The 57,671-nt window shown below is 34.8% G+C and carries 51 protein-coding genes and 5 pseudogenes (1 of these 56 running past the window's edge); 25 read left to right on the forward strand and 31 right to left on the reverse strand.

Annotation, left to right across the window (positions count from 1 at the left end; genetic code table 11):
* Window positions 1–627: tyrosine-type recombinase/integrase (locus V3595_RS21955; RefSeq protein WP_485909550.1), on the forward strand; the 627-nt coding region annotated here is incomplete at its 5' end.
* A 611-nt stretch (window positions 628–1,238) separates the two neighbouring features.
* On the opposite strand, the gene V3595_RS21960 is transcribed toward V3595_RS21955, so the two are convergent.
* Entirely contained in the window at window positions 1,239–1,478 is a 240-nt protein-coding gene (locus V3595_RS21960; protein WP_485909552.1) for a hypothetical protein, read from the reverse strand.
* 1,186 nt (window positions 1,479–2,664) lie between these two features.
* A complete protein-coding gene (locus tag V3595_RS21965; RefSeq protein ID WP_144554129.1) occupies window positions 2,665–2,847 on the reverse strand; it encodes a YolD-like family protein in 183 nt (60 codons plus the stop codon).
* A gap of 690 nt (window positions 2,848–3,537) precedes the next feature.
* Between V3595_RS21965 and V3595_RS21970 the strand changes: the two are divergent.
* A pseudogene (locus tag V3595_RS21970) lies at window positions 3,538–5,121 on the forward strand (amidohydrolase).
* 972 nt (window positions 5,122–6,093) lie between these two features.
* On the opposite strand, the gene V3595_RS21975 reads toward V3595_RS21970, so the two are convergent.
* The 4 genes from V3595_RS21975 to V3595_RS21990 all read right to left on the reverse strand — a co-directional run bounded on the left by V3595_RS21975 (window position 6,094) and on the right by V3595_RS21990 (window position 10,313).
* Window positions 6,094–6,483 (reverse strand): VOC family protein, encoded by a 390-nt coding sequence (locus V3595_RS21975; protein ID WP_485909555.1) that lies wholly within the window; start codon window positions 6,481–6,483, stop codon window positions 6,094–6,096.
* Window positions 6,484–6,692: 209 nt separating this feature from the next.
* On the reverse strand, window positions 6,693–8,069 hold the full coding sequence (locus tag V3595_RS21980; protein WP_485909556.1) for an MFS transporter: 1,377 nt from the start codon (window positions 8,067–8,069) through the stop codon (window positions 6,693–6,695).
* 177 nt (window positions 8,070–8,246) lie between these two features.
* The gene (locus tag V3595_RS21985; RefSeq protein ID WP_485909558.1) at window positions 8,247–9,254 is read right to left on the reverse strand and encodes a LacI family DNA-binding transcriptional regulator; all 1,008 of its coding nucleotides are present in this window, start codon (window positions 9,252–9,254) and stop codon (window positions 8,247–8,249) included.
* Window positions 9,255–9,365: 111 nt separating this feature from the next.
* The gene (locus V3595_RS21990) at window positions 9,366–10,313 is read right to left on the reverse strand and encodes a dihydrodipicolinate synthase family protein (RefSeq protein WP_485909560.1); all 948 of its coding nucleotides are present in this window, start codon (window positions 10,311–10,313) and stop codon (window positions 9,366–9,368) included.
* A 997-nt stretch (window positions 10,314–11,310) separates the two neighbouring features.
* Between V3595_RS21990 and V3595_RS21995 the strand changes: the two genes are divergently transcribed.
* Window positions 11,311–11,469 (forward strand): hypothetical protein, encoded by a 159-nt coding sequence (locus tag V3595_RS21995; RefSeq protein ID WP_485909562.1) that lies wholly within the window; start codon window positions 11,311–11,313, stop codon window positions 11,467–11,469.
* Between the two features lie 630 nt (window positions 11,470–12,099).
* On the forward strand, window positions 12,100–12,411 hold the full coding sequence (locus V3595_RS22000) for a JAB domain-containing protein (protein WP_485909564.1): 312 nt from the start codon (window positions 12,100–12,102) through the stop codon (window positions 12,409–12,411).
* Between the two features lie 27 nt (window positions 12,412–12,438).
* Here the strand turns inward: V3595_RS22000 and V3595_RS22005 are convergent, their stop codons facing one another.
* Window positions 12,439–13,467: a carbonic anhydrase gene (locus V3595_RS22005; protein ID WP_485909566.1), complete on the reverse strand. Its 1,029-nt coding sequence runs from the start codon at window positions 13,465–13,467 to the stop codon at window positions 12,439–12,441.
* A 207-nt stretch (window positions 13,468–13,674) separates the two neighbouring features.
* The gene (locus V3595_RS22010; protein WP_202187497.1) at window positions 13,675–14,937 is read right to left on the reverse strand and encodes an Nramp family divalent metal transporter; all 1,263 of its coding nucleotides are present in this window, start codon (window positions 14,935–14,937) and stop codon (window positions 13,675–13,677) included.
* Between the two features lie 620 nt (window positions 14,938–15,557).
* Between V3595_RS22010 and V3595_RS22015 the strand changes: the two genes are divergently transcribed.
* From V3595_RS22015 to V3595_RS22060, 10 genes and pseudogenes are all read left to right on the forward strand, one after another.
* Entirely contained in the window at window positions 15,558–15,803 is a 246-nt protein-coding gene (locus tag V3595_RS22015) for a ParB N-terminal domain-containing protein (protein ID WP_485909569.1), read from the forward strand.
* Window positions 15,804–16,235: 432 nt separating this feature from the next.
* On the forward strand, window positions 16,236–16,433 hold the full coding sequence (locus V3595_RS22020) for an IDEAL domain-containing protein (RefSeq protein WP_161922913.1): 198 nt from the start codon (window positions 16,236–16,238) through the stop codon (window positions 16,431–16,433).
* Between the two features lie 325 nt (window positions 16,434–16,758).
* A pseudogene (locus V3595_RS22025) lies at window positions 16,759–17,019 on the forward strand (recombinase family protein); the annotation flags it as partial.
* A gap of 137 nt (window positions 17,020–17,156) precedes the next feature.
* Window positions 17,157–17,564 (forward strand): type VII toxin-antitoxin system MntA family adenylyltransferase antitoxin, encoded by a 408-nt coding sequence (gene mntA, locus V3595_RS22030; RefSeq protein ID WP_485909571.1) that lies wholly within the window; start codon window positions 17,157–17,159, stop codon window positions 17,562–17,564.
* Window positions 17,554–17,961 carry a type VII toxin-antitoxin system HepT family RNase toxin gene (hepT, locus tag V3595_RS22035; RefSeq protein ID WP_485909573.1) on the forward strand — a complete coding sequence of 136 codons (408 nt, stop codon included), beginning with the start codon at window positions 17,554–17,556 and terminating at the stop codon, window positions 17,959–17,961. Before mntA ends, hepT begins: the two co-directional genes overlap by 11 nt.
* A 12-nt stretch (window positions 17,962–17,973) precedes the next feature.
* Complete coding sequence (locus tag V3595_RS22040; RefSeq protein WP_170974087.1) at window positions 17,974–18,135, forward strand: hypothetical protein; 162 nt, start codon at window positions 17,974–17,976, stop codon at window positions 18,133–18,135.
* Window positions 18,136–18,263: 128 nt separating this feature from the next.
* A complete protein-coding gene (gene xerS, locus V3595_RS22045) occupies window positions 18,264–19,391 on the forward strand; it encodes a tyrosine recombinase XerS (RefSeq protein ID WP_485909576.1) in 1,128 nt (375 codons plus the stop codon).
* 437 nt (window positions 19,392–19,828) lie between these two features.
* Window positions 19,829–21,574, forward strand: coding sequence for a hypothetical protein (locus V3595_RS22050; RefSeq protein ID WP_485909578.1), 1,746 nt, complete (start codon window positions 19,829–19,831; stop codon window positions 21,572–21,574).
* An 8-nt stretch (window positions 21,575–21,582) separates the two neighbouring features.
* Complete coding sequence (locus tag V3595_RS22055) at window positions 21,583–22,812, forward strand: AAA family ATPase (protein ID WP_485909580.1); 1,230 nt, start codon at window positions 21,583–21,585, stop codon at window positions 22,810–22,812.
* A gap of 1 nt (window position 22,813) precedes the next feature.
* Window positions 22,814–23,845 carry an McrC family protein gene (locus V3595_RS22060; RefSeq protein ID WP_485909582.1) on the forward strand — a complete coding sequence of 344 codons (1,032 nt, stop codon included), beginning with the start codon at window positions 22,814–22,816 and terminating at the stop codon, window positions 23,843–23,845.
* A gap of 97 nt (window positions 23,846–23,942) precedes the next feature.
* On the opposite strand, the gene V3595_RS22065 is transcribed toward V3595_RS22060, so the two are convergent.
* Both V3595_RS22065 and V3595_RS22070 read right to left on the reverse strand, forming a co-directional pair.
* Window positions 23,943–24,113 carry a hypothetical protein gene (locus tag V3595_RS22065; protein ID WP_485909584.1) on the reverse strand — a complete coding sequence of 57 codons (171 nt, stop codon included), beginning with the start codon at window positions 24,111–24,113 and terminating at the stop codon, window positions 23,943–23,945.
* Window positions 24,114–25,158: 1,045 nt separating this feature from the next.
* Window positions 25,159–25,751: pseudogene (locus V3595_RS22070) on the reverse strand (transposase); the annotation flags it as partial.
* Between the two features lie 108 nt (window positions 25,752–25,859).
* Here V3595_RS22070 and V3595_RS22075 point away from each other — a divergent pair.
* The 6 genes and pseudogenes from V3595_RS22075 to V3595_RS22100 form a co-directional block, all read left to right on the forward strand.
* Window positions 25,860–26,003 (forward strand): annotated as a pseudogene (locus tag V3595_RS22075) (zinc-ribbon domain-containing protein); the annotation flags it as partial.
* Between the two features lie 356 nt (window positions 26,004–26,359).
* Window positions 26,360–26,461 carry a zinc-ribbon domain-containing protein gene (locus tag V3595_RS22080; protein ID WP_485909742.1) on the forward strand — a complete coding sequence of 34 codons (102 nt, stop codon included), beginning with the start codon at window positions 26,360–26,362 and terminating at the stop codon, window positions 26,459–26,461.
* Between the two features lie 244 nt (window positions 26,462–26,705).
* Window positions 26,706–28,175, forward strand: a complete 1,470-nt coding sequence (locus V3595_RS22085; protein WP_485909586.1) for an ATP-binding protein — start codon at window positions 26,706–26,708, stop codon at window positions 28,173–28,175.
* Window positions 28,168–31,011: a Z1 domain-containing protein gene (locus tag V3595_RS22090; protein ID WP_485909588.1), complete on the forward strand. Its 2,844-nt coding sequence runs from the start codon at window positions 28,168–28,170 to the stop codon at window positions 31,009–31,011. Before V3595_RS22085 ends, V3595_RS22090 begins: the two co-directional genes overlap by 8 nt.
* A 14-nt stretch (window positions 31,012–31,025) precedes the next feature.
* Window positions 31,026–31,922 (forward strand): PD-(D/E)XK motif protein, encoded by an 897-nt coding sequence (locus V3595_RS22095; RefSeq protein WP_485909590.1) that lies wholly within the window; start codon window positions 31,026–31,028, stop codon window positions 31,920–31,922.
* Between the two features lie 3 nt (window positions 31,923–31,925).
* On the forward strand, window positions 31,926–33,995 hold the full coding sequence (locus V3595_RS22100) for an AIPR family protein (RefSeq protein WP_485909592.1): 2,070 nt from the start codon (window positions 31,926–31,928) through the stop codon (window positions 33,993–33,995).
* Between the two features lie 955 nt (window positions 33,996–34,950).
* Here V3595_RS22100 and V3595_RS22105 read toward each other — a convergent pair.
* The 14 genes from V3595_RS22105 to V3595_RS22170 all read right to left on the reverse strand — a co-directional run bounded on the left by V3595_RS22105 (window position 34,951) and on the right by V3595_RS22170 (window position 45,291).
* On the reverse strand, window positions 34,951–35,682 hold the full coding sequence (locus V3595_RS22105) for a zinc ribbon domain-containing protein (protein WP_485909594.1): 732 nt from the start codon (window positions 35,680–35,682) through the stop codon (window positions 34,951–34,953).
* Between the two features lie 219 nt (window positions 35,683–35,901).
* On the reverse strand, window positions 35,902–36,834 hold the full coding sequence (gene hag, locus V3595_RS22110) for a flagellin Hag (protein ID WP_485909596.1): 933 nt from the start codon (window positions 36,832–36,834) through the stop codon (window positions 35,902–35,904).
* Between the two features lie 24 nt (window positions 36,835–36,858).
* Window positions 36,859–37,047, reverse strand: coding sequence for a carbon storage regulator (locus V3595_RS22115; protein WP_485909598.1), 189 nt, complete (start codon window positions 37,045–37,047; stop codon window positions 36,859–36,861).
* A gap of 187 nt (window positions 37,048–37,234) precedes the next feature.
* Complete coding sequence (locus V3595_RS22120; RefSeq protein ID WP_485909600.1) at window positions 37,235–37,735, reverse strand: hypothetical protein; 501 nt, start codon at window positions 37,733–37,735, stop codon at window positions 37,235–37,237.
* 8 nt (window positions 37,736–37,743) lie between these two features.
* The gene (locus tag V3595_RS22125; RefSeq protein ID WP_485909602.1) at window positions 37,744–38,001 is read right to left on the reverse strand and encodes an ECs_2282 family putative zinc-binding protein; all 258 of its coding nucleotides are present in this window, start codon (window positions 37,999–38,001) and stop codon (window positions 37,744–37,746) included.
* 53 nt (window positions 38,002–38,054) lie between these two features.
* Entirely contained in the window at window positions 38,055–38,417 is a 363-nt protein-coding gene (locus V3595_RS22130; RefSeq protein ID WP_485909604.1) for a hypothetical protein, read from the reverse strand.
* Window positions 38,418–38,461: 44 nt separating this feature from the next.
* Window positions 38,462–38,815 carry a hypothetical protein gene (locus V3595_RS22135; RefSeq protein WP_485909606.1) on the reverse strand — a complete coding sequence of 118 codons (354 nt, stop codon included), beginning with the start codon at window positions 38,813–38,815 and terminating at the stop codon, window positions 38,462–38,464.
* A gap of 496 nt (window positions 38,816–39,311) precedes the next feature.
* Window positions 39,312–39,986: a Slp family lipoprotein gene (locus V3595_RS22140; RefSeq protein ID WP_485909608.1), complete on the reverse strand. Its 675-nt coding sequence runs from the start codon at window positions 39,984–39,986 to the stop codon at window positions 39,312–39,314.
* 221 nt (window positions 39,987–40,207) lie between these two features.
* Window positions 40,208–40,456, reverse strand: coding sequence for an AbrB/MazE/SpoVT family DNA-binding domain-containing protein (locus tag V3595_RS22145; RefSeq protein WP_485909744.1), 249 nt, complete (start codon window positions 40,454–40,456; stop codon window positions 40,208–40,210).
* Between the two features lie 198 nt (window positions 40,457–40,654).
* Window positions 40,655–40,828: a hypothetical protein gene (locus V3595_RS22150; RefSeq protein WP_485909610.1), complete on the reverse strand. Its 174-nt coding sequence runs from the start codon at window positions 40,826–40,828 to the stop codon at window positions 40,655–40,657.
* Entirely contained in the window at window positions 40,819–41,202 is a 384-nt protein-coding gene (locus V3595_RS22155) for a hypothetical protein (RefSeq protein WP_485909612.1), read from the reverse strand. Before V3595_RS22155 ends, V3595_RS22150 begins: the two co-directional genes overlap by 10 nt.
* A gap of 97 nt (window positions 41,203–41,299) precedes the next feature.
* Entirely contained in the window at window positions 41,300–41,941 is a 642-nt protein-coding gene (locus tag V3595_RS22160) for a hypothetical protein (protein ID WP_485909613.1), read from the reverse strand.
* Between the two features lie 210 nt (window positions 41,942–42,151).
* Window positions 42,152–43,738, reverse strand: coding sequence for a hypothetical protein (locus tag V3595_RS22165; protein WP_485909615.1), 1,587 nt, complete (start codon window positions 43,736–43,738; stop codon window positions 42,152–42,154).
* Window positions 43,739–44,328: 590 nt separating this feature from the next.
* Window positions 44,329–45,291, reverse strand: coding sequence for a type II restriction endonuclease (locus V3595_RS22170; RefSeq protein WP_485909617.1), 963 nt, complete (start codon window positions 45,289–45,291; stop codon window positions 44,329–44,331).
* A 233-nt stretch (window positions 45,292–45,524) separates the two neighbouring features.
* On the opposite strand from V3595_RS22170, the gene V3595_RS22175 reads away from it, so the two are divergent.
* Complete coding sequence (locus V3595_RS22175) at window positions 45,525–45,659, forward strand: DNA cytosine methyltransferase (protein WP_485909746.1); 135 nt, start codon at window positions 45,525–45,527, stop codon at window positions 45,657–45,659.
* A gap of 253 nt (window positions 45,660–45,912) precedes the next feature.
* Here V3595_RS22175 and V3595_RS22180 read toward each other — a convergent pair whose 3' ends face one another.
* Both V3595_RS22180 and V3595_RS22185 read right to left on the reverse strand, forming a co-directional pair.
* Window positions 45,913–47,205 (reverse strand): LlaJI family restriction endonuclease, encoded by a 1,293-nt coding sequence (locus tag V3595_RS22180; protein WP_485909619.1) that lies wholly within the window; start codon window positions 47,203–47,205, stop codon window positions 45,913–45,915.
* Between the two features lie 33 nt (window positions 47,206–47,238).
* Window positions 47,239–48,873 carry an AAA family ATPase gene (locus V3595_RS22185; protein ID WP_485909621.1) on the reverse strand — a complete coding sequence of 545 codons (1,635 nt, stop codon included), beginning with the start codon at window positions 48,871–48,873 and terminating at the stop codon, window positions 47,239–47,241.
* A 143-nt stretch (window positions 48,874–49,016) separates the two neighbouring features.
* On the opposite strand from V3595_RS22185, the gene V3595_RS22190 reads away from it, so the two are divergent.
* Window positions 49,017–50,225, forward strand: coding sequence for a DNA cytosine methyltransferase (locus V3595_RS22190; protein WP_485909623.1), 1,209 nt, complete (start codon window positions 49,017–49,019; stop codon window positions 50,223–50,225).
* A gap of 154 nt (window positions 50,226–50,379) precedes the next feature.
* Window positions 50,380–50,667 carry a hypothetical protein gene (locus tag V3595_RS22195; protein ID WP_485909625.1) on the forward strand — a complete coding sequence of 96 codons (288 nt, stop codon included), beginning with the start codon at window positions 50,380–50,382 and terminating at the stop codon, window positions 50,665–50,667.
* Between the two features lie 337 nt (window positions 50,668–51,004).
* On the opposite strand, the gene V3595_RS22200 is transcribed toward V3595_RS22195, so the two are convergent.
* Window positions 51,005–51,379 (reverse strand): hypothetical protein, encoded by a 375-nt coding sequence (locus V3595_RS22200; protein WP_485909627.1) that lies wholly within the window; start codon window positions 51,377–51,379, stop codon window positions 51,005–51,007.
* Window positions 51,380–51,925: 546 nt separating this feature from the next.
* A pseudogene (locus V3595_RS22205) lies at window positions 51,926–52,108 on the reverse strand (IS3 family transposase); the annotation flags it as partial.
* Between the two features lie 171 nt (window positions 52,109–52,279).
* Here V3595_RS22205 and V3595_RS22210 point away from each other — a divergent pair.
* Together V3595_RS22210 and V3595_RS22215 are read left to right on the forward strand one after the other, a co-directional pair.
* Window positions 52,280–52,564: a hypothetical protein gene (locus V3595_RS22210; protein ID WP_485909629.1), complete on the forward strand. Its 285-nt coding sequence runs from the start codon at window positions 52,280–52,282 to the stop codon at window positions 52,562–52,564.
* Between the two features lie 239 nt (window positions 52,565–52,803).
* The gene (locus tag V3595_RS22215; protein WP_485909631.1) at window positions 52,804–53,151 is read left to right on the forward strand and encodes a hypothetical protein; all 348 of its coding nucleotides are present in this window, start codon (window positions 52,804–52,806) and stop codon (window positions 53,149–53,151) included.
* A 436-nt stretch (window positions 53,152–53,587) separates the two neighbouring features.
* Here the strand turns inward: V3595_RS22215 and V3595_RS22220 are convergent, their stop codons facing one another.
* The 3 genes from V3595_RS22220 to V3595_RS22230 form a co-directional block, all read right to left on the reverse strand.
* Window positions 53,588–54,775 (reverse strand): GTPase, encoded by a 1,188-nt coding sequence (locus V3595_RS22220; protein ID WP_485909633.1) that lies wholly within the window; start codon window positions 54,773–54,775, stop codon window positions 53,588–53,590.
* Window positions 54,776–55,518: 743 nt separating this feature from the next.
* Window positions 55,519–56,571: a hypothetical protein gene (locus V3595_RS22225; protein WP_485909635.1), complete on the reverse strand. Its 1,053-nt coding sequence runs from the start codon at window positions 56,569–56,571 to the stop codon at window positions 55,519–55,521.
* 169 nt (window positions 56,572–56,740) lie between these two features.
* A protein-coding gene (locus tag V3595_RS22230) for an HNH endonuclease (protein WP_485909637.1) crosses the window boundary here: on the reverse strand, window positions 56,741–57,671 show its 3' portion. It continues 14 nt past the right edge of the window; only the last 931 of its 945 coding nucleotides appear in the window; its start codon lies beyond the right edge, outside the window; it ends in the stop codon at window positions 56,741–56,743.

The raw sequence follows: 57,671 nt of genomic DNA on the forward strand, positions 1-57,671 counted from the left end.
AAACATTATTCAGCCATTACCATGTTTTCCAGGTTCCTTGATAAACCCGAAATCGTCCTCAACATCGATCGTAAAGCAAAGGAAAAGAAAGAAGATCCACCAAAAGCCCTGAACATGCTTGAGCAAGCTGCTCTCCTAAAAGAAATCGAGGCCTCTGGGCATTTCAGGAATATTGCTATAGTCTACACAATGATTCATACGGGTATCCGGGTGTCTGAACTTTGTGATTTGAACCATAGCGATATTCAAAAAGAGGGAGAAAGGCAATATATCCTCATCCGGGATTCAAAAGGTGATATAGACAGGAAGATTCCACTTTCCATGACTGCTAGTATAAAGATCAAGGCATACAAGGAATTTTTAAATATGGAAACGGAAGCTATCTTCATATCCAGTGTGAATCAGCGCATCACGCCAAGGTCCGTGCAATATATGCTGACTAAATATAATGCGACTCCCCATAAGCTACGGAATACGTTTTGCCAAACATTAATTGATAAGGGGATAGACCTTCAAACCATTTCAAAATTGATGGGGCATAAAGATTTGAACATGACCAAACGTTATATAGGAGAAGGAAAAGAAGAATTGGAATTAGCTATTGAAAATACTTTTGATAATTTATAAGGGAGGAAAACTCTTGTATATCGGGGAGTATTCCCAATCCTTTTCATTATATAAATTCCAATGGCACTGGGGAATTCTTGCTGCTGAAAAATAGCCTTTCTCTCAGTTTTTCTTTATGCTCTTTCCTTTCTTTTTTCACTTTTTTCATTCTTCCCAGAACTTCAGAGCCTTTTTATTGGATACCGTGAATAGTAGATTCTTTAGTTGGGGAATATACATAAAGATAATCTTCTCAAATTAGTTTGTAAGCCTCTGCCCCCTACCTTATCCCAGGGTTGGTTGCTGGGGTATTCTTTTGCCTTAGCAAATAAAAAAACAATGTGAATAAAAAATACAATCCAGTGGCATAGTAGTAATAACCTAACTGTTAAATCAGAAAGCAACTATTGCCAGTGCCCTTGTATCAGCCGTAAAGAAGCTGGTACAGGGTCATTTTTGCTTGTTCTGACCTTCTTGTTTCGACGTAAGTAAAAAAATTGTAGGTTAGCACCAAAACAACCTTTTGGTAGCCAAGAGGGTTAATAAAAGGGGATTTATTCTATATACTGTTCCAGGTATTGGCCTCACCTAGGGTAGACTAGAAAACATCATTGAACTTCTTATTCTACTATTTAGGGTTGCATGATTGTTTCTCTTAGTAGTTTCTCAGCTTCAATTATACGAGCACCCTTGTCATATAGGTAGACAAGTGAGATCCCCCTTCTTAATGCTGTTTGTTCCATTAATCTAATTTCATGATACATAGCATCAGACAAGATTCCTTTTTCAATGTTCTTATTTATTTCATAATAAAATCCCGCCAACAATTCTACCGGTAATTTATCGTAAAGGGAACTCTTTTCTTTCTCCATAAAGTACCTCCTCATTCGAATCTAGTATACACATTTGGAATAGAAACATAAGGGATTTTAGGGGATCTTTCAAGCTAGGGAAACCCTGAATTTTTTGGGTTTGTATGTGAAAAAAGGAGAAAAGAGCCCACTTAACATGATTGATGAATCACTGTTTCCTATTCGGAAGAAGTTAGCTGTTGCATAAAATAGGGGATTTCTTCTATGTACTGTTCCCGGTATTGGCCCCACCTATGCCAGATACTATGACGGCCACGCATGCCATCCAACCTATTATCATAATAAAAGAAAGCGCTTACATTGTCAAGGGTTTCATTTGGAAATACGAGCAAAAACCCTTGGTCATTACAGAGCTTCCTAGAAACACAAATTTATTTTCAAGCACAAACAGAAAATCATTCTATGACGAGTTTCTTTATATTTTAATCAATCGTTTGATTAAAATAAATTACGGGATAACTAGTTCGGCATCTATGAAAAAGCGAATGAAACGAAAAATCAGAAGAGACAATAAGCCACCTGCATCTACTGCTTAAGCTGATTGTCATTTTGATACTCTTAGTGTGGACTTAGCTAAACTTCCCCCTCACGTAGCATACGTTATGCCTGTATTAACTCTTACCAATCATCTTTTGCATAAGTATCTTATCTTTGTCATGAAAATCTATATTGATGAGGTGAAAATTGGAGTTTAAATAATACACATTACAAGAGGTCTGTTCAAAGTAAGATTGATTTATTTGGAGTAGCAATAGTTCATAGATGAAATGTAAATTGAGTTTCTATGTTTTTAACAAGTCATATTTGCACCCGAACGGAAGCTTATATGAAAATTGCTGAAAACCATTTCGGGAAAGTGAAGGGCGGTTATGTATCCTATTGTTCTTTTTATGTACGGTAGGATTGGCTTATAATGATGGAATTAGAAAGTTCGCTTCAGCAAATGGATTTTGCTGAAATGGGGGAGGAGATGAAGTTAAAACGAAAAAATAGATTCCTGCCTCAGTGACATTGTAGAGTTGAAACCAACACACCCAAGAATTAGTAAGTATGGATGTTTCCCCATCTGGTTAGATGGGAAAGTCCATATCGGAGGAGATTGACGCTTATCTAGCTCTGTAAGCATCAATATAAAGATGGATTTTCTTGAAAACCTCGATTTTCCTTAAGGCCGTTTCTAGCTAAGTTAATGTATTTCCTTGATGTGAGATAAACGAATGGAGAAGATCTTTTGATTATTATCCTTTATGGACAGGGTTTGTTCATTAAGGTTAAGTTTATACATATTGCCTTTACATGTTTCTAATAACCCATCTTTAAAATAAGTGATTGTCATTATCCCATTTTTTTTTAATGATTTTAATATCATCTGATCATCTCCTTCCTGTTTGGCTTTACAAAAGTTACTTTTATGCTAGAAATCATTTATTTATGATGATTAGTAAAAATGCAACAATAGGGAGTATAACATATAGTATACACCAATAATTGAAAGCGTTTTCATTAATATTTGAACGTTGTGTGAAAATATCAATATTTTTCTGTTGGACATTTTAAAATCACATAATGGTCTTAAGCCGGGAGTTGTTCCAGTTAAACAATTCGTAAAATACTAATTAAATGTTATATTGTAAAGTGACAATTATTGAGCAACGAGTTATTTTGCCCTAATGATTTTTGGAGAAAAATAAACCATTTTTAATTATATAGACCTATATAAAATTCAGAATATTTCGTATAATACCCTTGGTACGGACGTCATGATGTTTATGAAGATTTTTCAACAGCATTTAGTAGGGAGGTCTCTATCTAGTTGTTTAAATGAAATATTTCTTGGAACATCATCGGTGTATATGGCATTAATCAAGGGGTGTTATGGAAAGGATCAAATCAGAAAAGGGGTTTTTTCTTGAAAAGAAATTTTTTAAGTAAAAGAAATTTGTTGATTTTCTCCCTAGTTTTTGTGCTTGCATTAGTAGGCTTTTCTTCAGGTACACTTCCAGACCATCTTGACCCTCTTGCACCTGACACTGTTTACTTTAACGGAAAAGTTATCACCATGGACAAAGATGCTACTATTGCCGAAGCCGTAGCAGTCAAGGACGGAAAAATCATTGCTGTTAGTTCAAATAAGGAAATTAGCAAGTTAAAGGGACGGCACACGAAAGTCGTTGATTTAAAGAATAAAGTGTTATTGCCGGGATTCTATGATGCCCACAGTCATTTTCCGAGCTCCGGAATGGATGGGACTGTTCAAGTTAATTTAAATAGTCCACCGGTAGGTCCTATTAAAAATATTGATGATCTGATCATTGCCTTGAAAGATCGAGCAATGGAAACCCACGAAGGTGAATGGATACTCGGGCGAGGGTACGATCAGACACTCTTAGCGGAAGGACGTCACCCGACACGTGAAGATCTAGATAAGGTTTCAACGGAGCACCCAATCTATATTGGACATACTTCCGGACATTTAGCAGTAGCTAATAGTGTTGCACTTAAATTGGCAGGAATTACAAAAGAAACTCCTGATCCACCTGGTGGGGTAATCGTAAGAGACCCTAAGACAGGAGAACCGACTGGGGTATTAGAGGAATCTGCTAAAGGTCTTGTAAGTAAGCATATTCCTGTTGTTACAGAAGAGGAAAATCTTGCAGCGTTTAAAAAGGCTGTCCAGGATTATATCTCAAAAGGTGTAACGACCTCGATTATAGCTGGGGCAAATAAACAGGGTCTTATTGATTTACAAAGATATCAGAAGCAAGGTTTGCTGCCGTTAAGGGTTACAGCCATGGGTGCCGGGTTTGGTGGCGTTATAACCCCTGGTGAATTAGGCGGTATTGTAACAGGTTTCGGTAGTAATATGTTGAAGCTGGGCCCTGTGAAGCTGTCTCATGATGGATCCATTCAGGGGTACACCGGCTATTTAAGAAAACCGTACCACGTGCCGCCGGGAGATGATCCAAATTATCGGGGATATCCGGCGACAAGTCGTGAGGAATTAACGAAGCGAGTAGTGGAATTGCATAAGGCTTGATACCAAATTGCGATTCATGGTAACGGAGACGCTGCAATTGATGATATTCTTTACGCCTTCCGTACTGCCCAGGAGAAGTATCCGCGTAAGGATGCCCGTCATCGTATTGAGCATGCTCAAATGGCTAGATTAGATCAATTGGATGAAATGAAGAAACTGGGTGTTACACCATCATATTTTGTTTCCCATACCTTCTTTTGGGGCGATCAGCACAGGGATATATTCATGGGGCCAGAACGTGCCGCTATGATGAGCCCTCTTAAATCGTCCATTGATCGTGGTATTAAATTTAGCATTCATCTTGATTCTCACATTACCCCAATGGACCCGCTGCAGGCAGTATGGTCTGCTGTTAACAGGATTTCAAGAAGCGGCAAGGTGATTGGTCCGGAGCAAAGAATCAGACCATTAGAGGCACTTCGCGCAGTAACAAGTGATGCAGCATGGCAAAACTTCGAGGAAAATGAAAAAGGCTCAATCGAAAAAGGGAAATTTGCGGACTTTGTGGTTCTGGAAGAAAATCCGTTAACAATTGACCCTATAAAAATTAAAGAAATTAAAGTACTTAAGACAATTGTAAACGATAAGGTTATCTACGAAAATTAAATTAAGGATAGGATGCACGGGGACGGTTCTACTGCTTCATTCACTTACTGGTGAAGCACAAGAACCGTCTCTTTGCTTCCTGCGTGCCCAGCAAGCCGTTAATTGCTAGTTGGCGAAAGTCCAACCCGAGTAAGTGCCAAGACGCTCGGTAGCTGACAGGCAACTGGTGGAGAAATCCTAAGGTTGAAGCCCTGTAACAAAGTAACTCTCTTTAAGAGGGGGAATACAAGCCCGCGGATGAAATGACCCAGGAAGAAAAGAAGCTGAACTTGAAAAGATGTTGGAAGGACAATAAAGAAAAGGCAGGAGAATTGATCCCTTGGCTAGGGAAAGTGGTATAATATAGCAACAATTACACGGGAACAATTAAGACTAAGTACCGTTACCATAACCAAATGAGGTGGTTCAGTGTCACGATACCGATTGATGCACACTCTTATTGTGCTGATGTTCATGGGGTGCCTTATCTATAGCCTTGTGGTCAGAACTCCACAGGGATTTATTGTGACTTTCTTTGCCGGAGTTATTGGAATTGGATTGGCGCTATTGAACTTTGTACTATTTAGACGACCCAAAACTCGATTAGGAGAAGGAGACATAAAAAAATAAGTAGGGGATCAATTACTCTGCTGTAGCTTCTTGCCGACTTTCTTTCGGTTAATTCCTGTTCTCTTAGCCATTCCCCATTGTTAGTCCCTGTTTTTGTAGCTCGAAAATTTGGAGTCTATATGCAATTGCTTGGAGAGTTATTGAACGGGAGTTACGGGTTCCAGTGAAACAAAATCTACTGAAAAGTGGGCTTCAGTTAGTAAAATGCCTAGGATTGGAGAGTATGGTAAAATAATTCGCAAGTTATTATTAAAATAGAAGAAACTCGTCAAAATTGAAGCCTTTGCTCAACAGGAGTAAAGGCTTCAATTTTATAGATTACTATACATCTATTTTATAAAAATAGTGTTAAATTTAGTATCTTTAATCTTTTGCGCGTTCTACCAATTGTAGCAATTCACCATTAGGTCCATAGAATAAAATCATACGTCCACCTTCTAGTGTTGGTTGTGGTTGAGGGGATGAAAAATTAATTCCTTTTTTATGGTAATGATTAATCGCTATATTAATATCTTCTACTGTAAAAGCAAGGTGGTTAACAATTCCACTTTTGTTATACTTACCAATGGGTTCAATGTCTTGGATTAGTTCAATTTCCATACTAGGCTGTTCTTCCAAGTACAAAAATGCCATCTCTCTTGTTTTTGAAGATCCTCGAAGGCGAACTTTAAATCCAAACATATCCGAGTAGTATTGGATAGAATAATCCATATGAGTAACAATAATAGCTATATGTTCCATTTTTTTAATCATTGGTATTCTGCCTTTCAACATTAATAATAAATTTAAATAAAATATAAACCAGCTTAGTAAATGCGGTTACGCATATTTTTATTTATCTATCTTTCATCTGTAACAAGATAAAAACCAATTGATAGAATAGGAGATTATAGACTTAAGACCCGTTAGTAAAAAAATTAAAGGTAAGGTTTTTTCAACCTTACCCCTTAGAGCTTGTCTTCCTACGGTGCAATATCTTCTAGAACTTTTTCACTTGTTTCAATCATTCGAAAGGCCATAAACGCACCAACGACAGTAACACAAGCAAAAAGCATAAAGACAGTCGAAATACCTCTTGCACCTAAAATAAAACCAAGTATCGTAGGCGCTATAGCAGAAGCGAGACGCAACCAGGCTGTAGCAAATGCAGTACCAAGGACCCTCACCCGTGTTGGATAAATTTCTGGTGTATACAGGTAAAGTAGAACAGTGATTGTACCCATGACGCCATAAGCCGCCGATCCTAAATACATTACGCTCTGTGCAGAATCAGCACCGTTAACCCAAAGTGTTACCAGGAGAGTTCCAGCCACCAGGAACGCAATGGTTGCCCATCTCTTACGGCCAATCCTGTCAATCAGCATAGCACAAGCGAATACGGCAACTAACTGTACGATATTCGTGACAGATGCTGCCCGCAAAGACTCTTCTAAAGGAAGATTATAAACAGTTGTGTAAAGACTTGGAAGCCAGTTATTAAGTCCGTTAGCGACAAAATAAGCGGTAAACCACAATGTCCAGACAATTAATGTTCTACTGCGGTAAACAGGCGAGAATAGCTCTTTCCAATTTCCTTTCGCAACAGCTTGAGTGGCTGCATGCGCACTCATTGTCACAGGCAGGCGTTCGTCGGTACTTGCTTCGAGCTCTTTGATGACCACCTCGGCTTCATCAAACCTGTCTTTAGAAATTAACCAGCGAGGTGATTCACGCAGCTTGAAGAAAAACGAGAAAACAATTAATCCCCCTATACCACCGACCAGGAACATCCACTTCCATCCCAAGCTAGGTACGATTAAGGCTCCCAGCTGCGCGGACAACATTAATCCAAGAGGGAAGATCATTTCATATAGCATAAAAAAACGTCCGCGTCCATGGGCGCGTGAGAGCTCATTAATATAAGTAGCTGCAACAGGAACTTCACCGCCTACTCCAATGCCCTGTATGAAACGAAGTATCAACAGCATTTCGAAATTGCCCGCAAACGCACAGGCGATACCCATCACAGACATTAAAAAAACCGTCCATTTTGCACTATAAACACGTCCATATCGTTCTGCCAGCCAACCGAAAAATATTGCGCCCACAGCTTGTCCAAGATATCCAGAACCAATGAGGATACCAATTTCACCGGGAGTCAAGCTCCATAGACCAATCAATACTGGCAAAACGAAGGCGAGGGATAAGGCATCAAAAGCATCGAAAAATGTTGCGGATCCCATGATAATACGGGGTTTGATGTGCCAGCGCGAAAAAGGAACGCTTTCCATGCGTGTAAGTAGTTCCGAAGCGCGATCTGATTTCCTATTTCCTTCAATTGGGTTCAACTGTATCTCCATACTAACATCCTCCTTGTAAGGGGGTCCTACTAATAAAAATGAAAATGAATGTTCCAATCTTTTTAAAAGTTATTTTTAAAGATGTTTTGTATGAAAGTGCTTCCATTTAGGTGTAATACAAATCAGACTCCAAGATTATTTCTTAAAAATGATCTTTCTAGAGTCTGAATGTGAAATTTAGTTAATCTTCGGAACTTCAGTTGTTGCACGATTAACATATTCCATGTTAAAAACGACATCTTTTTTTCTAATCTGTTTTCCTTGAATCATATCCATCAGTATGGAAGTGGATCTTTTTCCAATACCAACTAAATCAACATGAACAGACGATAAAGATGGTGTGATAAAGTTGGAAAGAGGAACATCATCAGCACCAACGACAGATAAATCTTCAGGCACTGATAACCCAATCATAGAAGCTGCTTTAATCACACCTATTGCCAAATAGTCTGATGAACAGACAACGCCAGTAATTTTTCTGTGGTCTTTTAAAAATTCAGCTACTTCTTTTGTTGCCTTAAATGCATCGAACTCCTCAATTTCAAAAACATTTTCAGAAGAATAATCTAATCCAAGTTCTAGCAGCGTGCTTTTATAGCCGTTTAGACACCTTACACTATGCATAGAACTCATTGGTCCATTAACGATCCCGATGTTGCGATGTCCTAGTTGATGAAGAGCTACCACTGCTTGTCTTATTCCATCTTCATCGTCGGGGCGGACACAAGGAAATGGAGAATCTTCTAAATAACTTCCCACTACAACCATAGGTAACCCAATACTTTTTAGCCATTCTAAGCTCAGTTCCTCATTTCTAGGCGAGAAAAGAATAACACCATCTACGGATTGAGTTTCTAGCAGTCGTTTTTGCTGAGAAGAGGTAAACGACATCAACATGTTATAATTCGTTTGATCAATACCTTTTGCTATGCCTTCTAAAACGGTTGAGAAAAATGGGTTATTAAGTATAAATGAACCCCTTGGAACCACAACTGCAATATTTCCTGTATTTCGTTTAGCTAGCCCTCTAGCTCCTAAATTGGGACGATAATCTAATTCCTCAATCGCTTTACGAATTCGTTCTGCTGTTTCAGCACCAACACCAGGCTTGCTACTTAATACTCGTGATACAGAAGCTATTGAAACACCAGCCTTAAGTGCGACATCTTTTATACTTACATTCATATTACATACCTCCGTGGTTCACGTTTATAGATATACATCATTATAAACTAGACCCACCTAAATGCTAAAGAGTAGTGGTTGCAAGACTGCAACCACTACATATAAAGTCTATTATGATTTAACTCCATCTTTCAATAATCCTACATTTAGTAAGCCTTGGCGAATTTCCTCTTTCTCTTTTTCTGTTAAAGGTAAAACCGGACGTCTAGCTAGGGAGCTACTAATTAATCCACGTTGATACATAGCTTCTTTCATACGTAAATGAGAAGTAGAGGAAGGCTCATCCATTTTATATACAGCATGCTTTAATTCAAAGATACGGTCATAGACAGCATTAGCAGCAACTAAATCCTGATTATTAACGCATTTCACTAACTCAGCAATTAAATCAGGTACAAAACAACCAAAACCAACAAGTGCACCGTCAATACCTTGAATTAAAGTGGGTAACAGATACTCGTCATGACAAGTTAAAAGTGAAACATCTGGGGCATTCTTTTTCAATGCTCTAACATCTACTTCATACTGTGCCATATCTCTTTGACCGACTTTAATTGAAACAACGTTTGGGATTGCAGCCATTTCTAGCAATTGGTTAGTTGTGTAAGAAGTTTTAGTCCAAGTCGGATATTGGTGAACAACAATAGAAATGTTAATGGCTTCTGCAACGTCTTTAAAAAATTGAACAGATGATTCTTCTTGCATACCAAATCGTAACCAGGAATGTGGAGGCATAAGAAGGATTCCACTACCTCCTGCCTTTTCAACAGCTTTAGCATGTTGAATGGCCTCAATTGTTCCTTCTGCAGATACTCCGGAAATGACAGGAATACGACCTTTTAATTCATCAGCAGCAATTCGTACAGCTTCCGCACGTTCTTCTGGTAGTAGAGTCATAATTTCTCCTGTATGTCCGTTTACTACTATACCATTGACTCCTTCATGGCTTGCTACCCATCGGACTAAAGCGCGAAATCCTTCTTCATCGATAGAATAGTCATCTTTAAAAGGGATAAGAACTGCTGGAAACACACCGCTCCACTTCAATTTGTTTTTCATACCCAATTTCCTCCTCGGTTAATGGTGAATTTTATAGTAAACGTTTACGTAACTTATATTATAATGTAAGCGTTTAATTGTCAATATTTTTATTATTTTCTGATAAATTGAATTAAAAAATGAGATTTAAAGTCTATAATCTTGGGATATTTATAAGATAATGCTAAAAATTGCGACTGCATTTATTAAAATTGATAGTAAACGTTTACTAAAAGTTTATAAATAATAAGCAATCAAAATATTTCTTTGTACTATGTAAGGAAACCTCTAACTAACGGGTGCATTAGCTGAAGATCGGAGCTGTCTGAACTGTGCCCCATTTTACGGACAGTATAAAAAAGTGCCTAATTTTTTTGTTTGTCAGAAATCGTTCCTTCCTGTAATACCATGACGAGTTTGTTAATATTCCAGATATACATTGTTGTCTCCTTAAGTAGTAGATTATCAGATTAATAATAGGTTAGGGTACACTGAAAAACCATCTTTATTAAGATAGTAGGGGGTTCTAGGGTCTATATTATGATCTTGATAATTCATGGGTAAGCAAGCGTACTACAACAGCTAGGGGGAAAGAATTTGGAAAGTCCCACTCCCCCCCCCGAAACCTAAGGATACAGAGAGAAAAGAACGATGCTGGTCCTTTGTTTGCACGGAAAATGAAATAATATGAGGACCTAATTCAGCAATTACACGTCGTATTGGTTTAAATTTAAACCAGAAAATATATTAGTTGATTAAGATGAATAATAAAATCATGTCATTTAACCTAACATGTAAATTGATTTTTTTTCCATTACCAATTATATTTATAAAAATACCTTCACTTAAGTCTGTCTAAATCCCAGAAAAGAGAGTAATTTTATTGAAGTGTTTTGTTTTAAAAAAGAAAAATAAATGGGGAAATATTCATTTATTTGAGCCAAAGATCCAGAAAGTTTAACATATAAAAAATAGTCCTCTTTGGTTTAAGATAATGATAAACAAAGGTGGGTTTGAGATGGGGTTGTTAGGTAGGGTGGTTTTTTTAAAAAGATTACGAGAAGAGCTGTTAGAAAAAAGAAAACAAGGAGCCAGTGAGCTTCAAATTGATGAAATTGACAAACAAATACGGAAGATTAATCTAGAGATACAGAATATGAGAAAAATGATGGAATAAATATTTTCATAAATTCCCGACTTGAACGATGAGTTTTTGTTTTGTTGACCATTTCAAATAAATGGGGCGTTTCTACAACATTCTGTACGTGTGGCTTCGGCATTAAATGATTCGATAACGACTAACTGTACGGCTCATGCTTCGCCTAAATTCCGTAGGTTCCTGTACCATTTACGGCTACTGCCGCCATACCGAACGAGCCGGAAACCGTAAGAATAAGGGATTAAAGGATTAAAAGAATAAAAGGTCACAAGGATAGCAGCCGGGCGGCTGCTTTTTTTTATTATTTCCCTTTGCCTTCCGAATCGTAAAACAGCGCAGGCCGGCTAACCTCCCAGCCGGTAGGACACCCGAACCTTTCCGGCAGGAAGCTAAGACGGCCAGTCAATCGATCAAGGGGCAAAAAACTTTTTGATTAGGGGCGCTATCGCAACATCAAAAACTTTTTGTGCTTAATCCCTTGACCGATTGCCTATGCATGTTTTTCGTTCTACATGTCAAAGGGGAAAAATAATCCCCCTTTGGGGAACTAATTCGCTTCGCAAGGCAAATGAAAATAGGAAAGAAAAACCCACCAGAGAAAAAACAAAAGGGCAACAAATAAAAAAATAAAAAAAAGGAGTTTTGAAAATGGAATTAACCCCAATTTTTGAAGTGGTACGAATTAAGCAGGAAATCAGGGAAATGGTTGAGCCGTTTGCGGCCTTTCAAATTCGCAATCCAGAAGATGCCCGGGAATTAGCCGCCGCTCAAATCGCCAACGAGGACAGGGAAGTGTTCCTTGTCATGATGCTCAACACGAAAAATCATGTGGTAGGTCTTCATCGGGCGCATGTGGGAAGTCTGAATGCGAGTGTCGTCCATCCTAGAGATGTGCTGAAATGTGCCATTTTAAACAACGCGGCCTATTTCGGTTCAATTGCTGTTTCTTTTTCGGTGTAAAAAACAGTAAATGACTTCTTTATTTATCTAGTTCCTAATCATTTCTCGTTCTTTTAAAGATTGAACAGGACGATTGTTATCAGGGGAAATTTCCTGGAATGCTTGAATTTGTGTTTTTGACATTTCAATTGGCTGCTCAAAAATTATCCATTTTACTTCTTCCGTACAAGGAGGGGTCGTTAACGAACCGATATAATGGAAAGTCGTTTGATCTTGAGGTAGTAAAGCTTGTAAATCAATCGGTTCTTTTACGGTAATATCTTTTTCTGTTTCTTCCTTCGGTAATACATCCCAAACAGAATCCAGTTTTTCATTTTCTTTTCTTTCTTGAATCATCACTCCAAGGACGGCAAGCTTTCCATTCGCGTCTTTATGTACGAGGTGCAGTTCCATATCATAATTTTGGCCATTAAATTGATGTTCACTTGGAGTATGGAAATGAAATTGAGCGAGCTTGTACTCAATTCCTTCAACGACAATGCTGTTGCTTTCTATTTTGGCATTAGCCTGCACTGTATGACCGTTGTTTACGAGTGAAAAAGTTGTTGGCTCATATTTGATTTGAATGCCTTCTAATTTTTTATCCGTTTTTACTTGGGAGAATTCAATATTAATTGGTGATTGTTCACTTCCATTGGCACAGGCTGAGTTTGCAGAGTCTAGTTCTCCCCAGTGTTCAGGTCCCGTGTCCCCCTCATAAGACCAATTAGAAGTGTGTGTACTATGAGCTTCTTTTGCTTCACTTTCTTTCGTACCAGTGGTTTGTTCCTCTTCTTTTTGTGCAGTTGTTTCCTTAGTTTTATACGAGCAAGCTTCTAATAAACAGACTAAAGATACAACTAAAAATGGATAAGCAAGATTCTTTTTCATGCTTGATTTAACGCTCCTTTTACCAGCTTTTAATAATCTATACAATAATATACTAAAAATAAAAAAATGGTAAACGTTATTTTCTAAAAAATGTTCACAGACCATGTTTTGATAAAAGTTGACAAAACCCTTACCTATCTGTATTAAGATTGGAGTTGTTTTTAAGGCAGCTTTTTCTTTATGCAACTATCGGGGCAGGTTAGTTGAAGAGAGGTTTTTAACTTGTGTTCAACAATCGGGCCATATTCTTGTAGAAGTGAAACATAAAAATTGTCTATATGGGGGCTAGAGCATTTTTGGCAACAAAAACAGTACTCGAATTTATAATACAATTGGAGTACTGTTTGATTCATATTGAGGAGTCGTACATCAAATACACTAATTTGTCTACGATTAACTAAAAAATATATTTTTTAATTCATTAATAGTTAAAATAATAAATAGTAAAATACTAACGCCTAGCGCAATATTAGATAGCCACTGATGACGATCAAGCGTACCAATATATTTTTTCTTGTTAAGTAAATAAAGCAAAGTGATTGCCATAAAAGGCATAAAGATAGATCCTAGTGCGCCATATGCAATGATTAATCCAACAGGTTTTCCTATGAAATGTAGTAACATTGGAGGGAATGTTAACCATAATACATAGAAACGATATGCCTTTGTTTTACTTAAATCACTATTACTAATGTCTTGATGACGAATTAATCTAATGAAATCGGCAAATAAATAAGGAACACCATTCCATACTCCAAGTACAGAAGTAAATGAAGCTGACCAGAATCCAATTAAGAATAAATATTGAACAGATGGATGTAGTTCATTACCTAAGATTGAAGCAAACTCTACTAATCCCTTTTCTCCACTAATATTAACATCTGTTCCATATAATAATCCCGCACCCAATACAAGAAGTGAGATTGTAAACAACGCAGTAACTATATATGCAATCGCAGAATCATAGCGAACCGCACGTATAAAAGATGATCCCTTCCATTTATTCTCTTGTAACCAATAACCATAAGAAGCCATTGTTAGTGAACCACCTACACCACCAATTAAACCGAGAGCATATACTAATGAACCTTGTGGAAGTGTCGGTACAGCAGTCCCCCAAATACCACTAAGTTGTGGGACGACTAGAAGGGCAGATCCAACAACTGTGATAAACATGATTCCGATTAACCCGTTCATGATTTTTTCAAATGTTTTATACTTTCCCCACCATACTAATATAAATGCTAATAATCCATGGATGATTGCCCATTGAGTTAAAGAAAGTTGAGGGAATAATACCGCCATAGCAAGCGCACATGAAGCTGTACCGGCAGCACCATAAACAAAGCCCCAAATGACTGAATAAACACCAAAATAACCTGTTGCCCATTTACCCATTAGGTGCCAGCCTTCTAATATAGTTTTACCACTTGTTAAATGCCAACGACCAACGCCTTCATTTAAAGCGAATTTAAGAATGGAACCTATAAGAATCGCCCAAAGAAATACTAAGCCATAATTTGTACCTGCCACAAGTGCGGCAACTAAATCACCTGCACCTACGCCAGTAGCAGCAACGATCAATCCAGGTCCAATAATGGAAGTTTTTTTTACCCCCAGATCTTGCTCAATTTGTGTATGTTTTTGTTCTATCATTGTAATCCCCCGTTGTATTCTTGATGATAACCTTTTCAAATTTTATTCCAAAATTAAGAGTTAAATAAAAATGGCCTCCTTTTCTATATAGAAAAATAAAGTGAAATTGATCACTTTGTGGATCTAAGTTGTTATTGTAAAATTCCTTTTTCTTTATTTTAACTATTATATCATTGATTATTTTTTAAGAAAATTAATAATTTTAGTAATATAGTGATAATTATTAATTTTAAAAAAATAAACAAACTCTCAAAAAAAGAAAGTAGTACTGGACTTATTGAATTTTAAAGGTGTTTCATTACGAATAAAGTTGATGCTTTTACAATAAAGATGTTTAAAACGCCAGTCGTTTTATTCCTTTAAAGGGCGCTTTTCTATAATAAGAAGGCGTCCTTTTGTATTGCACCAGATTCTAGAACAACACATTTTAGGGATCGGATTATGTTAAAGTTTAGAAGAGATTGTGAATGTTTCTACTTAAACTATAGGGTGCGTTTGTGCCATAAGAAGGTTGCCAAATGGTGGCCTTAGGATGAGAAAAGTGAGAATAGCTGATTAAATCGGTCTTATAACAGGTGAATAAAGAATATAATTAGACTTCAGATAGGGGTGAAATAAAAATGAAACCAGATGAAACAGAAGAGTTTATTTTACTAAAACAGATTGTTGTAACGGAAGAGTTTTTAAATTCCAATCCGAGTGTTGAAAAAACACAACAAGTTTTAAATCATGTTAAACGGACAGGCTGCTTAGATGAACCCATTATGATAGATAGGGATACAAAGATCCTTAGGGACGGTTACAGACGCTATATTGCAGCCCAAAAGGTGGGGATGGAACTAGTCCCTATTATTTATGAAAAATAAGCTTTTACATAATCAAAAATAGAAAAAAGGAAGAAAACCCCTGCAATCAAAATTTTCAGGGGTTTTCTTCCTATAAGTTCGTTTAGTGTAAACTAGATCCAGCAATCACTGAACAGCTAAACGTAAACCTACCTGAAAGTAAAAACATAACTTTTAAAGTCAAAAACACTACTTTTTTTAAAAATTTAATGCTGAGAAACGCTCTACAAATAAATTAACTAACTTTAGATTTATAATTACCTATTCGATTCAAATTAGAGATATAAGATTATTTAAGGAAGTACTTACGTAATATATAATTAGTTTTGTTATTGAAAACATATAAAACAATTATCTGACTAATGGATATATTATTGGAACTACTTAGCTAAATAATTGAATATTCTGAAAAATGGTAGTATAATAGAAAAAAGGTCAAGGAGTTGGTTTCCTATGGAAAAGAATTTGGCTAATACACCACCACAACCTGAAATAAACATTAAGGATTCTGAATTTGCTGAAATGGTGTTAAACAAAGCCCTTCTTAATTTCCGAAAAGAGCAAATCCGAAAAGAGATTGACCAGTCATTACAGGATCAAAACAAAGAAGAATTCCTACGATTAACAGAGGAATTGAAAAACATTTCTTAAAATGTTGTTTATAAAATGAACTTAACATATTTGTAACTTTAAGAAGTACGCCAAAACGCCAATCCCATATCTATAAGGGATTGGCGTTTATGATTTTTATCGATAAAGCACGATATTATCAATAAGTTATTATTTGTTCCAAAACTCGTCCTTTTCTGAACACGCTTCTTTTTAATTTGAAAGAGGCATTTTTTATTGACTTAAATGTAATAAAACCCTGTTCATTATTCTATTTTCAAAGATTGATTTATTTTTATATTATCTTAAAAAAAATCAGAGCAACAATGAGAGAGAGTGATAGTTGATGTTAATTGGATAGGCACGTGTACAAACAGATGCGTTAACGCAACATGGTTGTACAAAAATTTTTCACGATAAAGTGAGTGAGACAAAAAAACAACGTCCTGATTTAGAGGAAGCACATCAGTATGCATGTGAAGGCGATACAATCGTCGTTAGGAGATTGGACCAACTAGGCCATAACATGCAAGATTTGATTCAAATTGAGTATAGCTTAAATGAACTAGGTATTGGCTTTCATAGTCTACCAGAAAACCTAACAATGGACAAAAGCAATGCAACTGGATGGAGGTGGCCCAATCTAAAGACTGTATTCGAGATCGAAGATCTTTATTTATGCGTAAAATTTCAGTTTTACGAACAAATGGACATAGGAATAGACGTTTGGTATAATATTCATATTATCATTAGGGAGCGTGTCTTATGAAAACAGAAATGTTTCAAAGTATTCAAGAGTTCCTAATAGGCAAAATTGATCCTTCCTTTATCATCGTGTTTGGTTCTTACGCGAAGAACACTACACATAAGGATAGTGACATTGATGTAGCGTTCTACAGTGAAGATTCTTCACATATTACATATGAGTTATTTTTATTGGCCCAGGAACTGGCCGATATCCTTAAAATAGATGTCGACCTGATTAATCTAAGATCAGCATCAACCGTTTTTCAGGCACAGATTTACACAACTGGTACTGTGATTTATTCAAAAGATGACACACTTCTTAAAAACCAACAAATGACTGCTCTTAGCATGTACGCTAAATTGAATGAGGAACGTGAAAATATCTTAAAACAAATAGGAGAAAGTGGGACCATTTATGAAGAATGATGTGATTTTGAACAAAATCAGTGTAATAGAACGTTGCATGAACCGCGTTCGCGATGTATATGCCAACGATGCTGGAAGCCTAAAAGACTTTACTAAACAAGATTCCATCATCCTCAATATTCAAAGGGCCTGCGAAGCGTCAATCGACCTAGCTATGCATATTGTTGCTGAACAGAGATTGGGATTGCCTCAAACCAGCAGAGATGCATTTGATATGCTTCACGTTGCTTTAATTATTGATGAAAATACTGCCAAACGATTAAAGGCCATGGTAGGTTTTAGGAACATAGCTGTTCATGATTACCAAACCGTGAATATAGAAATTTTGCAGCAAATTATTGAAAACCATCTTGGAGATTTTACCGACTATACAAAACAAATCCTTAAATTCGAATAAAGGGGTTTTAAGATGAAATACATAATCCGAGTTTATGATCTCCATACAAATAAAGAAACAATCAAGTTAGATGAGGTTTTTGAAGATAAAAATGCAGCTGAAGCAACTATCGAAAATCATAAACTTCAATATCCAGATAAATATGAGTATGTGAAAGTTCCAGTGAAAAATTGATTATTGCAGTCCTATTCCCTGGAGGGGCTGTTACGTAAATCAATGTAAAATAAATAATATTATTATGTAAACAACTATTCGTAATAATTGAATTTTACGCATAAACAAACTTGAAAAGGAGTCAAACAATGGCCAATACCAGACAACATCAAGTCCATGAGCTGAAATTGGAACAGCTGGTTAAGTCCATGCCCTTCTATATTGTTGAATATGTTGACAATAAATTGGATACCCGGTCCCCTTCTACCCTCTTGAATTACGTTCTTGATTATAAATTATTTTTGGAGTGGCTGATAGATGAGGGCATTGCTGAGCAGGAGCATATTAAGGATATCCCCCTGTCAGTTCTAGAAAAGTTGAAGTTGATCGAAGCCCAATCCTTTATCAAATTTTTGGAACGGAGAAATATCCCTATCAATAAGAAAGAAACAAAAAAAGCGGAAAAGGTATCCGTCAATCGGAAAATTTCAGCATTACGTTCCCTTTTAAAGTATTTAACGACTCAGACAGAAAATGAAGATGGCGAACCTTACTTCTACCGAAATGTCATGTTGAAAATTGAAGTGAATAAAGTGAAAGAAACATTGGGGGCGCGTGCTTCCAGAATATCGACAAAGATTTTCCACAATGATGAGGATGCTCGGTTTCTTGAATTCGTGAAGCATGACTATGAAAGAGAGCTACCTGAGAAGTCCAGAAAACTCATATACTTTAAAAGGGACAAGGAACGTGATTTTGCAATCTTATCCCTCTTCTTAGGAAGTGGCGTCCGGGTGAATGAACTATCCAACTTAAGGCTACGAGACTTGGATTTCGAGGAAAAACAAATACATGTTTTACGTAAGGGTGGAAAAAAGGATGTAGTGGCAGTCTCTCCTCCGTCCATGCAGGACATAAAAGATTACCTAGCTGTGCGATCGGAACGTTATAGGGGATCAAACGATGATACGGCCTATGTATTCTTGACTCGGGTGAATGATGGAGCCACCCCCCTTTCCAACCGAGCCATCGAGGCTTTAGTAAAGAAATACACGAAGGCCTTTAAGTCCAATAAATCCATGTCCCCACACAAACTGAGGCATACGTACGGGACGAATTTAATGGAGCAGTCAGGAGATATCCATTTGTTGATGACTCAACTCGGTCATACCTCAACCACAACGGCTGCCCTCTATACAAACCCTGAGCAAGAGAAGGCTAAAAAGGCTGCGAAACTGCTGGGAGAGAGAAGAACCAATTATCTTGAAAAGGACTAAATGAAAAAAGAGAAGATTATTTAGTCTTCTCTTTTTTAGTTTTGAATGTAAATTTCGAGAAACGTGCTATAAGGGACAGAACTGTTAATTTTTGGGGAGAAATATATTCTTGAAAGTGGTTAGAATTATCTTAGCAATAGTAGGTACTAAAATCTTTATTAATGCAACAGACTCAAAAGGCCGTATGAGTGTCACAAAATCTATTACAGTGTCATAGAATTTCAAGAGCAGAGGTAGATTTATATACTCTGCTTTTTTTAGTGTCAACGTAAGATTCAAAAATATTTAGTTTATATAAGTTTGACCTTTTGGGATATTGGTAAGTTAATCTTATAGGCATTATTGAGCTCTTCCTAGGTCTGCTCTTTGCTTTTCCTGTTATTACCTTAAGGTTATAATAGGTAGGTATATCCAATTCGATGTAAGGGGTGTAAGAGATGAGTTACGAAGAATTACAGAAAATCTTATTAAAAGATGAATACATAGACATTTCATTTAAAAGATATTTAGCTTTTAAAGAGACGAATTTATATGATGAGTCTTATAAAATAGAAATTTTGTCCCGCCTAAATAGTTTCCTGAAAGGACAGAACATTAACGAGTATACAGTACTTGATATTGTAAAGAAGCTACAAAAAGAGAATCCTTCCGCTGGGAGTTTTGTGCATTGGAGTAATACAGAAGACTTAGTTAAGTATACAGAGGCACGTCCTGCAGAAGTTTCAATGTTAATGAACCAGTTATTTCAATCACCACTATCAATTGAAGATCGCGTTGAAGTGTTCCGAGAAAAAGGTAAAGCATACAATCCAAGTATTTCCTTAGGAGCGCCGTTGTTTGGGTATTTGTTTGCAGCAGTTGATTTTACAAAATATCCGCTCTATAAACAAGAGGTTTTTACTGATTTGAAAAAGACCTATGGAATTGAGCTCAAACTTGGAACAGTGGGTAACAATTATGAAACTTTTGTGAGCGTGTGTGAGATTGCACTCCACCACTTAAAGGCCACCTATCCAGAGTTAACAATTCTTGATATACAAGATTTCTTTTTCTGTAGCACGCATTATAAACAAATCATAGTTGAAACTGCTGTACATTATTTACATGGGTTGGCAACACAGTTGAGCAATTTTATGAAGCAACCAGCACTTATATTAGAGGCTATTAGAAAACTAGATTCGAATACACTGAGTTCACTGCGAGAGCAGTACCGAAACCATGAAAAAGTAAATCTCATTAGATTTTTGGTGCTAGACAAAATCATTGAATCTGATTCTATAAGTATTGCAGAAATGGAAGATATCAAAAATCAGGTAAAAGTGAAATATGAGACGAACATTTTGCAGTCGTGGAATAATTTCACGATTTTATTTCAGTTGTATTATGCAAGTAAAAAGCAAAAAGTCCAAGAAGAGCAAAGCAAGATTCATGAAGCTATTCGTCAAATGGAAGAGTTCGCAAATATGAATTTTATAGATAAAAAAGTCCTAAACGGTTTTAACTGGAATCAAAGTTTTGGATGTTCCGAGTGCTGGTTGGCTGTTTATGAAAAGGGACATGCAAGTCATAGAACAGCTGCACAGTTCTTTGTATCAATTGATGAAAAGGGAATCCGATACGGTTTACTGTATGGTGACCAACATCCTAATAGAGGGCAATCAGATTTGGATTTTGAATCCAATATAGAATCGTTTATCTATGAAGACTTTCATCAAAAAATGGTTAGAGTGTTAGATGAATTCAAAAAAGACATTCCAGCTACTATTCAGTATTGGACTATTGGAGCGGGGGAGGATGCGAAGTATTGGGATGATTTTCTTTCCTCTAATGTCATTAGTATCGGTTGGAGAGAACTCGGTAATCTGAAGCAGTATAAAGATACTGGTGAGATCATGGACAAGTTTAATGAGATGTCAGCGGATGAAATAAGAAGAAGTAATGATGCCAATGCATGTAATGACTTTACAAATTCTATGAATATTGGTGATTTGGTTTTTATAAAAAAAGGTACTAAACAAGTTTTAGCGGTGGCTGAAATAGAATCAGAATATCAGTATGATGCTTTAAGGCAGCCACATCCTAATTTCAGAGAAGTGAAATGGGTAGCTGTACATAAACATCTACTTCTAAAGGGTAAACTTCCAACAAAAACACTAACAAACATCAGCCATACCCTGACTTAGTTCAAGAAATGTTAGGGTTTTACAAGACCAATCTGGAAATCAGTGTTGAAACTTGGATAGAGCTTCTTCAGAATGACGCTGTTTTTAAAGAGAAAGATCTAGTTTATCTTCATAAAATGTTCGAACTTGGTGGAGAGGCAACAGCGACCGAGTTAGCATCTGCTCTTGGGAAGCATTCTTCTTCATTCAACACCCCAATTGTACAACTTGCAAAAAGAGTATATGAGGCTACCGACATTCCTCCGATTAAAAGAGAAGATGGGACTAATTGCTTCTGGTGTGTTCTGTTTGAAGGTGAGTACGAAGAGAATCAACATTTTACTTGGCGGTTAAAACCTAACCTTAAAGAAGCGATTGCAGCTACCCATGTGGATTCGAGTATAGTCGAACTAGAAAGTTATACAAAAGAAGACTTCCTAAAAGAAGTATTTATTAAGGAAAAAGAATACGTTACGATTACTAACTTATTGAACTATAAGAAAAACATTATCTTGCAAGGTCCTCCTGGAGTTGGTAAAACGTTTGTATCCAAACGTCTTGCTTATTCACTGATGGGTGTTAAAGATGACAATAGAGTAGAAATGGTTCAATTCCATCAAAATTATGCTTATGAAGATTTTGTTATGGGATTCAGACCTAATGAACATGGGTTTTCTCTACAGTTTGGTATTTTCTATGATTTTTGCCAACGTGCATTAGAGAATCCAGAGAAGGATTATTACTTCATTATCGATGAGATAAATCGAGGAAATTTGTCTAAGGTTTTTGGTGAATTGTTCATGTTGATAGAGCGTGATAAACGTGATGAATTTGTCACGATGGGCTATTCAAAGGACAAGTTCACCGTTCCAAGTAACGTATATTTGATTGGAACAATGAATACAGCTGACCGATCATTAGCTCAGTTAGAGGTAGCTCTTCGACGTCGTTTTGCTTTTGTTACACTTATACCTGCTTTTAATGAGAAATGGAAGCTTACCATTCAAGATTCAGGTATTTCTGATCAAATGGTAGCTCGGATTTTATTTGCAGTTAATAAAATCAACAAAGAAATTAATGGGGACTTTCAGCTAGGAAGTGGCTATGCGATTGGACACTCATTTTTCACTTCGAAACCTGAGAATATGGATGAAAACACATGGTATGAAGGAATACTGACTTTTGAAATCCAACCACTGTTAGAAGAATACTTCTTTGATCGTCCAGAAATGGTTAAGTCTCTTATTGAGGGAATCTAATATGGAGAATTTGTTTAAAGTACCCATTCGTAACTTGTTTTGTTTACTCAGTTACATGAATGAAATGCCTGAGTTAGTCGAGAGTTTAAATGATGTGGATGAAGACTTGATTACGTATGACTTTATTATTAAACAATTTTTAAATGAAGTACATACTTTAAATCGTCGTGGATTGGTGAAGAATTACGTGGTCAGGACAGAATCCACCAGTCGGCTGGGTGGCCGAGTGATGATTAATGATTCCATGCCTTACATTGTCGCCAGAAAACCTATCGTTGTCTGCGAGAAAGATGAATATTCATCAAATATTTTGCTGAACCAAGTGATGAAATCCACATTGAGAGCAATCTGTGTAAATCGTTACGTAAAAGAAGAAACAAGAAAACGTAGTTTCATGTATTTGGAGTTAATGGCGGAAGTAGATAATTTAACACTAACGAAGGAAGTGTTCTCAAAAATATACTTTGGAAGATACAATATCCATTTTAAACGCATGGTGCATATCGCTAGATTATTGCATGAGTTAACGTTGTTATCCCATAAACAAGGTAACTGGAGTTTGTTTTCTACCGAACTAGATGAAAAATCGTTAAATCATATTTTTGAGAAGTTTCTATTTCATTTTTACCGAATTGAGCAACAAGATTATCGAGTGTTATCAGAGGTCATGCAGTGGAAGTTGGAGGGGAATCAATCACTTTTGCCATCCATGAGGACAGATGTTTCAATGATACAAAAAAACGGGCTCAAGAAAATTATCATTGATGCGAAGTTTTCTAAAAATGTCTTCCAAGAGCATCATGGGAATTCCTCTTTTCATAGCAATAATATGTATCAACTTTATACCTACTTGATGCATCAACCAAAAGAACTGGAAGTTAGAGGGATTTTGATATATCCGTTTAACGGGATTACCATAGATGAATCATTTCGTTGGGATGATCGGATGACAATGGAAGTGATGACTTTGAACTTAGATGATTCGTGGAAGTCTATATATGGGAGGTTGATGAGTGTATTAAATAAGGTCTGAGTGAAGTGAACGTACCTAATAGTTTCGTATACAAAGTATAAGGAGGTATGGATAAATTGTGTGCCCGACGAAAATTAGCGGCAGAAAGCGTGTTGGGTCATATCAAGGGCATGGTTCGTTTCGCCGCTTCAACCAAAGAGGGCTGGATAGGGTAAACATCGAATTCGGACTGGCCGCGACGGTCCCCATTTTTTGAAGCAGGTGCAGGTAAATACCCTGTTTCAGAACCAGCTAGGTAATAAACGAAAAAATCCGGAGAGAAATGCAATTTCTTTCCGGTTTTTCTTCATTAAGTAAATTGTTAGGAAATCTTGAGTCAGGGGATGCAATTTTTGGATTAATCTTTTTCAAAACATGCTCTTTCTATGTATTCATTTATAAAGGTTTCGTGTATTAATTAACTGAATTTAATACTTTAACCTCAATCTTAAGAATAAGGTTAATGGCACTGCAAATGTTAAAATCAAGGAAAGGATGACAATGAATGTAGTAAGTATTGATTATATTAAATGTTTTACTTTAAGTAACTAGTTTGATAAACATATTACTTACTATGTATTAAAGTACGCACCTCGATAGAATATATTAAATTTACAAAGAAATATTGGTTAGTAGGAAATGGCTCTTTAAGAAGATGTAGGCATTAGGAGAATGATGCTCACGTTCAAAAATCTCATAAAAAATGTTGAGTGGTGAAAAGCACCATGTCTGGGAGACACATTCTCCAGATCAACTCCAACGTAACCTTTAAGGAAATGTACTCTAGATTAGAATTTTGAGTAGAGAGCTATATTTTGTTGATTAATTCCCCATTAAGATACTGATTCCGACCCTTTTGGGGTGAGAATCATATTTATACTGAGAATTTAATGAGTATTATAGATTAATCTATAATACTGAAAAAAGGATTAATCTTAATGAACTCCCTCAGTTTAATAGATAATGCTTACGAATACTCGCTTATTCGCTGGATTTCAAACCACATGGTATAGGATGCTTTAGATGAACGAAAGAGATAGGACCGTTTTGATAAGATGAGGGCAGATTGAAATAGGGAATCTGTTGAAAATCCCATATTATTACATATACTACACGAATTCTCCACGCTGCCCCTGGAGGCTTTCCCTCCCATGTCTCAACAGGTCATAATCCTATGCCCTTTCATTCCTTCATCATGCCTACCCAAGGGGTAAAGGCCGGTTTTGCTAACGGAAAGGGTCATTGCCCTTTTGTTCATTACATCCAGTACTCGTGTTTTCTTTGAAATCCTACGGATAAGTCAACTTTCGTTAAATAACTATGTGAATGTAAATTTACGCTGCTAGTTGTTCAAGTGGGAAGATCATTTCCGGTTTATAAGCAGAGCCATTACGAGCTATCCCTACTAGGGTACGGGCGAATTTTCCACAAAGTTTCATGATGGATTTCATTTTCTTAATCTTCTTCACTTTAACATTATTCGAGTGTAGGGCTTTAAACTCAGGGTTATTCATCACCAGACTCATGGTCACAAGGAAGATGTAACGCCGCAGGCGTGATCTTCCACGTTTGGAAAAAACAATTTGGCCTTTCCACTTCCCAGAGCTTGCTTCAGCGAGATGCAATCCTGCATGACGAAGGAGTGCATTCCCTTGAGCGAACCCACTCAGATCTCCAGCTTCTCCTAAGATTCCCGCTAGTGAAATCTCGCTGATTCCTTTAATGGCAATAGTTGCTTAACGAATGGAATCTGTTCCAAGACGGTTGTGACTTCTTGCGTCACTCTTTCGAGTTGGGATGAAGCGAGATCATATTCCTCTAATAACTGTCCCAAGTGAAGTTTATACGCATCAAGGGCTTGTTTCGTACCAATTGAACGCTTGGCCAATACAAGCAAGGCACGGGCTTTTTTATGCCCGGAATGTCGTAGAACAAATGGAACTATTAATGAGGTGCTTGAATGAAACAAAGTTTATATGATTGGTGTATCAATAAAAGACATTTGGTTGACGAGTGGAATTGAACAAGAAATGGTAAGTTAACACCGAGTGAATTTGCACCAATTTCCAATAAGGGAGTGTGGTGGAAATGTCTTAATGGGCACGGCACGAGTGGGAAGGAAAAATATCAGAAAGAAGTAGTAGAGGAAGGGGATGTCCGGTATGTGTCAACCGTGTAATCATTCCAGGAGAAAATGACTTGCAAACCAAAAATCCAAAACTTGCACTTGAGTGGCATCCAACAAAAAATGGTGATTTAACTCCCAAAGATGTTACTTAAAATCAAGAAAAGAAGTATGGTGGAAATGTATTGAAGGCCATGAGTCGAAAACATCAATTGGAAGAAGAAGCAATAATAGTGCTGTCCAGTTTGCGCTAGAGCTAAACAAGTTTTAACTAATATAAAAATAAGATAAGTAAAAAACGGTTCGTTACTAGATAACAAACCGGAAGTAGCAAGAGAGTGGCATCCAACAAAAAATGGAGAATTAAAATCAAGTGGAGCAACCACTAACTCTAATCAAAAGTATGGTGGCTGTGTGTTCAAGGGCATGAGTGGGAAGCCACTATTTCAAAGAGAAGTAATGGAACTGGATGTCCTATTTGTTACAAGATGCGACGAAAAGAAGGAAAATAACAACTTTTTAAAACCTTAATAGCAAGTGTTTAGTCTTTTTTGACGATGATTATATATGTTTTCACATGAACTCCGTTTTCTATTAGGAAGAGCCGCACAGAATTCACTAGTACAATAGTTTACTTGTTCATAGTATACTAGAGAAAAAGTTAAGACTTATAAGTGTTAGCTTATTTTTCAATTTAGAAAACATGCTTTTATAAAAATAAATTAAAATGGGATATATAAACGGGATGGTAATGTAATGGAAGATTTAATTTTAACTCCTTATGCACCAAATTTAGTGGAGTCGACACGTTCAATTGGATACTCTTTTGAAACGGCAATGGCAGATATTGTTGACAATTCAATCAGTAATTTTGCAAAGCGCGTTGACGTGAAATTTTCAAATTCTTACATTCCCTTTGTCGCTGTAATTGATAACGGAATTGGAATGGGAAATATTGAACTTGAAAAAGCAATGCGATATGGAAGTAGCAGTTCTTTAGATGAACGAGGAGAAACTGATTTGGGACGATTCGGTTTAGGTTTGAAAATGGCTTCTATGTCGCAATGTAGGAAACTGACCGTAATTTCAAAACAACGAGGAAAACTTTCAGCTGCGTGTTGGGATTTAGACTATATTCACAAAACAAAAAATTGGTCTCTGATAAGATATACAGAAGAACAAATAGCTAATCTCAGATTTGCATCTGAATTAGAAAACTATAATTCAGGAACAGTGATTGTGTGGGAAAAAATAGATAGAATTTCGGAATCTCCTAATGAATTTGATAGAGAGTTTAATGAAAAGTTAAATTTCGCAGATAAACACATGTCGCTTGTTTTTCATAGATTCTTAGAGAATAAAATATCCAAACAATATTTTGAACTTTTTTTCAATAATAGAAAAGTTGAACCAATTGATCCATATATGTTGTCTAATCGAGCTACACAGCAACTTGAAGAAGAAACGTTATTTATAGATAAAATACCGATAAAAATTACTCCATTTATTACTCCTTTCGTTAGTAAGTTATCAACAAAAGAGAGACAATTACTAAACGAATATAGAGAGTTGAATTTAAAACAGGGGCTATATATTTATCGAAATAATCGACTAATTGTTTGGGGAAAATGGTTCCGCTTATTAAGTGATGGGGAACTTAAACGTCTTGCGAAAGTGCGTATTGATCTTCCAAACAATATTGATACGCATTGGACAATAGATGTAAAAAAATCATCTGCTCAAATCCCTAGTATGATTAAAGAACAACTCAAACAAATCGTTCTTCGTGTGGTTGGTAAAAGTGAACGAGTTTATAGATATCGAGGAAGAAAAGTTGTCCAAGATAGTTACCAACACATCTGGAACAAGATTGAGAATCGTGAAAAAATGCAATACTTGGTGAATCGTGACATACCGATTTTTAAAGTATTACAAGAATCTTTAAATGACGAGCAGTTCAAACTTTTAGACGGTTTTGTTAAGAGTATTGAAGATAGCTTTCCGTATTCAGCTGTCTATTATGACCTAGCCCAAGACGAACAGTTTGAGGATAAGATACTTGAAGTCGAACAAGTTTACGAATTAGCCAAAAATACGATTGATGGATTAGCTAGAAATAAGGATGAGCAAATTAAGCATTTGAAAAGTTTGTCTTCAATTGATATGTTCCAGAAGTACCCGGAAGTTATTCGGATGTTGGAAAAGGAGTTTCAATATAATGGGTAATGAAATCGTTGCAACAATAGAAGATCTTGCAAGTATTATGTTGCCGAAAGAGAATCTAGAAGAAATTACAGAAAAACAAATTAAGCAAACTGTACTGGCAATTATTCCAATGGCTCAAATGAAATTTGGTGGAATACACATAAATCAAATCGATATTGATACTGCTATAGTAAATCTAGAGGAAAGATACGCTATTACTATGGATACTGGGACACTTCTTAAAGAGGACAATTATAAGAAATGGTATTACAATTCCAAAGCCGATCGAGGAACTGAATATTGGGATAGATATAGTCGATATCTTGTAAATGATGTGAACTTGCCACAAATTGTTATTAACAAAATTGATGAAGCTTCGGAAGATATTATGGATGTTCTTGGTGATCCGTTGTTAAAAACAGGATTTCAACGTAAGGGGCTAATTATTGGCTCTGTTCAGTCTGGGAAAACTTCGAATTATACAGCATTAATAAATAAGGCAGCTGATAGTGGTTACAAAGTAATCATTTTGTTGACTGGTACGATCGAGAAGCTGCGAAAACAAACACAAGGACGTATCGATGAAGGTTTTGTTGGAATGGACAGTCGTAATTTCATCGAATTCAAGAAATTGAATAAGAGAAACTCTTTTCTTGGCGCTGGAAAATACAACAAGAAAATCAATGTGGCATCATTCACTACTACCGAGAAAGATTTTGACTTAAAAGGTCTAAATATGAGACTGTCATCTGTAGCTGACCCGGTAATTTTCGTAATTAAGAAGAACAAGTCAATTTTAGAGAAGCTTCATTATTGGCTGAAGGAAAAAAATACAGACCAATCAACAGGTATGATCGATTTTCCAATGTTGTTAATTGATGATGAGGCAGACAACGCATCAGTAAATACTAATAATCCTGATCGAGATCCGACAGCAATTAATAATGGAATTCGGAATTTGTTGAAATTGTTTAGAAAATATAGTTATGTGGGCTTTACAGCTACGCCTTTTGCAAATATTTTTATTGATCCTCAATTAGAGGTCGAAACAAAAAATGATCTATTTCCAAGAGATTTTATTTACTTACTAGAGCAACCTTCAAATTATGTTGGTCCAATGGAGATGTATAGTGAGAATGGGCAATACCATTACATGATTCGCCACAACGATGATATGGAAAATATCTTGGATTTGAAACACAAAAATGGTACTAAAATTTCAACACTTCCTGAGTCTCTTAAGACATCTATACTGTTGTTCTTACTCGCTAATGCTGTTCGTGATTTACGTGGTCAAGAAAAGAAACATCGATCTATGCTAATTCACGTATCAAGATTTATTAGCGTTCAAAAAGTTGTTCAAGAACAGGTGAAAAATTACTTCAATTTCGCAAAAGAACAGATTAAAAACTATGCGCTTTCTGATTCTGAAGAGCCTTTCATCAAAGAATTACACGACCTTTTTGATAAGGAGTTTGGTAAAGAGAAATATGCTATTTGCGGAGATAAGTCTTTTAATAAAAAAGAAATTGAAGAACATTGGGATGATGTAAAACAAGTACTTTACAAGGCTATTAGTCCAATTCAAGTTCATACAGTAAATAGTGGATCAGCATCTCAAAGAATGAATTATGATGAGTATGAAGACGGATTACGCTTAATCGCAATTGGAGGCCTGAGCCTTGCACGTGGACTTACACTTGAAGGGTTAACAATAAGTTATTTCTATCGAAATACAAAAATGTATGACACGCTAATGCAAATGGGAAGATGGTTTGGCTATCGTGACGGATATTCCGATTTGTGTAGACTTTGGACATCAAGTGAGTCTGCTGGATGGTATGAACATATCGCCGAAGCTACTGAAGAATTACGAAATGAAATTAAACGGATGTCTAGAGAAAATAAACGTCCAATAGATTTTGGGCTACGTGTACGTTCTGCTGAAGATACTCCATTAATTGTAACTGCAAGAAATAAGATGAGGCATTCCGAACAAATAAAACTTGTACGACAATTGAATGGCCGAATGATCGAGACAGCGATTCTTCCATCGAAGGAAGACGAAATAGAGGCTAATAACGATGTGATTGAGCGTTGGTTAGTGAATAACAAAAAATATCTTGTGGAAGATGTTTCTAAACTTGGTAGTCAGAAACCAACATTTAAAGATGTTCCGAAAGAAGTAATAATTGAGCTACTGACATTTGTAGAATATCCATACATGAATGAATTTTCAAAAGATAGTATTCTTGTTGGTGAGATTAAGAAGAGTGCATCAAAAATATTTGATAAATGGGACGTTGTCGTTGCAACTAATAAAGATAAAAAGGATGAAGAACCTGTAGTTTTTGGAGAAATTCCTATTTATCCAATTTCACGTTCGTTTGATTTCTTCGGAACGGGGCACTATGTCAGAATATCTAAATCTAAGAAAAGGTTAGGTTCCACGGATTACGCTTTGACAGGACTCGAGAAAGAGCAAATGAAATTAATCGTAAATAGTGTGGATAATCTTTTAAAAGGCCAAAAAAACAGGAAAGGTGGTCAAAAAGCTCCGACTCAAAATATGTACTTTAATACAGGAATTCCACGCAACCCACTTATAGTTATTTACCCTGTAAAGTTAACCAACTCAAAAGGCGTAGATTCTGAAGTTGATGGATATGTTGATTCGTTGGAACAATTAATTACGGGTATTAGTATAGGTATCCCTGATATTGAAGGGGTACAATCCGTAACCTATGAGTATGTGGTGAACAAGGTCTATCAAATGGAGCTTATAGAAGGTAGCTCTAGTCAGTATGATTGGGACGAGGAATATGACGAAGATGATGTTGATGCATTAGATGATTAGCGAGGAGTTTGAACATGATCGTCGAAGAAAATAAATATAAGCGAATTCCAAAAACTGAGAAATTCGGCATATATCTAGGATTGGACAATAAAGGTAGGACAAGTATGTTTGTTAAGCTGTCGAAAATGCCTAAGTTTAATAATAGTAGCAAGTATCTAATCTATGAATATAACAAAAGACAGGACGGCTTGTGGGCGTTGACAGTCTCGATTGCTGAACAACGGTACCTTGGAGTTTTTAATAAGCTTGTTTTTGATTTGGTTGATACTGTCCGTGACGCAAGTATTTCGATTGTTGCCGAAAGGATGTTTATGCAGCGTTTTGTTGAATGGAAAACGCTGTTTGAACAAGGTATAACGTCAAGTCTCGATTTTAGCAAAGTAGTGGGGTTAGCAGGCGAGTTATATTTTATAAGTGAATTCATGGTTGAAAAATATGGGATATTAGATAGTTTGAATTCTTGGTGTGGTCCATTAGGGGCTGATAAGGACTTTAATATAAATAATACATGGTTTGAGGTAAAGACGAAATCATTAAACAAAGATACAATTCATTTAAACAGTAAGTCGCAACTTGTTTCTAATAGTATCGGATATTTGACCGTCGTATCTTATGAAAAAAGCAGTTTAGCAAATTCAAAGTCCACTAACCTGTTCGACTTGTATCAAAAAATTAGTAGTTTAATTCAAACACAGAGCTTGCAAGCAGAGTTCGACAGGAAATTAGCTAATCTAAATTTTGTTCCGGATGAAAAGTATAAGGAAATAAACTTGGAGTTCCATGAAATTGTGTTCTATGAAGTCAACGGAAGCTTTCCTCAAATATCAAATGTTGAATTTGGTAAGGCAATAACGAATATTGAGTATGATCTTTTTTTGCCTGAAATAAAGCAATTTAAAGTTGAGGTATAACTAATGGATTCATATAGAGAGGAATTAGTAAACGATCTGAAAGTACAAGCTGTATCTGATAATATGTCGGATCGTGAGTCGTTTTTTCAAATATATTGTGAGAAGCTTGAACAGTCTGAAATCATAGAGGATTTCCACTATCTTCATTTTAAAGGTAAAGGCAGTCGCAACCGATCAATTCAGATTGATGGATATGTATACAACGAGTTAGATAGTAAATTGACACTCTTCATTATACCTTCTTTGGCATACTATGAAGATAAGATATTAACCATGACTGATGCCGATTCATTATTTAATCGCGCCAAATATTTTTATTTTGATGTAGAAAAAATTATTTCAGAAGCAGAAGAGAGCTCAGAAGGTTATGGTTTGGCTTATGATATCTTGAACAAGAAAATTGAGATTAATGTTCTGGAAATAATCATATTAACAGATTACTTGAAATCAAATACAATTAACATCATTGAAAGCACACTTGAAAATAGCGTCCGAGTAAATTACTCAATTTATGATATTTCCCGAATGAAATTAATTGATGAATCTGCAAATGGTAAAGAACCATTAATTATTGATCTTAGGGAGGATTTTCAAGCGGAGGGGATTCCGGTACTTCCAGCGTCTAAAACTGATGAGTACCAAGCGTATCTGTGTAATATTCCGGGAGAGCTATTGGCTAGAATGTATAATAAGTATCAGTCAAGATTGCTTGAAGGAAATGTTCGTTCGTTCTTACAATCCAAAGGAAAAGTTAATAAAGGTATTAGGAATACAATTTTAAACAATCCTGAAATGTTCTTTGCATTTAACAATGGTATTGCTGCAACCGCAGAAACAATTGATATCTCGGAAGGACCAGATGGGAAAGTTATTACAGGTTTTAAATCATTACAGATTGTAAATGGTGGACAAACAACAGCTTCTCTTGCAAATGCATGGGAAAATGATTTAAAACTGAATTCTCGTAATCAGATAAAGAGGATTTTCGTTCCGATGAAAGTCTCGGTTGTTTCCCAAAAATCAGCAGAAGAATTGATACCAAATATTTCAAGATTTGCAAACAGCCAGAATAAGGTAAGTGACGCTGACCTAGCATCTAACCATCCATTCCATAGAAAAGTTGAAGAGCTTTCAAGAAGGATTCATGCGCCAGCGGTAGGAGGGGCTCAATTTGGTAAATTCTGGTATTACGAACGTGCAAATGGACAATACAGACAAGAAACATATAAATCAACAGATTCCTTTAAAAAGAATTTTGAATCGCGATATCCTAAGAGTCAAATGTTTAAAAAGGTTGATCTAGCAAAATACTATAACATATATCTTCAAAAACCACATATCGCAAGTGCTGGATCCCAAAAGAGTTTTAACAAGTTTAGTGAATGGATGATTAAACAGTGGGATAAGAATTCTGACTTTGTAAACGATAAATTCTATCGTAAAGTAATTGCATTATGTATCCTGTTCAAAAAAGCAGATAATATTATACGAAATCAAGAGTGGTATGATAGCTATAAAGCAAACATTGTTGCTTATACACTATCAGTAATTATTCACAAAGTTGAAAAAGACTTCCCTGAATCAACAATTGATTTCCAGCTAATTTGGAAAGATCAAGATTTACCTTATGGATGGATGAAACAAATTCAAAAAGTGTCATATCTAATGTATCAACACTTGACTCGTGAGGATCGTACAGTTGAAAATGTTACGGAATGGGCAAAACGCGAGATATCTTGGACGATGGCGAAAGAGATAGATTTTGAATATGAAGAAGAATTTATTACTCAGTTGGTTAATAAAAAATACGTAATCACACAAGAATACAGTGCTATTAAGGAGCAAAAAAAAGCTAATGAAATGAATGCTTTACTTCAAGTTTACGAATATGGTTCTGCTTTTTGGAAGGAAGTTTACAATTGGGGTGTCCAAGAAAAAATTTGGAATATACAGGATGTTAGTTTCTTAAAACTAGCTATGGGAATTGACGAAGGTAAAGTACCATCGGATAAACAAGCGGCAAAAATTTTGCAGCTACTTGAAAAAGCAAGAATGGAGAGTTTCCCAAAATAAGGATGTTGGATGATGGATAAGTCATCCCTTTTATATGTTATATGACATGAATGCGTCTAAGATTAAATGGAACCACGTTGTAGTGTGCAAAGAAACGATTATTTATCACATGCAATTCCATAAAGATTTGTTCCAAAACATTTACTACGATATTATTACCAGTTAGCTTTAGAAGTTTGGTATGGCTTTAAAGACCTAATTGATTTAGAAATGGCCATATTGTTCGTAAATGTTTCACGAGGAGTTAAACTATAGAATTGAATTTATTTAACGGCAACAAATTTGATTAAAGAGAATTTTGTTGATTTATTGGACGAGCTTGCAGTTGTATTTAAAAATCATATAAGTCATTCTCCATCGGCAAGTAATGTCAGCAGTTTTGCAATAAGAAGATCAACTTTCCCTTATTAAAGGAGAATGATGAGATACAATCAAGACACGTTGGAGATTTGTCTCTAACATTTGTTCTGTAGTAACATTAGCACTCATTGTTACGGGAAATCAGATATTGGAGATGAAGAAGAAGCGTTAAGAGTAAAGATGACTAAAGACACTAAAAAATATAAGAACTGTGTTGTAGTACCAGATAGCAAAGAAGATTAATTCACAAAAGAGGGGTAGTCATTAGATTGCCCTTTTCGTAGTTTACAATTTTCTAGTTTACATAAGATAAATTATAGGAAGTTAATAGTACACAAAAAAATACGTCTCAAAATGACAAGTAATCTTGTTGTAGTGAGACGGAACAAAAAAATAAAAATACATTTACATTTTCTTGAATCATTTTCTTTTATTGTCATGTATAATTGAGGAAACTCCATTTACGGTTTTTCCAGAACTCCGTAGACAGAAAAAACCTCTAGGTATATCTTAGAGGCTTTTTTTATTAGTATCTCATTGCCACTAGTATTCTTATGTTTTGAGACAAAAGAGAAATTTTCACTAATTGATATTCTTATTTTTGTACTTCTTCAGTTATTGGTGTATCCGCTTTATCTATAGTGATATCTATTGCATCCACTTCATCTTTAGTCATTGGTTCAGCAGCCTCAGTTTTAGTTTTCACTTTTTCAACCTCTTTGCCATGCTTCTCCACTTCTTTATTAGCCTTTTGAATTTCTTTTTCGAGTTCAGCAACTAATTTATCAGCTTCTTTAGCCTTTTCTTCCGCATATTTAAGTGTGTCATTCAAGTTTTTAATTGTATGGTTAGCTGAAGCAAGCTCTTTAACCTTTGCGTCATATTCAGCCGTCTTGATGGCCAGCTGATCCTTAGTGGCCTGGTGGTTAGCTGTTTCAGTATTTAATTTTGTTTCTAAGGCTACGATTTGCTTACTTAGATCTGACATTTGATTATTCAGTTCAGTAATTTTATTGTTTAGTGCTACTTTTTGAGCTTCTAGATCAGCCTTTTGTTCCTGTAGATTAGCATTTTCACCCTCTAGATTAGCGATTGAAGCATTTGCTAATCCAATTTCATGATTAGCATTAGCTTTTAAAGAATTAATCTTCTCTTTAAAAGTACCTTCGTTTTCATAGAATTGCACTAAGCGATTTCCAAAATCTTTAACGTCCTTCGTAGCGTCATCTAGTATTGGAGATCCTGTGAATGTTAATCCTAAGCCTACTAATCCAATTGTTGAACCTGTGATAATAACTCCTGCAATCTTACTTGTAAATATACCCATTTTTAATTTCCCCCTGTTAGTTAAAAGATAGTGTGGTTAAGTTTTCCACCATTTTTGTTTTGATTTTTTATAATATTTGGAAATGCAAAAAAGACCGTATAAGTTCATTACAGGTCTCGTTGTACATAAGTATTTGATTTTTACACAGGCCTCACCTCCTTTAAACGAAAAAACAAAAAAGCCTGGTAGGATACCCACCAGGCTTTAATTGTATAGATATTAACGTAGTAATTGAAGAACGCCCTGGGGTTGCTGGTTTGCTTGCGCGAGCATTGCTTGTGCCGCTTGAGAAAGAATGGAGTTCTTAGTTTGATCCATCATCGTCTTAGCCATATCGGTGTCACGAATCCGTGATTCAGCGGCAGTTAAGTTTTCAGAAGATGTGCTCAAGTTGTTAATTGTATGTTCTAAGCGGTTTTGGTTTGCGCCTAACTTAGAACGTTCAGCAGAAACTTTTTCAATTGCTGAGTTGATTGTATCGATTGCAGCCGTAGCTGTTGCTGCATCCGTACTAATGTCAAGGCCACCTGTAGTAGTAGCTGCTGTTCCTGCAACATCGTCAGTAGTTCCTAATACGCCATCAACACCTGCAGTAGTTGCAGTCGCAGCTGCATTGTCAGTTGCTGTACCTGTATCTGCAGCTACTCCAAGTGATTTTGCATCCATTGCTTTAATTCCGATTTCCATTGTTTGGTCTTTGTTAGCTCCAATTTGGAAAGTAAGTGATTTTGCGCCTTGACCGTCTAGCAATTTTTGAGTATTGAACTCAGTTGTGTTAGCGATACGAGTGATTTCTTTTGCTAATTCATCTACTTCTTTTTGAAGTTCTCCACGGTCAGCACCTGTATTTGTATCATTTGAAGATTGAACAGCAAGTTCACGCATACGTTGTAGAATGTAGTGAGTTTCGTTTAATGCACCTTCAGCTGTTTGGATTAAGCTAATACCATCTTGAGCATTACGTGAAGCTTGATCAAGACCGCGGATTTGTCCACGCATTTTTTCAGAGATTGCAAGACCGGCAGCGTCATCTCCTGCTTTGTTGATACGCATACCTGATGCAAGTTTCTCCATTGATTTAGATTGAGCATTCGTTGCTGCACCTAGTTGACGGTGCGTGTTAAGAGCTGTGATATTGTGATTGATAATCATTGTGTTACCTCCATGTGTTTTATATTATTTGGTGGCCACATCCGTTTGGCCATGATATAATTCGCTCCGCATAATCGTAATGGATTTAGGAGCATCGATAGATATTCGCAGATCACCTCTGTCGTTTTCTACGACCTTCATATCGAATTTAACGCCATTTGAATCTATAATGACCAATCCTTGGTTCAATTTTCTACCTAATACTAATGCCATCTAGGTTATCCTCCTTGATATATGTAATATGTACTACATTACTATCATCGGTTCCCTGACAAAAATGTTGAATAGTTTTTACAAGTTTTTTAAAAAACAAAAAAGGAACAAATATATCTGCTCCTTTTTGTTGAAAATATTTGTTTTTTTAAAATACATCCTAAAAGAAATAACGCACCGTATAGGTTTAGACTGTTACTATTTGTTCTTTTGAATAAGGAACTCCTTCCTCATTCGTCCAGGTTGTAGTAACTTTGAATTTATTAGGAGTACCACCATGCACTAATACATACTCCTCAAAATTCTTACTTGACTCAAGAAACTCATAAGGCACTTTGTCTCGTCGTATCATGCCTTTGATTTGTTCTTCGTGAACCTTGAAATCAACGTTGTAGGCAGTAGCTTTACCAGAATTCCAAACTTTCATTCTGTATTTTCCCTTGGCAATCTTTATAATTCGAGCTTCGACACATGCTTTAGTTGCTTCTTCACGTTCCTTTTCTTTATCTTCCAGCTCGTATTTTTTTAGCTTTTCTTCTACCTCCTTGAGCCTGTCTTGAACCTTGTTGGCTTTCCTTGAATCCCTGAATGAAAGATAAGATAGTGCAATGGCTACTGCAGGGAAGCCATATGCAACAAGGTCTTTGAATATTTCTTTAAATTGTGTCCATAATTCTACAAAATCCATAGCCTCTCCTATTTAAACATTTTCTTGAAGTCTTTTTTTAGTTGCTTCATAATATCACCTTTGAAGTCCTCAATGTTAGCATCGATTATATGGCTATTCTCTTCAATAAGTTGTTCTTTAGTAGTAATTCGACCACAATCAGAACATTTCACTTCTGTTTCATCAGGAGCGTTCATCATATCTTCAATACTCTCATCAACATTAGAAAACTGATCATTACCACAGACACTGCATTTCATACTAATATTCATTTCCATATCCTTCATATGTTTATTTCACCTCCTTTAACAGGCTTTTTATTTGTTTACAGCATAACTTTCTAGCCTAATAGCATCATATAAAAGCCAATGGAAACGAATCCTAGTAACACTACTGCCAAACATAATCCCAAGATAATTAAAGCGAATCTAATACTAGAAGATAACCATGTAAACAGAAAAATAATTCCAATGATCGAAAAGATTACTTTAGGAGCTTCCATAGTTAGCAGGGCTATTGCTGGGAATACAAAGAGCATGCCTAACGTAAGGTTTCCCATTATTGCACCAAACTCTGTAGGTGGTACCTTTTTAGTTACCCATTTAAATTTAGGAATTTTGGTTTTACTTGAATTGGGTCTACGGGTAGCACTGTCGGATACCATACCACCATCATTAGAATAATATTCTTCATCTTGACTCATTAACCTTTACATCCTTCGTTTTTTAATTTAATAAATCTATATCACTAAGCTGAAATTTGCTTGCGGAATCCATATCTATATAAACCGAGAAAGAAAGGATACATTATGATAAGCGTGAAAGCTGTAACGAAAATCACTCCTCCTACTCCAAGTTCTGGATCATTAAGCACATCCAACTTTATGTATACAGACACCTCAATGACAGTAATTATAAATACGAATTTCCAGAATGATTGTGACAATATCTGTTTCTTGTATACATAACCGAATAATCCAATTGTAGAAATAATACTAATAACCGTATCCGTAGTTTCTACCACCGGACCGTGAACCGTTTCTACAAACATTGAAGCTATCTCTATAGCTAAAATTAGCCAAAAGTAAATTTTCCAGAGCATTTTTTGCACGCCCCTTTTTTTTATAGAAAATAAATGTGCATTTCCCCCTGCATTTTGTTTGGATTACAGTAATGATGATTTTAGGTGAGTGATCATTGGTTGTAGGTTGGTATAAAAAAAAGTGGATACAACTCCTAATCCATAGATCCCAATAACAAAATACAAGACAGTAATAAACACTGTAAGTAACGGATTATCATTTTTTTCTAAAATTCTATTAATAGGCTGAAAGACAATTAACAAGATCACCATAAAAATAACAATTATTAGCCCTATAAAAAACATAAATATGAATTTTGTGAGATAAGTGAATTCAAGAACAGTTACTAATGCCGAAACAATGGCAGTGTATGTGACGATCTGGAGAACATCTGCTATCATGCCAACCCTTACTTGTAACGGTCCCTTTATGAATTGTTTTGCATAAAACTCAAGAGACTCTTTAATACTAATTAATAATTTTTTTATATAGGTTATCACTATTCTATAACCACCCTTATTCCACTGTATCTGCTAACATGGCAGGAACGGTAATTTCCCATCCAGCTTGTGACGTATAACTGTGACTACCAACTACAGTCCCGTAAACAGTAACAATATCTTCATCTACGAAATCTGTATAACCATCCACTTCAACCCAAATCACTTCGCTGGAATTCCACCCATAGGAATCTTGAGTAACAGCTAAGCGGATAACGGTCATGTCTTCCCCTTCTTGGATCTGTACAATTTGCCCTCTATATTTTACATATTCGCCAGCATGACGGTCAGGTTTTTTTATCATTTGCGCATATTCGATTGTCTTCGCACTAGCCTTCAGTTCAGCTTCAGCTTTCTCTTCTGCTTCTTTAGCTTCTTTTTCTTCCTTAGCTTTTTGTTCTGCTTCTTTCTTAGCTTGAGCTTCAGCTTCAGCTTTTTCTGCCGCTTCTTTCTCTATTTTTGCTTGTTCCTTGGCTTGTTGTTGTTCATCGAAAAGTGCTTGTTCTTCTTCAGTTACTGTAGACATGACAATGATAAATCCGACTATAAACGCACCAATAGAAATACCGGACGCTATAAACCTTTTTTTGGCTTTTCCATTTTTTCTTACTAATGAAATGACTCCCCATATTAAAAAAACAATTAGTCCAAGTAGACCCAAAAACATTACTATCGCTCCGAAAACATCCATTATAATACTTCCCCTCTCAATTTTTCCATTAATAGTATAACAAACCATTCTAGTAAAATGGGCTTATATTAAAAATATTTTTTGTAGGTATATTCTATGTATCTTCATCCATTTTTCCTACGGCAAAATTTATGTCTTTTTCTATTCACAACAAAAAAAGCCCTCACAAGAGGACCCCTATAAAAACATGAAAATAGCAGCCTATTATAGGCTGCTTATTGTTAATGAATATGAGATAAATCATTGATACATTCGTCACAAACTAACCGGCCTTTAAAGGGCGTTAGAGATTTACTAGATGTTTGACAGAATGTACAGAAAGGTGCATAACGTCTTAGCATGATGTATTCGCCATCTACGTATATTTCCATCGGATCACCATTGTCAATATCTAAAGTTCTTCTCAGTTCTTTTGGTACAACAATACGACCTAACTCATCTATTTTTCTAACAATTCCTGTAGATTTCATTCCCATTTGCCAGAATCTCCCTCAGTGAACACATATTACATGTATAAGCAAATTATAACATTTTTCGATAAAATAACAAGAATTAACAACTTAGAAATTATTGACATATTGTAGATGGGATGTTATAATATCACCTTTTTGTAAATGATCGAGAGAATAGACCTATGATGATCACTTAAATCACCAAGTACTGTATCTCTATACCCAAGAATTCGCAAAGCAACACGTATCACGTCCAATTGTTTCTTCAAAATCCAGATCTTTTTCTTCCGATGATTTAACCGCTCTCCAATCGAAATGGTTAAACCTTTCAATTAATTTATCTGCTGCTTCCTCATGCCATGATTCTTTTACTGGTGTCTTTACAAACATCCTAATGCCTCCCAATTAAATGTATATTGATCGTCGTTTAGAATTTCAAAATCAGTCTGAATCGAATCCAACAGTTCTTCAGGGTACCAAAAAACCTCCTTATAAACCGTATCGATGGGTTTTATAAGAACCTGTTTTGAACAGGGGTCTTCATCGTATTTAGAGACAATTCCTTTGAATCTGCGTTTGAATCCTCTGACATTAACTTCTTCTCCAATATCAAATTCATATGGAATGTCAGGTTCAAGAGAACGTTTCTTTCTAACCAGAGAATTACGGTGATTATAGTCAATCTCTTCTCCTGCAATTCTTTGATGATCCAGTTTTCGAATCTGCTCTTTTAATAAATCCCAGTATGCTTTTTTATCTTGCATAGGGTACCTCTCCTTTAACAAATAAAAAAGAGACCACTTATTGTGGTCTTCTCTCGTTTTATATAGAACTAACCTCCCGATAGTCAAAGGGAAGGTCTTAACTTAGTATTTCAATATTAATTTTCTGATTACAGGTTTTTGGGTATCTCGAAGCGGCACTTGATAAATACTCCCTTGCGGCCTGCTCCACATTAGTTACGTCGAAATTATCTCCGACCCTCTCTTTAAACGTTTCTAATAAATCGATGTCTTTATTAAAATCAATGCTACCTGCTGGGTATTGACCAATCCTACCATAACCATCAAGGTACATAGGCATAACTGCAGCTTGCCCAAGGTTGTTTTTATCAGCCCGTATAGAAAAAAGCCTTGGGTTGGCATCTGTACAACTCCCAATAAGTGCTACAAACTTAGCGCCTTCATTACTTTCTTTTTCAGACATGTGTTGCTTAATATGATTTAAAGTTAAATCTGCTAATTGAGTTATCTCGCAATCATTTTTACGAATAAATTCTATGAAACCATCATAAAATTTTGGATCGACCCTTCCTGACATACTAACTAGTTTATCGTTAACTCTAAAAACTTTTCTTTCATTTTCAATTCTTATCTCATTGAAAAGATTATCATTTGCATCTACATCTACATTTATTCTTAAGGAATCTGAACCCATAAGAAGATATGGAGTAATCCCCGTTTCTGGATTTGGTTTAACAAGTACACTAAGCAATACGGTCACAGTATTTCCCCCTTTTTAGTTTTAATTCTATTCAAACAATAGAATTTCCTTTTATCTTAGTCCGAAAATGACCAGGATTTAAAATAAAGCCCCTTGCCTATCTCCGTTTCCTTCAACGTAGCATACTTTATTAATGAAATACACTAACCCAGCTTCGGAGATGGGTGTCTTTTGGTCGGTCGTGCACTGTCACAAGCAATATTAAATAGGTTATACAAAAGGAAAACAGCCTAGACTAGTACCATTTCCTGTTGTTTTCGCAAAGTAGTTTTTACTACCTTGAAGCCAGCGATGGTCCATAACTGTATTCTCTAAAGCTTGTAAATATTCTCTCTCAGCATCTTGTAAAGCATCTGTATTTTGAATATGAATCTGTCCTGAATTGATACGAATAAACCCATTTTCGTAAAGATAGTCACACCCAAATAGACAAACTGGCATGACGATATATGGGTCCGTTCTTTCCTCTTCTGTACAGTTTGCACGCTTTTTCTTATGTGCAGTTACTAGTGACCTACATGAAAAGGTTCTTCCGCAAATTGCACATTTTTCCGTTTCTTTGTTTTTAAACAACCATTCTTTTAACAAGGATTGTTCCGTTCGTTGTTTGAACCCTCTTGTGATATCTGTTTTTCCTTGAAGCTGCCTCAGTAGGTTCCTATACTTTTCATAGGTGTTCTCGTTTTCTTGGCCAACGAACTGAGGTGAAAACTGATTGATTAGTTTTAACTGATAATTACCTCGCCCCTGTGATTTATCAACATAGACGAATGGACAACTGAATAACTTCTTTTTTCGATACGCTCTACTATGCCCTTTCATTTCGAGATAAACGTTTATTTCTGAATAGCTTGCTGTGTAGTTGCTTTTATTTTTAAAGTAATTGCATATGTCTGTTTCAATCTCTTGTAATTTTCTTTTTTCTATATTTATTTTTGCGAATTCACCATCGATGTCAATAAAATTTGAATTTGAGATGTACTGTTTTATGATGTCAACGCTCGGGATACTCTTTTGAAAAGTTCTTTTACTAATATCAGAATGAATAGTTTCCGCTAAAATATCAGATTTGACCTGATTCGTTACATTTACTATTTTTCCTAACGCATTGACTATTGCGTTGGAACGATCTTCATACATATACCACATGTTGTTTGTACCGAGCTCAAAAAACACCTTAGCTGTCTTAGAATTCTGAATTAATGATTGATATAAAGGAATGTCTTGGTCTTTAAGCCAACTGTTTTTAGAAATGAGTTCGAAGAAATTAACCATTCCGTGACGCCCAGGCAATGTCTTTATTGTTCTCACATGTTCTAATACGTCTTCTTGTTTATCGTCCTTGATAAATAAAAGCTTTGTCATGTTTACGAAGTCTATTTCAGTAGCCCTCTCGATATTTAAGTTATAAAGCTTGTAATCTAAACAATATCCAAAGGTTTGTAGTAAATTAAATAGACCCTTTATATGCACTTCTCCATTAATAAAGCCTCCTTGATTCAATTGCTGAATGAATTCCTCCACGTAACGAATTTCTTTCTGTTCAATTATTTGGCTGATGTTATGAATGACCATGAAGTCTTCTTTCTCAACTCGATTCACAAAACGTTTCGAAATGATTTGTTGAACCGTCTGTCTCGATCCAACACCATACTCATCAGCAATTGATTGGTACGTTGGATATACCTGCGTCCGCAAACCGAAATAAGTTTGTACAATTTGAATATCTCTGTCTAATGTTTCGACACTACGTTTATTTACTTTTCTCATTAATTCTTCAATGATTATTTTTAGCATCTCTACCATCTCCTTATTATCTAATACCTGAAGTATATAACAAGTGATATGACACCCCTGTCACAACAAAAAAGCCTTAGGATTAATCCGGAAGCAAGTCTGTAATCATACCTCTATTGTTTTTAAACATTTGGTATTTTCTTTGGCTGTTTCAATACTTGCTCCAATGTTGTCCCTTCAACATGTCAACATCTTTTTGGATGGGGGGCGCCTGGGAATCGGACCAAGCTGACCTGGCACGAAGGAAACAAGCTGTTTTGAAGTTAGAGGGAAGTTATCTATTTTGGTTCCAGTTGGTTGTATTTAATAGTGTAAAGTCTTGATTTGATGCACTTTTTTAATATTGAAACCTCTTTTAATATTACTTAGTAATATAGAAAAACATAGATTCTGTTACCAAGATGTAACAAAAATTTGATTAATTAAATTATTACATTTTTTTATATAAATAATAATAAAATCATTGCAACGCTGCATTTGAATCGTATCGATTTAGATTACACCCTGTATGTGGAAATGGTGGTGGTTAAAATACCCTATTACACACAAAAAAAGAGAATCAGTGTAAGTGAAACTCTTTTTTCATTTACTTATTGTATTCTACCTACGAAATAATCCCTTAATGAAACCAGAATGTTTTTTTCATAACCACCAGTTACTTTCATTAAACGTTTATTAATACTTTGAACCTTCTTTTTGTAGAAATCCTGTCCAAGGTCTTCTTCTTGAGAAAGCCAATGTCGATTCAATTCCTTTAGTTCAAATAAAAATTTGGTTAATCCATAGACACTTCGATTCTTTCCATATTTGCCTATCTTTAAATCATCTGGAACAACCAAGGTAATATTATGAGAAGCAAGGCTTTCAATTGTATTACTTGAAATACCAGAATCTAAGGTTAACAAGAACATTTCTTGAGCGCCTGTACGTTTCATTTCTTCGGGTACTTCCTGCCACCTTTCCCTTAACGATGTTTTCATTGAAACTAATGCGCACTTTCTTCTTTCGATGTCATACTCAACAACCCCAGGAATTACAAAGTCTACTAACTTACCTAATCTTTCTGTATTAAATAACTTTGAACCTATCACACCTTGGTTATCAAACATTATTCCACAACGTAACAATATAGTTTCTATAATGAATTCAAATTCTTTTCCCGCTCTAGACCTTCTTGAATTTGTATGGCTTTTTGACAATTCAAAAAGATATCCTCCATGATGCTCAAGAAAACTAGCTACTATATCCTTAACAACCTCAAATGTTATTACCGCCTCATCTTTTCTTTGGGAAAAATACTTCATAATACTCGGGTCTTCCTGTATTAAAGCACCCATTAATACTCTATCTAATACCTTTTCTAATAAAAGGTATTTCTCCCAACTTCCTTTCCTTAAATAATACAAAATCTCATTTGCATGCTCTATGAAGAAATCTGAATCCTTTTCATAATATGGCGATTCCTTTAATACTAAATCCACTATTTCATTCGGACGAGGAATTATTATCTTCCTGTTCGACTGAATTACTTTCTTGAATTGCTCAACATCCATAAAATCATTCCTTTATTCATTTCTATTTTTGACACTACTTCCTTTTACTCAATCTTGCAGTCGTTTTACATTTTATAGACTTCAATTTATATCTGTATAATTTGTTGTAAAAAAGGACGAAATATTTTAGGGGTGACACTTAATTGTGTGATTTGGAAATAAAGAACAAAAGACAAAGACTAGAATTAACTCAAAAAGAATTTGCCGATGCGTAGGCTTAGGAAAAAACGGCGATTGAACAAGAACCAGCCGTTAACTTTGAAGTTCCTCAAAATAGAGAACGTATTTATATTTTAGGATTGTATAATGATACAAAGGCTCTGACGTTCCATTTGAATTTCTTCAACCAACTTTTGAACCACTCGTAGTTGATATTTTAGAAGCTAAAATAAATAAAAAATATACAATTTCCGATAAACTATATATTTTTTATTTAAGAAGAAAAGAGGAACGTCAAATGAAAGGTAACGGTTTTTTGAGTCTTCTTGTTCAATGCTGGTAGTCCTTACACCGACACTTTAAGCTAAGTGTAACTTGAAAACAACGATTCATATCTATATCATAACCTGAACTTTTTAACTCTCATGGTAATGAACCTGTTTTACATTTTTCTCTCTAAAATTATACTATTTTATTTAGGAAATTATATTTTTCTTTACCGATATAACACTTCATCGCTAAAAAGGTGTTAACTTTATAAGCTTTTATATCACCTAAGTCTTTATTCTCTTCTATATTGACTTTTCCTATATTTTTAATAGGCTCATAGTCACCTGACGGAAAAAGAAATGCATTTTCAACCATTTTTATTTTTTTAATCTTTCTTTCTAATTTATCATCAGATAATTTAAACTTTTCGGATTCAATATTTTTCAGAATTGTAAATGCATAGAACAACTGTTTTACAACATCTGGCCATCCAGGTAAATTTGTATCAATATCGTAATACTTAGCGTCCAAGATGTACATTGTTTGCTCTCGTAAAACCATTATGTCAGGTCTCTGAGATTGAACCTTTGCTGTACTCTCAATTTCCCATTTGAGCTTTGGGATAATTTGTTTAAGAGAACTATACTGATTATTAAAGTTATGGCCACAAATAACTTCCCAAACATTATGAAAGTAAGGTGTAACCAATATATCCAGATTATCATCATAGTTTTTCAGCTCAATCCCAGATAAAAAATCTCTTAGAAGTCTTATTACATTCATTTCTCTTTCAACAAAGGTACTGTTCAATTCTTTTGTTAAAAAATTCACAGCAAAATGGATGTCACACGGCAATCCATTTACATCCATATTCAAGTTTTCTAAAGACACCCCAAATAGCCACCCGTATTTTTCAATACTTTTAAGAACACAATAATGGTATAGTTTTAATAGTAGATTATGACGATCAATGGTTGTTTTCTGAGAAATTGTGTCAGTATAAATGGCAGACCCTCCAGAAAATACGGGCTGTTTTTTATTAATTGTCGCAGTCCAGTCAATATTTCCAGAATGTGCAGAGGACTTAATTCTCATTTCTTTCTTAAATGGACCGTTTTGAGTAAAGTCTAAAATAAGACGATAGGCTGTATACAGATTTTCTTTATTCTGACCTTCATCACCACCAAGCAAATCCATTTCCTCAGGAGTTATTTTCGCTTCCCTCTTGTACTTTATTAAAACTTGGAAAAGAACCTGGGCGTGTTCTTTTAAATCCTGTTCATCATTAGTAACGTTATAATTTTTAGGGAAAATAATAATAAACGTATTTTTATAAATTAATATACCTGTTGCTTTAAACTTTATTTTATTGTTTTTGACGCTGCATATTTCCCTATTAATTAGCTTGTTTACAAACTCTTCTGGATAATTATTATCATATTCCTTATATTCGATTACTGAAATATAGTGTTGTTCATGTCTCACTAGAACTTACCACCAGATTTCCGTTCATTTTTATTATCCATTTAGGTCATCCTCTGTAAATTCTTGTTCTCCTTCCAGTGTTTGTTCAATTTGTTCTTCCCTTTTTTGTTTAATAATTTCAGCTTTTATGTTCATAACATCAGCTCCTGTATTAAAACCTGTTACAAGCTCAGAATATGTACTTATGGTTGCATCAAAAAATTCATGTCTCTTATACCTGAGCACGTCATCCCAGAGGTAAATTAATAGTTTTGAAGAAACATTACTACTATCAACAATTTCTTCAGGACTAATAAAGTATGGTCCTATAAGACGATCTTCGTTTATACCTATTTTTTTTAATTTTTGGTTAATAGTAGTAAGAATAAGTCTCCATTTAAATGTTTCCCCAGCATAATTTACGAGACTATTTTCATGAACAAACCCATTTTCTCTTATAGGCATATATTTAAATTTCCATCGTCGTTTAAAAGCAGAATCGAGCACATAAACTCCCTGATCAGCGCTGTTCATCGTTGCAACGATACTCATGTTACTAGGGATATACAAACCTTCAGTAAAAATGTGTCTCACATCCTGTATGGACAATAAATAGTTTTGCAGATCTTCATTTGAGTTGATGCGATACTGACTGCTGCCGTCAGCCGTTCGGTCAAGTAGCTGAAATATATCCCCAAACACAGCAGGAGCATTTGCCCTGTTTATTTCCTCTATCAGTAAAGTATGTTTAGTATCCTGATTCTGTATTGATTTAATTAATACATTAATAAATGGTCCAGGAACATATTGGTAATCAATTATTGGTTCACCTTGCCGAAACCTTTCTCCGTTTAATCTATGTATAGAGACATCCGTTTCCCTATATAAAGGAACAGGCTTATAGCTCCCTACAAAATCATAATATGAGTATTCGGAATGAAATACCACTCTCGTTGCATTAGCGAAATTTTCTTCTATATACCTGCTTTTTCCCGTACCTGGTGCACCATAAACAATCAGGTTTTCAGAAGGAGAATTCGAATTCGAATCCGTAGGGTTTCTAAATTCTTGTTCCCGTAAATTTAGAGCACTATTCATAAGCTGACGGTTTGAGGCCAGATAATGCACAATTTCAGCAACGTAACCTTGACTTACATTAACTAGTTCAAGCAGGCTAAGGGTAGGTGAATAATAATAATCTGGCCTATCAATTGTTTTACTACCATACCACCAATTATAGTCTGTAATAAACTCGCAGAGATATTCCGCGCTGGTAACGTCATCATTAAAATAATGATATATTGCCTCTTTAATTTCTGGGGCAACATGGTCAATATCGCTGTTTTCTTTTAGATTCTTTATTTTATGCATAAACTCTTTCTTTGTCATTCCATCTACATTAGATTCGGATAAATTTTCCAAAACTCTCTTATACTCCATCAATTCTGAAACATATTCCACCACGAAGGTGGCCAGATAAAACCATTGGTTGGGACAGAATACTTTCATATTTGAACTGGTATTAATTTCTGCAGAGTAATCAAAATACTGAATCGTGATATTTTTTGTTGCTAGTACTTCTGCCAACCGTTCCTTGAAATCCCTATTAAGTTTAAAATCTTCATTTACAAACGTATTACGGTAGTTTTCTCTTGAAGTAATTGCTAACGCATTTAAGTCTCTAAGCACTTTGGAATCCTCCAATTAATGTATATTAGTTAGGCTAATTATACCATTAATCTGTTATATTGACATAAGAATATCTGTTTGGTATTATTAGTGTCAATAAGAGGACGTTTAGCCCTCTTAATTACACATTTCGGGGTGTTGGAATGAATATTAATTTACATATAAAACAAAAGCGAGAGCGTCTAGGCCTAACTCAAAAAGAGTTTGCTGATGCACTTGGATTAGGGAAATATGGTGATAGGACCATACGCAGGTGGGAAAATGGAGAAAGCACCCCCTCCGTTCTTGAATTTAATGCCATAACTAACTTTCCAGAAGAACCGAGATTTCCAAATCCTCCTCTTGAGGATGCTAAATTTTTAATGATTGATCTATTTGCTGGCATAGGAGGAATCAGATTAGCTTTTCAAAACCAAGGTGGCTATTGTCGTTTCACTTCTGAGTGGGATAAGTTTGCTGCAAAAACTTACCGTGCAAATTTTGGAGAAGAACCAAATGGTGATATTACTCAAATAAATGAAAAAGAAATTCCTGACCATAATATTCTACTAGCTGGATTTCCATGTCAGGCGTTCTCCCAAGCTGGTTTAAAGCAAGGTTTCGAAGATACAAGAGGCACTTTATTCTTCGATGTAGCAAGAATCATTGCTGAAAAGCGACCCGATGCATTTTTGCTAGAAAATGTTAAAAACCTAAGAGGGCATGATAAAGGAAGAACATTCGCTAAGATTAAGGAAACCTTGGAACAATTGGATTATACTTTTGAAGCAAGGGTTTTTCGCGCAGCTGATTTCGGTGTTCCACAAAACCGAGAACGAATCTTCATGGTTGGTTTTAATAAAAGAAAGGGGGGCGAACTTGTTCCATTTCAATTTCCTACCCCACCGTACACGCCAACTCGCTTAGGAGATATTCTTTTTGACAAAGTAGATGAAAAGTATACAATTTCCGATAAATTATATGAAGGGCATCTACGAAGAAAAGAGATGCATAAGCAAAAAGGAAATGGATTTGGATTTTCATTATTTAACGAAGATAGTATTTATACTAATACAATAAGCGCTAGGTATTACAAAGATGGAAGTGAGATACTGATAGATCAGGGACAAGGGAAAAATCCAAGGAAACTCACCCCATTTGAATGCAGGAGACTTCAAGGTTTTCCTGAAAAATTTGTAATTCCAGTTTCTGATACACAAGCATATAAGCAGTTTGGGAATTCAGTTTCAGTTCCTGTAGTGGAAGCAGTAGCCAAAGAAATGATAACAGCTATGGAGGCTGCAGATTTTATTACGGACTATAAGGCTTCATTAGTAAAAAATGCAGCTGAAAAAGAGTACATTTATAATTAATGTACTCTTTTTTAAAATTTATTTTCTTTTCAGTTTCACTGAAAATACTACCAAACTAAATATACGTTGTTTTCCTAATAGTAGGCCCTTAATTTTTAGTTCTTTATAATCTATAATATAAATGTTAAACTCCTTTACAAGAAGGGGAAGTCAGATGAAAAATACAGTAATATACTATCAACAAAAAGAAAATGAAGCTAATGAGGATTCCATTACCTATATAGATGGCGTAATAAAACAATTGGAGAAACACTATATTATTAAGGGTGTGTTTATTGATCGTTATAATGATCGAAGTGAACTCTACAACTTTATAAATACCTCCCCCAAAGATACTGTGTTAATTTTCAACAGCACGCCATTAGATACATTTGACCAAATATTACTTGATGAAGTAGCTAGGACAGGGGATTTACACATTGACTTTAAGTTCAATAAATGAATAATTTTAATTTTTTTCCCATTTAGAGAAAAGAAAAAGGTTAATGCAACAAATGCTATATAACTCAAAAAAGGCACTGGTTGAGTAACCTTGTGCCTTTTTTCTATGATTGATTATATTTGATTCGCACAGATTATAATATAAAAAGGAGATATTTGATGTGGAGAGAAATTGAAATAGACAGTTGGTCAACATTCAACCAAATTATTGATAATAATCTAAATGAGAGAAATTGGATATTTAGAGGTCAGTGTTCAACCGAGTGGGATTTAACATCTTCTTTATATAGAGAAATTAAAAACATGACCCAATTATAAATTACTAGATGAATACTTAATTATTCATCTACAACAGAATCTGTAACTATGTCAATATTAGCTAAATCATATCCAATTATTAAGACACCTTTTAAGGGTAATTTAATCCTATCACTTGCATACAGTGCATCAAAAAACTTATAAACTTCATCAAAGTCGTAATTTTTTTTTATCTTTACCTTAGCGGTTTTTTTATTTACATTTTTTGTTCTATATTCATTTAATACTGCAATAGTAAGGTATTCAACATCTTGCATCATACACGCTTGAAATAAATCTTTTAAAAATTGATTATTTAAAACTCCTCTCCCTGCTTCAATTTCGATAACGGATTTATTCTTGTCATGATATGCATCTGCACGAAATGATTTTTTCCAAGCTATTGTTTTTACCAAATAGAACTGGAACCTCTATATGAAATTGGTCCTCATTGTGACGCCCTTCAACCCTATAACCCAAATCCAGAAAAAATGGTGTACATACCTTTAAAACATCATTACTTTTTAATGGAGTTGGTGAATTGCTAGTTACTTCATTGATATCTTTAAACACAGATACTACATCACTTAAAAAAGTTGGTATCCTCACGTTCTTTGGATAAAATTGGAATTTAATACTCATTTCTTTCCCCCTCTATTACGCATTTATACCTCTACCACTGGTTATGATTTTTGATATATTCTATAAATTCTAATAATAATCTATAGATATATAAAAGGAAATTGTCTATTCACGTATTTAAAAAATGCAAAAATTCATTTAATAACCTCCTATTTTCCTCATTGTACTACGTTTTTCACTAAAAAATTTACATTTCATACTTTTTACATTTTGTTTTGGAAAAAAAGCATCCAAAGTTTGAAGTGAACCCAAAAAGTTAGACACGTTATTTAGTTACGCTGCTTCTAAGGATGAGTTAGGTATTGGACCGGACTTAATCCTTATAAATTTGCCCTGATCCGTGTGTGATTATATTATTCGATATAGTTTTCCAGCTCTTGTTTGAAATGGGCCATGCTGTTGAATTCTTGCAGGTAAAGTAATTCTGATTTCAATAATCCAAAGAAATTTTCTATGACCGTGTAATCGAGACAGTTTCCCTTACGGGACAATAGCCTGATTATACAATATATAATGTGAAGATAATGAAAATTGCTTAAATGTAAAATTCATAAGTTTTTTCAAATTATCTATTCAGTAGGCGATACTTCTTCCGTGAAAATCTTTATTAGGTATATTGGAAGAGGTAGGATTTTTATAGGAAGGAGCGAATATAGTACGTGGAGGTGAATAAGATGGCAACTAATATAAAAAGTTGGTTGAACGAGTTACGGGAAGATTACAACGAAGTCGAAAGGGAATTAAGAAAAAAGGAAATGTTACTCGAATTCCAATACGTAAAAGTAGATCACGCACATCTAGTAAGGGACAAATTAATTACAGATTTGTATAATCAGTACAAACTAGAATTTCAATCGTTACAGGCTGAGGTCAGTGCGCTGGAAGCTAAGAGCGTTGATTTAGAGCTGTTAATTAGACATCTTGAAACCTTTCAAAATAATAAACTAAACTATTTATAGTTCTATAACATTATCGGTACTTGTAAAGTTCAACCGCTTTTTATCGCTCACTATAAGAAGAAACACAGAAACACAAAGCAATTTATAAGCGGTTGGCCTCTACGTAACTTTATTACTTAATATTTTATTTTTGTTTATTTAGCAGAGTACATCAAGCAAAACTAAAATAGAAGCAAGCTAAAGGGGTGAATCCAAATTAATTATTTTAAGTTGGGAGTGCTAAATTTACAATTCCTGATATGGTAAATTTATATTGGTATTCATTTCGTACCTATAAGGAGTTATCGGAAAACCTTGAATCCGTTTATGTTCTACGAGGTCAGAATGATGAGGTTCTTTATGTAGGGTATTTCAGCCGACTAAAGATTGGACTTATTCAGCATTTGCATGGTCCTTTTAGGGATGAAATAATGTCTGTAGATTATATTGTAAATCAGCAAAGAGGGAATAAACCTATAAGAGAACTTGAAAAAATTCCTTACTACTTACTTAAGCCTAAATACTTTAAGAAAAAAATACTCCCAAAGACCCTTTATCAGATGCATCGTAAACTACCTAAAATAATTGTTAACATAAAAAGACCATGAAATTAATCGTGGTCTTCTTGGTTAATTGGATAGGTTTCACTTATTTTATCTACCACCTTATTCAATTTCTTTTTAAATTCATTCATTTTCTTTTCTTCTTCTTTGAATAGGCAAAGCCAATTTAGCTATACCCGTTATTGAAGCTTGTCTTATTTTCCTTTATAAGAATACATTCTACACAATACCAAACGCCACTTCTTACATATACAACTTCATCATTGAATCCATGCTCATTACAATAAAATTGTACCTTCGTTAGAATTGAGTTGAAACCTAATAATATGTGTATGTTTTTCTGAAAAGTTGTGTATATATTCGCAATATCTTAGTTGTCATTTTATCTGATAAGTGTTGAATTAGTTGCTATTTCGTTGTCAACACAAGAAATCACCTCGAAATACTTCTAATACGGTGATTTGCTTTGTAAAGAATACAATCAATATTGTAGTTCGTCATCAAATCCTTTGTCACTACGTCGTTTGTATTCTTCTTCATAAGCTTTTTGAAGAAGTTCTTGAATTTCTTCTTTTGAGAGTTGTTCGACTAAATTCTCACTTACAATCTTTTTACATGCGTTTATAAATGTATTACCAATTATTAAAGTTGCAACAACAGATGAACCAGCTGATACAGCTTTTATTATTAGATTGCTATTTTTAAGTAATTGCTTAAAGCCTTCTTTTCCTAATTTTCCAGCTATTTTTTCACTAACTTTCATTAATCCTTTTGGTCCAGAAGCTCCAAGTGTTCCTCCTGTTATTGCTTTAATTAGTTCTTTAGAGAATTTTTTATCTTTTGGTAGACCAAATATTGAACTAATATGACTAATCATCCAAACTTGTGCCGCCCAAACTGCTACTAAATCCCCTCCTAATGGGATTAATCCAGCAGCCCCCGAGGTAGTTAGATGAAGATACAACCACTTTTTAGCTTCTTTTTCCTTTGTTTCTGCATCAACAGCTTGGGCATTTGTAAAAGCATACTTAACAGCATCAGGTAAATGTTCATATGTTTTTTGTGTTAATTCTATTAACCCATGTTCAGGTATATTAAATCCACCCATTAATATCTTTGGTTCAGCTAAAACCTGGGTTATATAAACCACTGGAAAATTTTCATGATTAAGATATGATAAAAAGTTCTCATTCTGACTGTAGGTTTTTGTGAGGACCAGTATTACTTTCATTTTTGAAGAAAACTGTCGAATCCATTCTTCTTCAACTGGCTCAAGTCTATCAGATTCGTTTGAGATACAATACCACATAATGTGCATATGCTCTGAAACATCTGTTGACTTACTTCTTTGTACAATTTCATCTGTAATTTCTTGTTTAACTTTATCTCGTGTTTCGTTATCTAACTCTAATCCTCTAGTATCAAAGAGTGTAATTGGAACTCCTTCTTTTTTGTATTTTGTTAGTCCCATTGTTACAGGCTCTCCAGTTGAAGTTTCAGCTAATCGTTCACGAAATATAGAATTGATTAACGTACTCTTACCCACCCCAGTTTTACCGCAGAGAATTATGTTAGGATGAGTCATATCTTTTTCAAAATTTTGTCTGTAATTATCAAACATTTTTAGATATTCTAAAATATCAATAGTTGATTTTTGATCATTATCCATTAGTTTAATCTCCTCCATATAATTAAAAAGGGTATCTAGTTTAATATTACCCTATAAAGATAACACTATACTTTTTTTGTTAAAAAATTGATAAATATACAAAAAAAAATATATTGTAGATTTTAGGCATTTATGTTCTTTTTTCTTAAAAGTTTACTGATGAATAAACAAATAATTGAAGAAATAAAAATAATAGTTGAAAGTTGAAATAAATATGAAAATTTATAATGAGAAGTAAAGAATGTTTATCATGCTAATGTGATTAGAGACTATATTATGTGTGCTACCTCTCTCCAAAAGCTTTCAGAAAGGGTTAGTGGGGATTTACGAGAAGATATTTATCATTATTACCATCTACGCTTATTAGTACTCTCTTAGAGCCTCAAGGGTTTAAGCATATTTACATAATATCTACCTACCATTATTGAGATTATATTGTAACATGGAAGTATTTTCAAAGTCTGCTAAAAAATATGAACTAAAAAAAGAGGCTGTCAAATTAGACAACCTTTAAGAACTCTTATTAAATTAAAGCATGCGTTATTTGAATAACAATTAACTTGTTTCTTTATCCAGTTTTCAAAAAACTTGGAATATCTTTATTTGGATCATTGAAAATACCATCAGGTCACTTGTAATTATATTAACATCTCAATAGTTCTTATAGGGGGATTTACATATAATACCCATCATTGTTAAATATTTAACATCTTTTAATGATGTAACTTGCTCTTATCATCAACTTAAAAAGACTGAATATCTTCAAATTTCATATTCCGGAACAACAACAGATTTCTTATTGCTTCATCTTGAACTGCGAAATCATATAACTCTTGATTGTACTTATTTATAGTATCAATATGTTTTTTCAAATCCTCAAACAAATCGCTTATAATATTATGTGATGGCATAAGTGAATCGAAGTATAACTTTGCAACGGACATAGTATTTATTAATAATTCTTGATGACTTACTTCTAGACTCGGAAAATCATCAGTAATATTATCCAAATAATACTCCATTATATACATACACCTTACTAGATGATGAGGGTGAGAATATTTCTTTTTATAAAACTCCTTTTTATCAACTGAAAAGGGTGATTCAACTTGATTCATTACTCCAAAATAGAATAGGGTTCTAGTAATAATTATACTTGAACATCCAAGATACAATAGACACTTTAACTTCTCATCAGATTTTACTTTTAAATTACGATGTACACTAAACACATACTTTAGAACTTCATAACTGGCCATTCTATCAGCATCAAATTCCCATGCCTGTTTTCTCATATCAAAATTATCTTTAACAAAGTTTTCTTGCAAAAGAAAATCATTTTTCCTAAATTTTGAACTGTTATGTTGCAAAATATGCTGGAATTCATGGCTAAAAGTAAATTGTATAGAACAATCTATCATAAATTTCCCCATATCAAACTCTTTATCTTCATACAAATCAATGTATGCTTCTTGTAAAGGTTTATCCATATTAATTCCAGCGAGCACAAAGTTTTTAAAGTATTTTTTGTCTAGCTTTTTACTAAGAAGAATTGCATAACCATTTGTTATGCCAATAATATTATAGCCTTTTTCCTTATAAGCAAATGCATTGCATGTATCGTTATTTGCGATGTAGAAACAGTAATCTTTTATGTTATAGAGTTCTGCATAACTATCAAATAAACTTACAAATGAACTTTCAAAATTTGAATAAATATCTTTCGTTTCATAGGCCTGATAATCGAACATATTTTTTATTACATTATGTTTTGCAAGTAATTCTTTGCTTATCATCAAACAAATCCCCCCAAACTGTCTCAAAGACCATAAAAATTTTGATCTTTGCTTTTCCTTATTAAACTACCAGCGATAGTTTAGCACGACTAATTGCTAGTTTTATGAATACTAAACATATTGTCTGTTTAAACCTGTTTTTTAGTTTTCTTATTTGAAATTTCTTTTATTATTCTACTTGATTTAATCTAATAATCTCGTCAATATAACTAGATTCTCTTAATGCCCCCGTCACTGGATCGTTCGAAATAAATCTCCCCTCAAAAAATGCATATTTTTCTGCATTATTGCTTATTTCAATGACACCTTCAAAAACACTAAAAATTCTAAGATAGCAAACTATCTGATTTCCATCTACATTCATAAATGCAATATGATTCTTTGGCTCTTTATTCCATAAATCGAACATGGGTTGACCATCTATCAAATCAATAGTACCTTTTATTGGATATTTTAATGAAAAATCCTCTGGTAAATTATTATCTAAAATACATTGTCTAATTATCTCGCCAACTGAATCATTTAAATACTCCTCACCTAACCAATAATTCGCTAATTCATATACAATTTTCAGTAAAGATCTTTTATATTGTAAAATATCTATTTTTGAACTAATTTGTATTGATGGATTTGTAATAACCCCCTCAACCATTTGCTGCTCAATTTGTTCTATAGTTAGTTCAGGCTTACCTTTTCTCCTTAACATCTTATTAAGGATAGCTGGTAATTTATCTTTATCTTTTTTATCAATAGATAATGTTATCATTTCAGAATTATCACTCGTTTTTTCCTTATCGATAAGAGGTACCAAATAAAGAGATTCTGGTTCACCATTTTTGTTCATGTGATATCTCACTTTTTGATTTGGATTATTTAATAAAACACCTTTTTCCAAAGGATTAGGTAGGTTCCCAGACTTTCCAGGAATTTTTAGTATCATTCGTTCCGCTTGTATTAACCAATTATCAACAAGATGATGATCTACACTATGACCTAACAAATCATTACATTCTTTGCAAACATTATATAGAACCAAAGTACCACCTATTGCATCAGGAAAAACATGCTCCGCAGTTAACTTTTCTTTGAATTCTTTACAA

The organism is Bacillus sp. CFBP9009, assembly GCF_036541465.1.
Lineage (GTDB): Bacteria > Bacillota > Bacilli > Bacillales > DSM-1321 > Peribacillus.

Coding starts and splice junctions, on each gene's coding strand:
- V3595_RS22050 (WP_485909578.1), top strand. CDS start 19,829: ATGAGTTACGAAGAATTACAGAAAATCTTATTAAAAGATGAATACATA.
- V3595_RS22195 (WP_485909625.1), top strand. CDS start 50,380: ATGAAAAATACAGTAATATACTATCAACAAAAAGAAAATGAAGCTAAT.
- V3595_RS22130 (WP_485909604.1), bottom strand. CDS start 38,417: ATGAGTCAAGATGAAGAATATTATTCTAATGATGGTGGTATGGTATCC.
- V3595_RS22135 (WP_485909606.1), bottom strand. CDS start 38,815: ATGCTCTGGAAAATTTACTTTTGGCTAATTTTAGCTATAGAGATAGCT.
- V3595_RS22210 (WP_485909629.1), top strand. CDS start 52,280: ATGGCAACTAATATAAAAAGTTGGTTGAACGAGTTACGGGAAGATTAC.
- V3595_RS22190 (WP_485909623.1), top strand. CDS start 49,017: ATGAATATTAATTTACATATAAAACAAAAGCGAGAGCGTCTAGGCCTA.
- V3595_RS22040 (WP_170974087.1), top strand. CDS start 17,974: ATGAAATACATAATCCGAGTTTATGATCTCCATACAAATAAAGAAACA.
- V3595_RS21995 (WP_485909562.1), top strand. CDS start 11,311: ATGGGGTTGTTAGGTAGGGTGGTTTTTTTAAAAAGATTACGAGAAGAG.
- V3595_RS22225 (WP_485909635.1), bottom strand. CDS start 56,571: ATGATAAGCAAAGAATTACTTGCAAAACATAATGTAATAAAAAATATG.
- V3595_RS21975 (WP_485909555.1), bottom strand. CDS start 6,483: ATGATTAAAAAAATGGAACATATAGCTATTATTGTTACTCATATGGAT.
- V3595_RS22140 (WP_485909608.1), bottom strand. CDS start 39,986: ATGGATGTTTTCGGAGCGATAGTAATGTTTTTGGGTCTACTTGGACTA.
- xerS (WP_485909576.1), top strand. CDS start 18,264: ATGGCCAATACCAGACAACATCAAGTCCATGAGCTGAAATTGGAACAG.
- V3595_RS22120 (WP_485909600.1), bottom strand. CDS start 37,735: ATGGATTTTGTAGAATTATGGACACAATTTAAAGAAATATTCAAAGAC.
- V3595_RS22015 (WP_485909569.1), top strand. CDS start 15,558: ATGAAACCAGATGAAACAGAAGAGTTTATTTTACTAAAACAGATTGTT.
- V3595_RS21985 (WP_485909558.1), bottom strand. CDS start 9,254: ATGAATGTAAGTATAAAAGATGTCGCACTTAAGGCTGGTGTTTCAATA.
- V3595_RS22100 (WP_485909592.1), top strand. CDS start 31,926: ATGGATTCATATAGAGAGGAATTAGTAAACGATCTGAAAGTACAAGCT.
- V3595_RS22145 (WP_485909744.1), bottom strand. CDS start 40,456: ATGAAATCTACAGGAATTGTTAGAAAAATAGATGAGTTAGGTCGTATT.
- V3595_RS21965 (WP_144554129.1), bottom strand. CDS start 2,847: ATGATATTAAAATCATTAAAAAAAAATGGGATAATGACAATCACTTAT.
- V3595_RS22150 (WP_485909610.1), bottom strand. CDS start 40,828: ATGTTTGTAAAGACACCAGTAAAAGAATCATGGCATGAGGAAGCAGCA.
- V3595_RS22155 (WP_485909612.1), bottom strand. CDS start 41,202: ATGCAAGATAAAAAAGCATACTGGGATTTATTAAAAGAGCAGATTCGA.
- V3595_RS21980 (WP_485909556.1), bottom strand. CDS start 8,069: ATGGAGATACAGTTGAACCCAATTGAAGGAAATAGGAAATCAGATCGC.
- V3595_RS22220 (WP_485909633.1), bottom strand. CDS start 54,775: ATGGATAATGATCAAAAATCAACTATTGATATTTTAGAATATCTAAAA.
- V3595_RS22095 (WP_485909590.1), top strand. CDS start 31,026: ATGATCGTCGAAGAAAATAAATATAAGCGAATTCCAAAAACTGAGAAA.
- V3595_RS22215 (WP_485909631.1), top strand. CDS start 52,804: ATGGTAAATTTATATTGGTATTCATTTCGTACCTATAAGGAGTTATCG.
- V3595_RS22020 (WP_161922913.1), top strand. CDS start 16,236: ATGGAAAAGAATTTGGCTAATACACCACCACAACCTGAAATAAACATT.
- V3595_RS22055 (WP_485909580.1), top strand. CDS start 21,583: ATGTTAGGGTTTTACAAGACCAATCTGGAAATCAGTGTTGAAACTTGG.
- hepT (WP_485909573.1), top strand. CDS start 17,554: ATGAAGAATGATGTGATTTTGAACAAAATCAGTGTAATAGAACGTTGC.
- V3595_RS22105 (WP_485909594.1), bottom strand. CDS start 35,682: ATGGGTATATTTACAAGTAAGATTGCAGGAGTTATTATCACAGGTTCA.
- V3595_RS22010 (WP_202187497.1), bottom strand. CDS start 14,937: ATGATAGAACAAAAACATACACAAATTGAGCAAGATCTGGGGGTAAAA.
- V3595_RS22165 (WP_485909615.1), bottom strand. CDS start 43,738: ATGCTAAAAATAATCATTGAAGAATTAATGAGAAAAGTAAATAAACGT.
- V3595_RS22115 (WP_485909598.1), bottom strand. CDS start 37,047: ATGGCATTAGTATTAGGTAGAAAATTGAACCAAGGATTGGTCATTATA.
- V3595_RS21960 (WP_485909552.1), bottom strand. CDS start 1,478: ATGGAGAAAGAAAAGAGTTCCCTTTACGATAAATTACCGGTAGAATTG.
- V3595_RS22125 (WP_485909602.1), bottom strand. CDS start 38,001: ATGAAGGATATGGAAATGAATATTAGTATGAAATGCAGTGTCTGTGGT.
- V3595_RS22170 (WP_485909617.1), bottom strand. CDS start 45,291: ATGGATGTTGAGCAATTCAAGAAAGTAATTCAGTCGAACAGGAAGATA.
- V3595_RS21990 (WP_485909560.1), bottom strand. CDS start 10,313: ATGAAAAACAAATTGAAGTGGAGCGGTGTGTTTCCAGCAGTTCTTATC.
- V3595_RS22060 (WP_485909582.1), top strand. CDS start 22,814: ATGGAGAATTTGTTTAAAGTACCCATTCGTAACTTGTTTTGTTTACTC.
- V3595_RS22000 (WP_485909564.1), top strand. CDS start 12,100: ATGGAATTAACCCCAATTTTTGAAGTGGTACGAATTAAGCAGGAAATC.
- V3595_RS22090 (WP_485909588.1), top strand. CDS start 28,168: ATGGGTAATGAAATCGTTGCAACAATAGAAGATCTTGCAAGTATTATG.
- V3595_RS22085 (WP_485909586.1), top strand. CDS start 26,706: ATGGAAGATTTAATTTTAACTCCTTATGCACCAAATTTAGTGGAGTCG.
- hag (WP_485909596.1), bottom strand. CDS start 36,834: ATGATTATCAATCACAATATCACAGCTCTTAACACGCACCGTCAACTA.
- mntA (WP_485909571.1), top strand. CDS start 17,157: ATGAAAACAGAAATGTTTCAAAGTATTCAAGAGTTCCTAATAGGCAAA.